Below are 57,671 nucleotides of genomic sequence, written 5' to 3'. Positions count from 1 at the left end.
AAGCGATTTGGCGCTGCATTATCCGATCGGATAAAGGCTGGTCGCCCGTTGAACCACTGACGCTGCTGCGCCTAACACCATCTGCAATCTGGGAACAGGGAGAACAACGCCCCACCAGCTTTGCCGGTGATGTGACACCGGTAAGTGAAGCCGAACCCGCCCCTGAACTTAGCACACCGACTCAACCGCTGCCGGAGATAGCAGACGACCCGAGACTTGGTGACAATAACAACTTCCTGCAGTGGCTGAAGAACCACACCAACCCTTCAGGCACGGTGAATACCCGGAACGGCAAGGTACATGTGGTGGAAAACCATCTTTTCTTGATTTCGCCGGGGATCTTTAAGACATACGCAGCAGAAACTACAGGCGATACCGGCGACGGCTGGAAACTGGCACAGCGAATGTTTCAGGAGTCAGGGCTGGCCCTGCGCTGTAATGATGACAGTTTTATCTGGACCAGCGAGGTTCGGGTTCCACAAAAGAAAAGTAGTCAGTTGAAAGGTTTTCTGATGGAAGATCCGAAGCAGGTATTGGGGGAGAAAGTGCCGGTGAATAATCCGTGGCTGAAGTTGCTGCGCGAATAGCAATTTATATCAAAATACTCTTTTCCACCGAGCTACAGCGAATGGGCTTTAATACCTAAAGAGCCGCATGATATTCAATAATTGATTTCAATTCTTCAGGCGAAAAAGGCGGATTACGCCGATGCAACATGGCATGGCAATTAGGACAGACGGGAATAAGATCTTTTTTGGGATCCAGAGAGTAATTCTCTTTGATGTCTGAAAGCGGAATCAGGTGATGTATATGGATAAAACCTTTTGCTATCTCGCCATACACCTTCATCATATCAATACCGCATACTTTGCACAGACAACCATGCCAGGCTAATGCGGCCTGCCGGGCCTTACGGTCGCGTTCATAGCGGTTAACCGTTACCTGCGTAGCGGTACCTTCAGTAAATACGCTCTGCGGCGGTAATTCATCAGGAAAAATGCTGATGGCAGGCTGCTCGTTACCCATGTTTTTCTCAACGATCTGAAACCCTTGATCGGTAAGCAACTTGACGCATTTCGACTTGATACCACCACTAAAATCTTCAGGTAAAAACTCAACGCCTGTCATATTTGAGGCGGCAATACCGACTATCGCTTTCGGTGGATAACTGCGCCCTTCAAAGACCACGTCATATAGCCGGGACTCGCTGAACTGGTGGCGTACACCTTCATCATAGGCGCGCATAGCCGCAATAATGCATTCTCTGGAAATCTGGTCTGGCAGTTTCTTCTTCATTTACAACTCATCATCCCTGAAACGACATATGCTAACTCTTTATTTTATAGCATATTAATTTATCCGGTGATAAACAGCACTCTTCAATTTCGCGTTACATGGAGACGGTAATCAGTGCAACGGCAGCGTGACGTAACGACAGAGAAACCGCGCCTCATGCTGATTATCCAGACGCACCTGAAAAACATCGTGTGCATCCTGCACGGATGCGTCTTCACGCCACGCCAGCAGACCCTGTTGGTTCATGCGGATAATAATCTGATCGGGCGTTTCGCCCTGATTCAATGCTTCGACTACCTGTTGTAGGGAGACCTCTCAATCGCTACAAAAGGCTGCCTAAGTTTACTGGCTATGGACCCCACTCAAAGGTCGATATCACTCTGGTAGTGATAGTCTGCACCAAGCTTCTGAGGATATGTCGATGAAAACCATTTTTTAAACATATAGCCAAAACATGTTTATGCCATCGACACGTTGCGGCGATATGTCGATAAAACACGTTTTTTTAAGCATATGGGTTTACAGTAGGATTTATCGCCAGTCACAATGACCTTTCTTCTTAGAACTTCAACGGAGTGCTCTCTGAAGTGCTATTCCGGCTTGCGGTAAAAGAAAGTGCTCCGAACATGATTTGCAGTTTACTACTCACATTGCACGTCTGAACGCCTCCGCCATTTGTTCCTGCTCCCGGTAAGGAAGAGTAAGGCTGTCCGCAATAGCTCTCCATTGGCTGACTATCCACCGGTAGTTGGCAATAATCTCATCAGCTTCGGTCAGTTTCAGGCGAAAGTATTCAGCAACTTCCCGGGCTAATTCCAAATCAAGCGCGTTATCCGCCTCAGTAATATTCAGTTTCAAGCCATCAGCTCTGGGAGCCGGATTTATATCGTAGGCTTCAGAAAGTCGCCATCCCTTGCCGGGAACCAGAATAAACCCGTGGTTTCGCAAATGATCATCAGAGTTAGAGACTAGAATATTAAAAACTATGCGTGACCAGAGTTCCTGTAAGTCAGCATTGGTCTGCGCGCCATTTCTGATGAGAACTTCAGCCAGCTCCAGATAGCTGACTCCTGCTGAGTAATCATCCCCATCCTGGTGTCGGGTCAACGTCATGGCGGATGCAAAATGAAGACGCTGACCAGCATCGGTACGGTCAAAACGACGGACCATAAAACAATGATAAAAGGTGCGCTTGAAGCCGCGCTGAGTTACGCATACACATCCGTTAGAGAATTGCCGCCGGGTAGCGATGCTGTGTTCGGTATTGATAGACATGGTATATCCGTTTGTCTCGATGAAATTGTGAACGTTGAATTCACGAATTTTCATGAGCTTGATGGCTGAATCTCTTAGGCTGTATATATCATCCATACTGCGTTTGTCAGTAACAGTGTTTACTGCAGGAAAATCTGGTTTGTGACAGATAATCTAAACAGTCTTACTATCCATTCTTAAGTTACTGTAATTATTAAATTAAAACTCAGGCTTTGTTGTTTAGCATCTAGAGTGTATTGTTATTATTAAATACGCAGTGTGACAAGCGAGCAAAAGATGACATCACTTATAGTTACTTCGTTACGCAAAATCGGTCCTTGTCTTAGCTCTGTACTTGTAGAGGAAATGCTGAAAACCCAAGGAGTTAACCGTGATACCGCACGCAAACAGATTTCCCGGGCGGCTTCTGCAGGGCAGATCCACTGTGTTGACAAGCTTTTCCCCAAGCGCGAACGATTTATTTATCTGAAACAGCAGTATGGTACCGGGAGCTTCTGGTCAAGTCTCAATACAGCCCTCCTTGATACCGGATCGGCCTACGGTCTCGCCCTGAGTTGCCTCCGGGCACGCGGGGGGATCCTGCCGGTCAGACATTTTCCTGCAGCCTGCGGTTCACCGGTAGCAATGAAAAACAGATTATCCTGGAAGTCAGTTCTGGACGGTCTGCTTCAGTACAAGATGGTCAGGGTTGTTACGTTACCAAGTCTGGGTGAGTGTGTGGCGCTAACAGAAAAAAATGATAACGGGTATCAGCGCGCGCTCCATCCCCTTAAAGCTAGGCTGCTCACCGAGTCAGTTCTGATGAAATCCCTGAGTCAGTGGGTCCGTCATAACGGCATCATTAGTTACGACACGCTGCGCACGCGGGAGGAAATCGATTCAGATCAGGCACCCTGTGTGGCAAATTTTGATTTTGACGTCACTGCAGCATCCTATCTTAATCCTCTTCTACAGTTCTCCCGGTCAGGGGAAATTCGACCTGGTTTCTTTGTCTGCGACATGCTTCTGGGCTGTAAGCTCAGTCTTGTGCATCTCCAACCCTTTATTACAAAATGTCGATCGATAAACAGCCTCAGGAACAGCCCAAGATGTCTGTTTATGTTTATTGCCGACGAATACAGCGAAGAAGCTTTTCTCGAAATGAAGCGTACCGGGATAATACCCGCGACACCAGAGAATCTATTCGGAAAAGAGTTTGCTGATGCGCTCTTTCAGTTACGGGATCTGGTTGGCTCAATAACGCTCAGCTTAAAAAATAATATAGCAGCAATAGATGACATCATGTCCAAACTGACGAATATAGCCGGTGTTACTAATCAGCTTCAGGGGGATTTGTTTGAATATATTGTCGCTGAGACCGTACGTATAGATAGTAAGGATGTCGAGGTTGGAAAGATATGTAAGTCACTTAAAGGGGAAACAGCGGAATGTGATGTGCTTAGTGTGAATGGGTATGCAAAAATTACTTTTATTGAATGCAAAGGTTATAAGCCCTATTCGACTGTGAGACATGAGGATGTCAAAAAATGGATTGGAAAACAGGTTCCTGTATTCTTCAGCTATGCAAAAAAGGAATACCCAAATGCTGAAATTAATGTTGAGTTATGGACTACAGGAAAGCTCTGCGATGATTCCAGAGAGTCTCTTCGTAAGTTTCAAGAAAATAACTTAACTAATCAGCGTTATAATATAACTGTCATGGAGCCGCATGATGTTCGAAAAAGAATAAAGGCAACCTGGAATGATGCTCTTATCCGGGTTTTTGAAAAGCATTTTCTCAGCTATCCGGAAAAAATCGTTCGCCGTAAACATGTTCCCGAACCGGTCAGGCTTGCTGGTCATGATGAGGCAACAGAATTCGATTTCTGACCCGGTCTACCCGTTTAATCAGAAGGAAATGTTATGGACTACACAAAAAATCAGCATGTACTTTCACAGTGGGTGCTACGCAACTTTCGCAGCGATGACACCGCTCTGTCTGCAAAAGAAAAGCAGCGAGTATGGTGTCATACCGTTTATATGACGCCCGATAAGGAAAACGTTCTCCACACGCAACCTCTGCCAATATCCAGTGTGGCAGTATCGAAAAACTGCTTTCGTCTTATTGATGCTGAGACAGGACTGCCTTTCGATATTGAAGACGAACTCGGTGTGTACGAGCGCCTGACCGCCGGGGTCGTGAACGATATAATTCACGAGCACAATTTCTCACGCCTCCGTCACACACTGCCGGAAGATTTTCCGGTAGAGAAACTTGCCAGTTTCGCGGTTATGCAGTTAATGCTCAATCTGCATAATCCGCAAAATAAAAATCCGTACAAACATGAACTGCTTGAACAGTTCCATACTGATATACAGGATCATTTATCAGAATACATCCATTCGATAAATCAGTTGCCTCACACTAATCCTGAGTTAATGGAAGATCATTTCTATCGCAAAATTTTGCGCGTCGCTAATTCTGTTTCTTCCGAAGAAGATAAAAGCAGAGCGCTGTTTGTATTGTTTGGTCTTTTATCCATACTAAACAAGCCGACTCTTTACGACAACATAAATATATTGCGAAACAAGATCTTTGCTGGTATCAGAACCATTGAAGTTATTCATACAGGTCATGAATTCGATAGCACTGAACCCAGGCCGGCATTCGCAATAGCACCCAATATATTTTGTCTTAATAAAGATGAAAATAGAATTTATCTTCCTTTATCCCATAACTTTACTCTCTGCTTTATTACTGGCGTTGCATTAGATTTTAAACCGCGAATAGACGTTTTTTCTCCTCGTCCCGAGCAGCTAAAAAGCTGCCACGACCAGAGCCTAAACTTTTTTAAGGTCTCGTTTGATTACATTGACAATGTAATGACAACAATCGATATGTATAATGTTAGCTCTTCCAGCACTTTTTACTCAGCATATGATCTGAGCAAACTTAATGAATATCTTGATAAGCAGGATTTGAATCATGAATATTATTATTCGCCGGAGCATCCTGTTTTTTGGCAGTTTATGCAGGCAGATACACTGTGAATACGGACAACAAGCGGTACATATATGATCTTATCGAAGCCAGAAAATTCAATGGTAATACGCTGGTCAGAGGAGAAGACTGGCAGAAGCCCACTGTCCCCGAAATCCTGCTGGTCCGGGACCTTATCCCCCTGACTGATATTCAGCTGGCGAACCGACTGGATGTGGACGAACGTACCATCCGTAAGTGGAAATCCGGCCAGACCAGGATGGTGTATACCACCTGGTGCTGTCTGTGCTGGCTGGCCGGACTGGGGATGCCGCTTGATCACATTATCAGTGGCTGAAGATTCGCTTCCAGATGCGTCTGAGAATGAATCGTCTCTGGTATCGCCATTGTGAACGGTAGATATGGGGCAGGCGGTCATAGTTCTTGCAGAACAAGGTCCAGCCTTTATAGGCACCAACAAGTAGGGCTATGAGAGAGCCAGTTTTTAAGAGGCCATAGACAACGGCCATGAGAAATACAGTCATACGATGTTCCTTATGTAAAACTGTATTTAGGAAATCTGATGCGGCCTTTAAGGCCGGATGGTAAAAAAACTGGAAAAAAGTTTCGCTTCCTGTTTGTTGCTTTATAAGACTTAGTTAGTCTTAAATTTTGCGATAAAGGCAATAATAAAAAATCTCAACAATCCACTGATTTTTTTGATCTTCCCGCAACAATCCGCCTTTTCCTCTGAGCAGATCCGAAAAATGGTTAATACGGAAATACTCTTCCGAATGTTCATCAGTGGGCCTGACGGATTTTTGAGGGATTACCTTTCAAACTGGACGTATGATGGGGGATGAATTGTTCACCCACATATCAGGAACGCTATGTCTGGCATACTGCTTAATCGCCTCACGACTAAAGTGAGAGCCGAACTCAAATGCAACCTCAAACGCAATAAGACATATAAGAAGCATCGCTGGAGCCTTGTTGAGAGAGCGCAGGTTTACTGCTCCGCGCATTATCTGAAGGCCATGTTTTTGCTCTGGGTTATGGCAGGCAGTGCTGTCCTAATAGCGATAGGTTTTCGACCTGAATTTAGTAGCTTTGCGGCCAATCATCTGAAAAAAGTTACTGATCTTCCTGGATGGATGTCAAACTTGCTTGGCAGCCAACTGACGATAATCGGGATTGTGTTCCCGCTAGTTGTCGGACTTATCAGCGTGCTTTTTCAGAAAAAATCGTCGAGGATACACATCCAGAGCGCCTATCAGTTGCATTCGGGTTATATGTTTGCTGGACTCAGCGGGCTATCACTTGCTGCATTTATACTGATTAGTGGATTATTTATATCTGCAGGTGACAAATATCTTGATACGGCATTTGCAGTTACGGCCTTAATCTGGATGCTTTTCAATATTGTACTTTCGATATGGTTCTTTATTACCAGCCTTAACATTCTGGATGATAAGAAACGCGATCACCTCATGCTGAAGTATTTCCAGTCACAGATTGTGGAAGACCACATTTTGCGCTCCCTGAAATACTCATGGATACAATATCCCGGCTCACAAATAGACAAGGATTATATTAATGGAATAACCATTCTTCCCTACTCAGTCTCAAGAGAAGAAAGTATGGGTTCAATTAAATTCCATATTGATGATCATATGGAAATCAGTGATGTTAATCTTAGGCCACTAAATTTTCTGTTACACTTGCTGAAATCTGTGCAGGATAAGAATGGCTCGATTATTATTCTGCCGTCCCTAGCAAGAAGGGATAACACAATAACACTACTTTCCTCAACTGACGTGATTATCCCTTGGTGGTGGCCATTCTTTTTCAGGCAATGTTTTATAAAAGGTCCGAAAAGAAAATGGAAAGAGTACAGACACATTACCCGTGATTTTTATGGTGAAGTTTATGATGCTCTGGAAGACAAAAACATAAGTACCTTTATCATCGCAACAGACCGACTGATTGATACATACACAACATTGAAAAAAAGCTTCCGGTACGCTGATGGAAACTATATTGATGAATGTCATGGTTCAGGTATGTCACTTACATTCAGCCAGTCATTCTATCATGATTTTTACACTTTCTGTCACGAGGTAGTAAAGTCAGTGGAAACAACGGGTGAATATTTCCGTAAAATTATTGATTTACCATTCTCTGTATATCGTGATTCAGACAGCCGTGAAATCGTCGATTTTCAGCAGTGTATGGAATCTCTTTTCTACGTATGGCATGCGTTGAACAGTTGGAAAAGAGGGTATGCAGAAACTCTGTCGGTCAGCCAGGGGCAGCGTCACAGGGAAATTGTCAAAGATTTTATAGGGGAATGGGAAAGCTGGTACATGTGGCGACGTATTGAGGGCCGTGGCGAGAACAGATTTGATGATGACTCTGCTGAACTGCTTTATCATCTTTATGAGACAGCCCGGATAGTCATGACAGCAGTGATGTCAGACGATCGCTATGCCTCAGATCACAGTACGGATATGCTTTTACTCTGGTTCAGCCGGAATAGGTTTGAACAGCACTTTGAACAATACCGCTGGCACAGCTTCTTCCTGACGCCATCATATCTTACGCAGGCCTTTGAAAAACCGGCCTGGCAGGTTATCCTACGAGGAAATGAATATTCAGAAAAAGCTGCACAGGCAATCATTTTCTACAATGCACTGACAGATATTCGTTTGCTCACTGCCGGATATATTCTTTCACATGTACAGCAGAAAAAAAATGTACGTCTGAAAAAGGTTATAAAACGACTTCTTACTTCCGCACCTGTCTATCCGACAGGTGCGCATGATCTTATGACGACGTCGTTAACGTCTTCAACTGATATTATTGACATTATTATCAGGCTGGAATGTCGTCCGTGCGACAGTGAGGATTCCTGGTACAAGACGCAGTCTGATCTCGTAAAGGCTTTTTCATCATTTAATGAAACTGAGATCATATCCGGGCGTATCTATATGGGAACCTATGAAGATGTCAGGAATATTTACGCCAGTTATGCTGATATAGCTTTTTATCTTTCCGTTAAGTCCCTGCCTGTCACCCAGCGCGTAAGTATGGCATTGAACGATAATCTGTTCACTTATCATCAGAAGGAACAGATCATTTATCAACTCCAGGGAATTAAACGTCGTGAAGACATGCCATCGGATGGATATTTAATGTCTAATAAAGCCTTTAAAGAGAAGATATCCTGTTTTAATGAAACTCTTGATGCCTATATTCAGGCTTTCAGCCGGAGCATGCATTCAGAACTTCTTAACGCTGAAATTGATACTGAGTTGCTGAAAAATACGGATCTTACTCTTACCCATGAACTACCCTCTATGCTTGCCCAGGATGCACTGCTTTCCCGATTTTCTTACAGTACATCAAACAGCGGGGAGATAACATGGACAGCCAGGTCAGTTAACGGAACCATGCCTAAAAATATCTTAGCCCGTGGAATCAGTACTAATTCCGGAATACTGGCATCGCTTTCTGACGTCAAACTCACTCTGCTTCGTGACGTTTACAATGGACTGAGTCAACTGCAGCCCCTCCAAACAATCAACGTTCGCGACGAATATGAACTGCTGAAGCATTTAAGGGAGATGACTGCCGACAATGAAGACTATACGCTGATTTTCTTCGGAACCCATCTGGGAAGCGAGCTGCGTGAAATGAGCTACCACGCTGAAAGGTTTGCGGAACTGGGGATCACACTGGACATGAAGAGTGGTCTCGATGGCCTTATGCCAGTCAGGATCAATAACTGTAGGATCTATCAGGTATGGGATAATGATGTGGGATTTTACTCCCTGCTAGTCCGGAACAATGTCTTTGGCTCCCTTCACATGCTGAGCGATCCCGACGGGCAGCCTTTCAGTTCCTCGTGGCATGCAACTGATGAAAACCCTCTGTCTGGCTGGGTTACAACCAGCTGGAAACAGGAGCTAGGGATTAGTGGTTCCGTCGTGGCAAGATTTAATCACCCCTGACCAGTCTGGCTGAACGGCGCGAGTATGCCGTTCAGCCATTATTGCTGCTGCAATGTTAATCATTAACCGCTAATTTACTTAAAAAGTAACTTGTTGGTTTTTGTGATTTCTAAGCAATAATTTCTCTCTTCCTCTTCTGAGCTCCGAAATCACCGCACCACTCTACAAAACACAACATACGGTGCCCTGAAACGATGATAGCACTACCAGATGTGATTTAGTTCTCTCTCTCTCAAAACCTAGTCAGCTAGAATGAAGAATCCCGCTTCCCTGTTAACGGCATAATTCACTTCCGAAAACTGCAGAATAATGAAAAATCGGATAAGTGGAAAAAACGACACAGCAATTTACTGAAGTGGCCATATGGATAGTTATTATCATGAAAGTGATGATAACCAGGTGGGTTGGCCAGGGAATTCTTATATTTAAAATCCTACAATTGCGGCCTGGAAGGATTTTGATTTTAAGCCACTTCAATTACATATCAGTATAAGCTTCACTCCCCCGACTCCACCTCATCCTGAGCCGCCAGCAGAACCAACTCTGACTTTGACACCAGCAAATCTTTCGGCTTCCCACCTCTCAACCTGCGGTTTGCCGAGCCGAACCAGATAGCCAACCCCCACGGGGTCTTACGTTCTTTAAACAGCGAGAGAATCAGCCTGACAACCTTGAGGGGCCGCATTTTCTCATCCAGAACATAATCCGGGTACAGACCCTCCCCGTCGACCTTCAGCGAGAATATCTTCCCGGCCGCTTTCCAGCCTTTCGGGCCAGCATCAGGATCGGCGGAACGGAAACCCGCTTTTGCCGATAACTCAGATGCTGTCAGCCATTCCGAGTCGGCCAGTATTCTGGCTTTCAGCCCCTCTAGCTGCCGGTCATTGCGCTCCTGGAAACTCATATGGTCGAGTGCGCCTCCCGGCGACTTTTTGAAGCCATACGGCACCACATGCCTGAAGCGGTTCGCATCCAGATAATCCGCCCACCACTGCATCATCTCCCTGCGCTCTTCCAGGTGCTGCGCCTTATGAATATACGCCGCACGCACGCGCTTGCGCTCCTGATGGCTCATCTGGCGCTCTACCGCGTCGCTTGACCACAGGCCTGACTCCACCAGCGCACTACAGGCCATGGTGCGAAAACCGTGGCCGCAGACGTCTTTCTGGGTGTCGTAGCCCATCACCCGCAGCGCTTTGTTGATGGTGTTTTCGCTCATCGGTTTGCGGTAGTTATGATCGCCGGGGAATACCAGTTCAGTTCCCGGTCGGCAATGCTGCCGCACCTCGTGCAGCAGTTCGATGGCCTGACGTGACAATGGGACCAGGTGTGGGGAGTGCATCTTCGCCCCACGCGCTGAATATTTAACGCCGGGGATCGGCTCACGCTCGGCGGGGATTGTCCACATGGCGTTACGCAGGTCAATTTCATCCCAGCGGGCAAAGCGCAGTTCGCTGGAGCGGATAAACAGCAACAACGCCAGCTTTACCGCCAGTTGTGTCAACTTACGTCCTTTGAAGTCGTCGACTCTTTCCAGGAAATCAGGGATAAGATTCAAATCCAGCGCTGGATGGTGACGTACTTTGGGCGTGGAGACCGCGCCAGTTAAATCTGATGCAGGGTTATGATCGATAATGCCGTTCTGGACGGCGTAGCGCATCACGCAGGCGGTACGTTGCTGGAGACGAGAAGCGACATCCAGTTTGCCCGCTTTCTCCACCTCTTTGATGGGTACCAGCAGGTCTTTGACCTTCATTTTGGTAATGTCGCAGCTACCGTTCGTGGGAAAGACGTAAAGCTCGAAATAACGCAACACCCGCTTCTTATGTTCTGCCGACCAGTTCACGTTGCTGGAGACCCATTCGCGCGCCACGGACTCGAACGTATAAAGTGGCTCTCCACCCCGCTTGTCCTCTCTGCGTTTTTCCGCCGGATTAATGCCTTCTAAAATAAGCCTTCTTATATCCGCTTGCTTCTCTCGCGCCAGTGCCAGAGAAATAAGCGGATAAGGGCCTAATGCCATACGGTTCTCTTTGTTTCCAAAGCGAAATTTCAGATACCATAGCTTAGATCCGCTGGGGTTAACCTGAATGTAAAGTCCGTGACAGTCAGAGAGCCTGTATGCCTTGTCAAGCGGCCTGGCATGCCGGATTGCGAGATCTGTAAGCGCCATTTGGGGGTCACTCCTCTATCGAACCGGGTTTGCCCCCTTTTTTGCCCCCAAATCGTGTGGATGTCAATGGATGAAAAACGACCAACACGGAAAGACCACAAAACAAAAATGGTTATTACCGAAAAATAAATTATCTTTTAATTACAGACGGATATGGACGAAATTGGACGAAAATGGACACAAAAAAAGCCACCCTTAGGTAGCTAATTATTGCATCACTTGGTGCCGAAGGCCGGACTCGAACCGGCACGTATTTCTACGGTTGATTTTGAATCAACTGCGTCTACCGATTTCGCCACTCCGGCACGGAAGGGATGCGGAAAACGTTGTGGATTATACCTGTCGTGCGCCGCCATGCAAGCGCCAGCGTGTGTCTGGCCTGCTAAGTGTTGAAAATTTCAGCATTACCTTTCTTAGCTGTAACCCTCATCACAGTTTGCCCTCTTCTTAATCCCCCCTTCTGCGAAGCGTCCCGTTTCCCCATGCTCTACACTTCCAGTTCAACACCACACTGAGGGAAACACGATGTCGATGATAAAAAGCTACGCCGCCAAAGAAGCAGGCAGCGAACTCGAACTCTATGAATATGATGCGGGCGAGCTCAAGCCGGAAGATGTCGAAGTCCAGGTCGATTACTGCGGTATCTGCCATTCCGATTTGTCGATGATCGACAACGAATGGGGATTCTCTCAGTATCCGCTGGTTGCCGGGCATGAAGTGATTGGTCGCGTGGCAGCGCTCGGCAGCGCGGCGCAGGATAAGGGTCTGAAGGTTGGTCAGCGCGTCGGTATTGGCTGGACGGCGCGCAGCTGCGGACATTGTGACGCCTGTATCAGCGGTAATCAGATTAACTGCCTGGAAGGGTCCGTTCCTACTATTCTCAATCGCGGCGGCTTTGCCGAGAAGCTGCGAGCCGACTGGCAGTGGGTGATCCCGCTACCGGAGAGCATTGATCTGGCGGCGGCTGGCCCCTTGCTGTGCGGCGGTATCACCGTGTTCAAACCGCTGCTGATGCACCATATCACCGCCACCAGCCGCGTCGGGGTGATCGGTATCGGCGGCCTGGGGCATATCGCCATTAAGCTGTTACACGCGATGGGCTGCGAAGTGACCGCATTCAGCTCCAATCCGGCGAAAGAGCAGGAAGTGCTGGCGATGGGGGCGGATAAGGTGGTCAACAGCCGCGATCCGGATGCGCTAAAAGCGCTGGCGGGCCAGTTCGATCTCATTATTAACACGGTTAACGTCGATCTCGACTGGCAGCCCTATTTTGAAGCGCTGGCCTACGGCGGAAACTTCCATACCGTCGGCGCGGTGCTGAAGCCGCTGCCGGTGCCGGCATTTACCTTAATTGCCGGGGATCGCAGCATCTTCGGTTCGGCGACCGGGACGCCATTCGAGCTGCGTAAGCTGATGAAGTTTGCCGGGCGCAGCAAGGTGTCGCCTACCACCGAGCTGTACCCGATGTCGCAAATTAACGAAGCAATCCAGCACGTGCGTGACGGCAAGGCCCGCTACCGCGTGGTGCTGAAAGCCGACTTCTGATGCCGGGCTCAGTCCCGCAAGGGGCTGGGCTTATTGCCCGTTACGAAACGCGAGCACCGCCTGGCGGCACTGTTCCGTCACATGCTCAATGTCATGGTTCACGTCGATGCGGGCAATATCTTTCTCATCGTCCTGCGGGCACTCCAGCGCGTCGAACTGGCTTTTGAGTAATCCCACCGGCATAAAATGCCCTGCCCGACGCTGCATGCGCGCCAGAATAGTCTCGTAGTCGCCGTCCAGCCACAGAAAATGCACATTCGGGCTGCCCTGACGCAATATATCGCGGTACTGTTTTTTTAATGACGAGCAAACAATAAACCCGGTCTCGTTCTTTTTATATAAACTGTATGAGGCGTCATTTAATCGCGCTAGCCACGGCAGTCGGTCTTCATCGGTTAATGGAATACCGTCAGACATTTTATCAATATTTTTAGCGGGATGGAGATCGTCGCCATCAATGAATTTAGCCGATAACATTGCGGCAATTTTGCTGCCAATTAAAGATTTACCGCTTCCCGAAACGCCCATCAAAATATAACTTTCCCCGGCCATTGAAAAAACTCCAGATTCATATTCCATGGCGCGATACTACGCCTTCCACATTGCAGAATTCACCTTTTTTCGCCGCGACTGAGCAGATTTACAGGGCGCATCACGTTATGCGTAACATTGTAGTGTAACAATTTCCCAGCGTGATCTGCGTCACAAATAATAACAATTAAAACCGTTTAAATGCTGCCGAGGTTACTACCTGACCAGTGAGGCATTTATGCAAGTCAAAACCCAATCCTGCGTTGTCGCGGGTAAGAAAACTGTTGCCATTACCGACCAAAATATAGAATGGAATAATAAAGGAACGCTGGTACAAATTACCCGCGGGGGAATTTGTGGTTCCGATTTACATTATTATCAGGAAGGCAAAGTTGGTAATTTTACCGTTAAAGCGCCGATGATTTTAGGCCATGAAGTTATTGGTAAAGTAGTGCACAGCGATTCAACAGAATTACATGAAGGTCAGTCGGTGGCGATTAATCCGTCGAAGCCCTGCGGTCACTGCAAATACTGTCTGCAGCATGAAGAAAACCAGTGTACGGAAATGCGTTTTTTTGGCAGCGCCATGTATTTTCCCCACGTCGACGGCGGCTTTACTCAGTTTAAAACCGTCGATACTGCGCAGTGCATCCCCTACCCTCAGGAGGCCGATGAAAAAGTCATGGCCTTTGCCGAACCGTTGGCGGTCGCAATCCACGCCGCGCATGAAGCGGGCGACCTGCAGGGCAAGCGCGTGTTTATCTCCGGCGTTGGGCCTATCGGCTGCCTCATCGTCAGCGCAGTAAAAACGCTCGGCGCGGCAGAAATCGTCTGTGCGGATATCAGTTCACGTTCGCTCTCGCTGGCGCAACAAATGGGAGCCGACACGCTGATTAACCCGCAGCAGGACTCGCTCGATGAGTGGAAAAAAGAGAAAGGCTACTTCGACGTCAGCTTCGAAGTCTCCGGCCATCCGTCCTCAATCACCACCTGTCTGGAAGTGACCCGCGCGAAAGGCGTGATGGTGCAGGTCGGCATGGGCGGCGCGGTGCCGGACTTCCCAATGATGATGCTGATCGGCAAAGAGATCGCGCTCAAAGGCTCGTTCCGCTTTACCACCGAGTTCAACACCGCGGTGTCGTGGCTGGCGAATAACGTTATCGATCCGCTGCCGTTACTCAGCGCTGAATATCCCTTTACCGAGCTTGAACAGGCGCTGATCTTCGCCGGGGATAAAACCCAGGCGGCGAAAGTCCAGCTCGTTTTCGAAGACATAAAATAAGGAATAGAATGATGAACGATCTTTTTTCACTGGACGGCAAAAATATTCTGATCACCGGTTCGGCCCAGGGTATTGGTTATTTACTGGCGACCGGGCTGGGTAAATATGGCGCGCAGATTATCGTCAATGACATTACGCCGGAGCGCGCGGAGGCCGCCGTCGCCAAACTGCAGCAGGAAGGGATCCGCGCCGTGGCCGCGCCGTTCAATGTTACGCATAAACAGGACATTGACGCCGCCATCGACCATATCGAAAAAGACATTGGCCAAATTGATGTGCTGGTGAATAACGCCGGTATCCAGCGTCGCCATCCGTTTACCGAGTTCCCGGAGCAGGACTGGAACGATGTGATTGCCGTGAACCAGACGGCGGTATTCCTGGTCTCCCAGGCGGTAACGCGTCGCATGGTGGAACGTCAGGCCGGGAAGGTCATCAACATCTGCTCCATGCAGAGCGAACTGGGCCGCGACACCATCACGCCGTATGCCGCCTCGAAAGGCGCGGTGAAAATGCTTACCCGCGGGATGTGTGTTGAGCTGGCACGCCACAATATCCAGGTCAACGGGATCGCGCCGGGCTACTTCAAAACCGAAATGACCAAAGCGCTGGTAGAGGATGAAGCCTTCACCTCCTGGCTGTGCAAACGTACGCCAGCCGCGCGCTGGGGCGATCCGCAGGAGCTGATCGGCGCGGCGGTATTCCTCTCTTCTAAAGCATCCGATTTTGTTAACGGGCACCTGTTGTTTGTCGATGGCGGCATGCTGGTCGCCGTCTGATACCACACAACGCAACATCACGCAGCGCCCAGGCGCTGCATTTTTGGCTCCCCCCTGAATAATTCGAGTTGCAGCCAACACACCTGCAGCTTGAAGGATGACGGGGATATAAGAGAAACGATTATGCCATTAATAATAATTGCGGCAGGCGTCGCGCTGCTCCTGGTCCTGATGATTGGCTTTAAAGTTAACGGCTTTATTGCTCTGGTCCTGGTGGCGGCGGTCGTTGGTTTTGCCGAAGGGATGGATGCACAGGCCGTTCTGCACTCAATACAAAACGGGATCGGTGGCACGCTTGGCGGGCTGGCGATGATCCTCGGCTTCGGCGCAATGCTCGGCAAGCTGATTTCCGATACCGGCGCGGCCCAGCGCATCGCCACCACGCTGATTGGCACATTCGGTAAAAAGCGCGTGCAGTGGGCGCTGGTGATCACCGGTCTGGTTGTCGGTCTGGCGATGTTCTTCGAAGTCGGCTTTGTGCTGCTGCTGCCGCTGGTGTTTACGGTGGTGGCCTCGTCCGGCCTGCCGCTGCTGTATGTTGGCGTACCGATGGTCGCCGCGCTGTCCGTGACCCACTGTTTTCTGCCGCCTCACCCGGGGCCGACCGCGATTGCCACCATTTTTGAGGCCAATCTCGGTACCACCCTGCTGTACGGCTTTATTATTACTATCCCGACGGTGATTGTCGCCGGGCCGCTGTTTTCTAAGCTGCTGACCCGCTTTGAGAAAGCGCCGCCGGAAGGATTATTCAACCCGCATCTGTTCACCGAAGAAGAGATGCCGTCGTTCTGGAACAGTATCTTTGCGGCGGTTATCCCGGTCATACTGATGGCGGTCGCCGCCGTGTGCGAAATTACGCTGCCAAAGACCAACAGCGTGCGGGTGTTCTTTGAGTTTATCGGTAACCCTGCGGTCGCGTTGTTTATTGCTATCGTGCTCGCCATTTTTACCCTTGGTCGACGTAACGGGCGTACGATCGAGCAAATTATGGATATCATTGGCGACTCTATCGGCGCAATCGCGATGATTGTGTTTATCATCGCCGGGGGCGGTGCGTTTAAGCAGGTTCTGGTCGACAGCGGCGTGGGGCAATATATCTCGCACCTGATGACCGGCACGTCGCTTTCTCCGTTGCTGATGTGCTGGACGGTTGCCGCCTTGCTGCGCATCGCGCTCGGTTCAGCCACCGTGGCGGCAATCACCACCGCAGGCGTGGTGCTGCCGATTATCAACGTCACGCATGCCGACCCGGCGCTGATGGTGCTGGCTACCGGCGCGGGCAGCGTGATTGCCTCCCACGTTAACGATCCGGGATTCTGGCTGTTTAAAGGCTATTTTAATCTCAGCGTGGGGGAAACGTTGCGCACATGGACGGTCATGGAGACACTGATTTCCATTATGGGGCTGCTGGGGGTTCTGGCGCTGAACGCCATCCTGCATTAAGACGGTCATCACCGGGGAGCACTGGTCTGCGCTCCCCGGCACTGGAGAGAAAATGAGGAACCACAGAATTTCTTTGCAAGACATCGCCACGCTGGCGGGCGTGACCAAAATGACGGTGAGCCGCTACATTCGCTCGCCGAAAAAGGTCGCAAAGGAAACCGGTGAACGCATCGCGCAGATTATGGAGGAGATTAATTACATCCCCAACCGCGCGCCCGCGATGCTGCTGAACGCGCAAAGCTACACGCTCGGCGTGCTGATCCCCTCGTTTCAAAACCAGTTGTTCGCAGATATTCTGGCCGGTATTGAGTCAGTCACCTCGGACCATAACTATCAGACGCTGATCGCCAACTACAATTACGACCGGGAATCAGAGGAAGAGTCGGTGATTAACCTGCTGTCGTACAATATCGACGGCATTATTTTGTCCGAGAAATATCACACTCTGCGCACAGTTAAATTTCTGCGTTCAGCCAACATTCCGGTGGTCGAGCTGATGGATATTCAGGGCGATCGTCTGGACATGGAAGTAGGTTTCGATAACCGTCAGGCGGCGTTTGATATGGTCAGCACCATGCTGGATAAACGTCAGCGGCGCAAAATCCTCTACCTAGGTTCGAAAGACGACGTCCGCGATGAACAACGCTATCGCGGCTACTGCGATGCCATGACGCGTCGAGGTCTGGTGCCGCTGCGCGTCAATCCGCGCGCTATTTCGTCCATTCATCTTGGCACCCAAATGATGCGGGACGCGCTGGCTGCGCATCCGGATGTAGACGGCGTGTTTTGCACCAACGACGATATTGCGATGGGCGCGCTGCTGCTGTGCCGCGAGCGCGAGCTGGCCGTTCCGGAACAGATCTCAATTGCCGGTTTTCACGGGCTGGAAATGGGCAGGCAGATGATCCCAAGTCTCGCCAGCGTGATCACCCCGCGTTTTGACATTGGCCGCATGGCGGCGCAGATGTTGCTGAGCAAAATCAAGAACAACGACCATAACCACAACACCGTGGATCTTGGATATCAGATTTATCACGGCAATACGCTTTAAGTCATTTTCTCTCACCATCGCATACTCTCTTTGATGGACATTGCCTATACTCCAGGCAGGATAAATGGAGGAAATCTCAATGAGCGCACCCCTGCTAATTGCCCGCACGCCGGACACTGAACTGTTGTTACTGCCAGGCATGGCCAACCGTCACGGGCTGATTACCGGCGCGACCGGGACCGGCAAAACCGTCACGTTACAAAAGCTTGCCGAATCGCTGTCCGGGATTGGCGTACCGGTATTTATGGCCGATGTGAAAGGTGACTTAACCGGCGTGGCCGAGGAAGGACAAGCCTCTGAAAAGCTGCTCGCCCGCCTGAAAAACATCGGCATTACCGACTGGCAACCGCATGCCAATCCGGTCACGGTATGGGATATCTTTGGCGAAAAGGGTCACCCGGTGCGGGCCACGGTATCTGATCTCGGGCCGCTGCTGCTGGCTCGTCTGCTGAATCTCAACGACGTGCAGTCCGGCGTGCTGGATATTATCTTCCGTATTGCCGATGACCAGGGTCTGTTGCTGCTGGATTTCAAAGATCTGCGGGCCATTACGCAGTACATCGGCGATAACGCTAAATCGTTCCAGAACCAGTACGGCAACATCAGTAGCGCCTCGGTGGGCGCTATCCAGCGCGGACTGTTGTCACTGGAACAACAGGGCGCGGCGCACTTCTTTGGCGAACCGATGCTGGATATCAAAGACTGGATGCGAACCGACGCCAGCGGCAAAGGGATGATCAACATCCTCAGCGCCGAGAAGCTCTACCAGATGCCCAAATTGTACGCCGCCAGCCTGCTGTGGATGCTCTCCGAACTGTACGAACAGCTGCCGGAAGCAGGCGATCTGGAGAAACCCAAACTGGTGTTCTTCTTTGATGAAGCGCATCTGCTGTTCAACGACGCCCCGCAGGTGCTGCTGGATAAAATCGAACAGGTGATCCGCCTGATCCGCTCGAAAGGGGTCGGCGTGTGGTTCGTCTCGCAAAACCCGTCGGATATTCCGGACAACGTGCTTGGTCAGTTGGGTAACCGCGTGCAGCACGCCCTGCGCGCGTTCACGCCGAAAGATCAGAAAGCGGTGAAAAGCGCGGCGCAAACCATGCGCGCCAACCCGGCGTTTGATACCGAGAAAGCTATTCAGGAGCTGGGCACCGGCGAGGCGCTGGTGTCGTTCCTGGACGCCAAAGGCAGCCCGTCGGTGGTGGAGCGGGCAATGGTGATTGCGCCCTGCTCCCGTATGGGGCCGGTAACCGACGATGAGCGAAACGGGCTGATCAATCACTCCTCGCTGTACGGCAAATATGAGGAAGAGGTCGACCGCGAATCCGCCTATGAGCGTTTACAGCAAGGCGTGCAAGCCAGCACCGGGCAGCAAAATACGCCTCCCGCCAACGGTAAAGCGGTCGAGGTTGACGACGGTATTCTCGGTGGGTTGAAGGATATTTTGTTTGGCAGCACAGGACCGCGCGGCGGCAAGCGCGATGGCGTGGTACAGAGCGTGGCGAAAAGCGCGGCGCGACAGGTCACTAATCAGATAATCCGCGGCATGTTGGGGAGTTTGATGGGCGGGAGAAAACGCTAGTGTCCGTGTTACTGTGCCGGATGGCGGCATAAACGCCTTATCAGGCCTACCAGGGCCTGTAGGCCTGATAAGCGCAGCGCCATCAGGCACTGCGCTTTACTGTGATTACGACCTACGCAGCATCAGCCACAGACTAATCAGCAGGAAGCTGGCACTTGGCAGCAGCGCGCCGATAATCGGCGGAATGCCGTACACCAGCGTCAGCGGGCCAAAGATTTGGTCCAGCACATAGAACACAAAACCGAAGCTAATCCCCGTCACCACACGCACACCCATCGGCACGCTACGCAGCGGGCCGAAGATAAATGACAGCGCCATCAGCATCATGACCGCCACTGACAGCGGCTGGAACACTTTGCTCCACATATTGAGCTGGTAGCGTCCGGCGTCCTGGCCGCTCGACTTCAGGTACTTCACGTAATTATGCAGACCACTAATCGACAGCGCGTCAGGATCCAACGCCACGACGCCGAGCTTGTCGGGCGTAAGGTTGGTTTTCCAGGTGCCGCTCACCGTCTGCGAACCGGTAATTTGTTTCGGGTCGGTCAGGTTGGACTCATCCACCTGCGACAAACGCCAGACCTTCTGCTCCGGGTCAAACGTCGCGCTGGCGGCATAGCGAACGGACTGCAAACGACGCTTGTCGTTAAAGGCGTAAATGCTGATTCCGCCTAATTCGGCGTCCCCTTTCACTCGCTCGATGTAAACAAAGCTGTCGCCATCTTTCGCCCACAGTCCTTGCTGGGTAGAGAGCAGCGAGCCGCCGTACATCTGCTGCGCACGGTAGTTACGCGCCATCTGTTCACCCTGCGGTGCCACCCATTCCCCGATGGCCATCGTCAGCAGCACCAGCGGAATCGCGGTTTTCATCACCGACAACGCTACCTGCATACGGGTAAAGCCGGAAGCCTGCATCACCACCAGTTCACTGCGCTGGGCCAACATGCCCAGCCCCAACAACGCACCCAGCAGCGCCGCCATCGGGAAAAAGATCTGGATATCTTTCGGTGCGCTGAGCAGGGTATACAGCCCGGCGCCCATCGCATCGTAGCTCCCCTGCCCGGCTTTTTTCAGCTGGTCGACAAACTTGATGATCCCGGAGAGCGACACCAGCATGAACAACGTCATCATGATGGTGGTAAAAATGGTTTTACCGATATAGCGGTCAAGTACACCAAAGGGCTGCATTATACCGCTCCTTTACGCATAAAACGGGCACGCAAGCGGCGCATCGGCACCGTATCCCAGAGGTTAAGCACAATCGCCAGCGCCAGATAGGCCAGATTTACCACCCACATCCAGAACACCGGATCCAGTTTACCTTTGCCACCGTTCGACTTCAGCGACGTCTGCACCAGGAAGAACAGCAAATAGAGCAGCATGGCTGGCAGCATGGACAGCACGCGACCCTGACGCGGGTTAACCACGCTCAGCGGGACAACCATCAGCGCCATCATAAATACGGTGAATACCAATGTGATACGCCAGTGCAGCTCCGCACGGGCCCGAGCGTTGTCGGTATTCCACAGTGTGCGCATATCCATCTGGTCGGTATCGTTGGGATCCAGCGCCACAGCCTGATGGCCGATAATCGCCTGGTAGTCCTGGAAATCGGTAATGCGGAAATCGCGCAGCAGCGCGGTCCCTTCAAAACGCGTACCTTTGTTCAGCACCACGACCTGAGAGCCGTCACGCAACTGAGTCAGATGTCCGGAATCAGCCACAACCACCGAAGGACGGGCGTTACCTTTCGGGCGGATTTGCGCGAGGAACACATCTTTGAAGCTGCTACCATCAACACTTTCGATAAACAACACCGAACTGCCGTTCGTTGCCTGCTGGAATTGCCCTTGAGCAAGCGCCGCCATGCCGGGGTTCGCTTTTGCTTCCGCCAGCACTTCATCCTGATGCCGGGAGGACCACGGTCCGGCCCACATTACGTTGACTGCCGCAACGATACTGGTAAACAACGCCAGCACCATCGCCGCTTTTACCAGCACAGCCTTGCTCAGCCCGCAGGCGTGCATGACCGTAATTTCACTTTCGGTATACAGTTTGCCCAGCGTCATTAGCAGCCCAAGGAACAGGCTTAAGGGCAAGATAAGTTGCGCCATTTCTGGCACGCCCAGCCCCAGCAGCGAGAGCACCAGATTCGCCGGGATATCACCGTCAACAGCCGCACCCAGGATCCTGACTAACTTTTGACAAAAGAAGATCAAAAGCAGGATGAATAGGATCGCAAGTTGGCTTTTGAGCGTTTCCCGAACCAGATATCTTATGATTATCACTTTAAATACGCCCGTAAAAACCCGTCTTTTGCCGGAATTTAGCTTGTTTCATGGCTTAAACGTCATTTATTCTCTTGAGTCGTCGAAATCGTCGCTAAGATCATTATACTCAACGGATCCACCTCTCAGAAATTGTTCTGACGTGCCAATGCCGTAATAACGTTAAGATTAACACGAAGTCACCGCAACAGCGGGTATGAGTTACGAAAGCTTGCAATTCTATCCGTAGCCACCGCTGTTGTCTTTAAGATTCAGGAGCGTAGTGCATGGAGTTCAGTGTAAAAAGCGGTAGCCCGGAGAAACAGCGGAGTGCGTGCATCGTCGTGGGTGTCTTTGAACCACGCCGCCTCTCTCCGATTGCAGAGCAGCTCGACAAGATCAGCGACGGGTACATCAGCGCACTGCTGCGTCGTGGCGAACTGGAAGGCAAACCGGGTCAAACCCTGTTGCTGCACCATGTTCCTAACGTTCTGTCTGAGCGAATCCTCCTCATTGGTTGTGGCAAAGAGCGTGAACTTGATGAGCGCCAGTACAAGCAGGTCATTCAGAAAACCATCAATACGCTGAATGATACTGGCTCAATGGAAGCCGTCTGCTTCCTGACTGAGCTGCACGTCAAAGGGCGCAATAACTACTGGAAAGTGCGTCAGGCCGTTGAGACGGCCCAGGAAACGCTGTACAGCTTTGACCAGTTGAAGACCAACAAAAGCGAGCCGCGCCGCCCGTTGCGTAAAATGGTCTTCAACGTACCGACCCGCCGTGAGCTGACCAGCGGCGAGCGTGCTATTCAGCATGGTCTGGCGATCGCCGCCGGTATTAAAGCAGCGAAAGATCTCGGCAATATGCCGCCAAATATTTGTAACGCCGCCTATCTGGCTTCTCAGGCGCGTCAACTGGCAGACAGCTACAGCAAAAATGTTGTGACCCGCGTGATCGGCGAGCAGCAGATGAAAGAGCTGGGTATGCACTCTTATCTCGCCGTCGGCCACGGCTCGCAGAACGAGTCACTGATGTCGGTCATCGAGTACAAAGGCAATCCGTCCGAAGACGCGCGTCCGATTGTGCTGGTCGGTAAAGGGTTAACCTTCGACTCCGGCGGTATCTCCATCAAACCAGCCGAAGGCATGGATGAGATGAAGTACGACATGTGCGGCGCGGCGGCAGTGTACGGCGTAATGCGCATGGTGGCCGAGCTTCAACTACCCATCAACGTCGTCGGCGTACTGGCGGGCTGCGAAAACATGCCGGGTGGCCGCGCGTATCGCCCAGGCGATGTGCTGACCACTATGTCCGGGCAGACCGTTGAAGTGCTCAATACCGACGCCGAAGGCCGTCTGGTGCTGTGCGACGTGTTAACCTACGTCGAACGCTTTGAGCCGGAGGCGGTGATTGACGTTGCGACCCTGACCGGCGCGTGCGTGATTGCGCTGGGCCATCACATCACCGGCCTGATGTCGAACCACAACCCGCTGGCGCATGAGCTGATCGGCGCGTCCGAGCAGGCTGGCGATCGCGCATGGCGTCTGCCGCTGGGTGATGAGTTCCAGGAACAGCTGGAGTCCAACTTTGCGGATATGGCGAACATTGGCGGACGTCCTGGTGGAGCCATTACCGCAGGCTGCTTCCTGTCGCGCTTTACCCGTAAGTATAACTGGGCGCACCTGGACATCGCCGGCACCGCATGGCGTTCCGGGAAAGCCAAAGGCGCAACCGGTCGTCCGGTGGCGCTGCTGTCGCAGTTCCTGCTCAATCGTGCCGGTTTTAACGGCGAAGAGTAGTTTGCATGATTGCCGGATGGCGCTGCGCTTTTCCGGCCTACAAGATCGAGCAATAAGAATTCTATACCCTATGGATTTCGAGTTGCATCGCGGCGGCAACTGAACAAATCCCCAGGAGCATAGTTTACTATGTGACTGGGGTGCGTGAAGGCAGCCAACAATGAGGCAACTTGAAAGACGACGGGTATAGATATGAGGAATGCGACCTTTTATATTCTGGACAATGACAACACCATCGACGGCCTCAGCGCCGTTGAACAACTGGTGTGTGAAATTGCCGCAGAACGTTGGCGGGCTGGCAAGCGTGTGCTGATCGCCTGTGAAAACGAAAAGCAGGCTCTTCGACTGGATGAAGCCCTGTGGGCGAGACCGGCAGAAAGTTTTGTTCCACATAATCTGGCGGGTGAAGGCCCCAGAGGCGGCGCCCCGGTAGAGATTGCCTGGCCGGAAAAACGCAACAGCAGCCCGCGCGACCTGCTCATCAGTTTACGCGTTGGCTTTGCAGATTTTGCCACCGCTTTCACAGAAGTGATAGACTTCGTTCCTTACGAAGATTCTTTGAAACAATCGGCACGCGATCGCTACAAAGCTTACCGCGTGGCTGGTTTTAACCTGAATACGGCAACCTGGAAATAATGGAAAAGACATACAACCCACAAGATATCGAACAGCCGCTTTACGAGCACTGGGAAAAGCAGGGCTATTTCAAACCTAACGGCGATGAAAGCAAAGAGTCCTTCTGCATCATGATCCCGCCGCCGAACGTCACCGGCAGTTTGCATATGGGTCATGCTTTCCAGCAAACCATCATGGATACCATGATTCGCTACCAGCGCATGCAGGGCAAAAACACCCTGTGGCAGGCCGGTACCGACCACGCAGGTATCGCAACCCAGATGGTGGTTGAACGTAAGATTGCCGCTGAAGAAGGTAAAACCCGTCACGACTACGGTCGCGAAGCGTTTATCGACAAAATTTGGCAGTGGAAAGCGGAATCCGGCGGCACCATTACCCGTCAGATGCGCCGTCTCGGCAACTCCGTTGACTGGGAGCGCGAGCGCTTCACCATGGACGAAGGCCTTTCCAATGCCGTGAAAGAAGTCTTCGTTCGCCTGTACAAAGAAGACCTGATTTACCGAGGCAAGCGCCTGGTAAACTGGGACCCGAAACTGCGCACAGCCATCTCTGACCTGGAAGTGGAAAACCGCGAGTCTAAAGGCTCGATGTGGCACATCCGCTATCCGCTGGCCGACGGCGCGAAAACCGCAGACGGTAAAGATTACCTGGTCGTGGCGACCACCCGTCCGGAAACCATTCTGGGTGATACCGGCGTGGCCGTGAACCCGGAAGACCCGCGTTATAAAGACCTGATCGGCAAATTCGTCATGCTGCCGCTGGTTGACCGCCGTATTCCTATCGTGGGCGACGAACACGCCGATATGGAAAAAGGCACCGGCTGCGTGAAGATCACCCCTGCGCACGACTTTAACGACTATGAAGTCGGCCGTCGTCACGCCCTGCCAATGATTAACATTCTGACCTTTGATGGCGACATCCGCGAAACCGCGGAAGTGTATGATACCAAAGGTGAAGAGTCTGACGTTTACTCCAACGCTATCCCGGCTGAATTCCAGAAGCTGGAACGCTTTGCCGCGCGTAAAGCGATCGTCGCTGCCATCGATGCGATGGGCCTGCTGGAAGAGATCAAACCTCACGATCTGACCGTTCCTTACGGCGACCGTGGCGGCGTGGTTATCGAACCGATGCTGACCGACCAGTGGTACGTCCGTGCCGACGTGCTGGCAAAACCGGCGGTTGAAGCGGTTGAGAACGGCGACATCCAGTTCGTACCGAAGCAGTACGAAAACATGTACTTCTCCTGGATGCGTGACATTCAGGACTGGTGTATTTCCCGTCAGTTGTGGTGGGGTCACCGTATCCCGGCATGGTATGACAACGACGGCAACGTCTACGTTGGCCGTACCGAAGATGAAGTGCGTCAGGAAAACAACCTCGGTGCCGACGTTGCGCTTCGTCAGGACGAAGACGTTCTGGATACCTGGTTCTCCTCCGCGCTGTGGACCTTCTCTACTCTCGGCTGGCCGGAAAACACCGATGCGCTGCGTCAGTTCCACCCAACCAGCGTGATGGTTTCCGGCTTCGACATCATCTTCTTCTGGATTGCCCGCATGATCATGATGACCATGCACTTCATCAAAGATGAAAACGGCAAGCCGCAGGTTCCGTTCCATACCGTCTACATGACCGGTCTGATCCGTGACGACGAAGGCCAGAAGATGTCCAAATCCAAGGGCAACGTGATTGACCCGCTGGATATGGTCGACGGTATCTCGCTGCCGGAGCTGCTGGAAAAACGTACCGGCAACATGATGCAACCGCAGCTGGCCGAGAAGATCGCCAAGCGCACCGAGAAGCAGTTCCCGAACGGCATCGAGCCGCACGGTACCGACGCCCTGCGTTTCACCCTGGCGGCGCTGGCCTCTACCGGCCGCGACATCAACTGGGATATGAAGCGTCTGGAAGGTTACCGTAACTTCTGTAACAAGCTGTGGAACGCCAGCCGCTTCGTGCTGATGAACACCGAAGATCAGGATTGCGGCTTCAACGGCGGCGAAATGACCCTGTCTCTGGCCGACCGCTGGATCCTGGCTGAATTCAACCAGACCATCAAAGCGTACCGCGAAGCGCTGGATAACTTCCGCTTCGATATCGCCGCGGGCATTCTGTACGAGTTCACCTGGAACCAGTTCTGCGACTGGTATCTGGAGCTGACCAAGCCGGTAATGACCGGAGGAACTGATGCTGAACTGCGCGGCACCCGTAATACGCTGGTGACCGTGCTGGAAGGCCTGCTGCGCCTGGCGCATCCGATCATCCCCTTCATCACCGAGACCATCTGGCAGCGCGTGAAAGTGATTTGTGGCAACACCGCAGATACCATCATGCTGCAGCCGTTCCCGGAATATAACGCGGCTCAGGTTGATGAAGCGGCACTGGCTGATACCGAATGGCTGAAGCAGGCGATCGTTGCCGTACGTAACATCCGCGCGGAAATGAACATTGCCCCAGGCAAACCGCTGGAGCTGATGCTGCGTGGTTGCAGCGCGGATGCGATGCGTCGCGTTAACGACAACAAGAGCTTCCTGCTGAACCTGGCGCGTCTGGAAAGCATCACCGTGCTGCCTGCCGATGACAAAGGTCCGGTTTCGGTGACCAAAATCATCGACGGCGCCGAGCTGCTGATCCCAATGGCAGGTCTCATCAACAAAGAAGATGAACTGGCGCGTCTGGCGAAAGAAGTCGCGAAAATCGAAGGTGAGATTGCCCGTATCGAAGGCAAACTCTCCAACGAAGGCTTCGTTGCCCGCGCACCGGAAGCGGTGATCGCCAAAGAGCGTGAGAAGCTGGACGGTTACGCAGAAGCCAAAGCGAAGCTGATTGAACAGCAGGCGGTCATCGCCGCGCTGTAAAAATCGTGCCCATACGTTTGCCGGATGGCGCTTGCGCTTATCCGGCCTACGGGCACCGTCAACGTAGGTCGGATAAGCAACCGACAGCTCGTGAACCCGATAAAGCCTCTGGCGTTCTCGCTCAGAGGCTTTTTCTTGAATTATCCTCGCTTGCGCTTCCCCTCATCGCAGTGGTATTAACTGCATATGTCCCACTTTTTTGTCATGAGTTCGCTATGAGTGCCATAACCTCCGTCGCGGCGACGCTGCGTCGAATTTCTGCCGATGATAACGCCGCGATTGCCAACGTTATCCGCCAGGTCTCCGCCGAACACGGCCTGACCGCCGATAAAGGCTACACGGTTGCCGACCCCAATCTGGATGAGCTGTTCCAGGTGTACAGCCAGCCGGGCGCGGCTTATTGGGTGGTTGAGCTAAACGGTGAAGTCGTGGGCGGCGGCGGCGTGGCACCATTAGGGTGTAGCGAACCGGACATTTGCGAACTGCAAAAGATGTACTTCCTCTCAAGCGCGCGCGGTCAGGGGCTGGCGAAAAAGCTGGCGCTGATGGCACTTGAACATGCCCGCGAGCAGGGTTTTAAGCAGTGCTATCTGGAAACCACCGCGTTTCTGACTGAAGCTATTCGTCTGTATGAACATTTAGGGTTTGAGCACATCAGTGAGGCGCTCGGCTGCACCGGCCACGTCGATTGCGAAGTAAGGATGTTAAAGCCCCTCTGACGTCAGGCAAAGGAGCATTTCTGCTTTACTGCATTTCGGCTGAAAGCATCAGTCGAATCACGCCAGCCGCGCGCGCGGTTGGCAGCTTCAGCACCTGTGACCATAAATCTTGCACCATTTCACAGACGACTTTCTCTTTGCCCACGCCTTTACTCGGATCGGCCATGATTTGGATATCCGGTCCAAAGCGCTGTACCAGCCCCGGACTGATGGATTGCAGATCCTGAAGTGCCAACTGTTTTTCTTCCGCCGTAACCGTATGTTTGTTCGGGCCATAGGCCGCGTGCATCATACTCATGTCGCTGGCCATACGACGGTTCATGAGCTCGCGCGGAATAATACGCACCGGGTTAATCCCGCCTTTCACTGCCGGGAATAAAAAGCGAAAACATTCGTCATTGCCCACTTTTGCCACCGCGGCAATCTGCTCGAGATTAATCTTCATATACTCGATCACGTTGGCATCAGGCGCCTGCTGCAAACGCGCCATCTGTAGCTGTAGGATCTGCGGCTGAATAGCGTCGATAATCTGTTGCTCACTTTTCCCCGCCTCCTTCAGCTGCGTTGCCTGGGTGAGGATGTTCTGCCACAGCGCTGGCTCCTGCTCCTTAAGCACCTGATAAACAGGCATGGACAGCATCGCGTTTTCAAATTTCTGCGCATCCGTCAGACCATAATCCGGGCTTTCGCGTGGGATCAGGTAGTGCACATCAAACAGATTCCACGCGATAATCGCCACCACAAAGACCACCACGCCGGAGAGCTTGCCCAGCCAGCCTTTTTTGCGAAACATGCCAACGACGATAGCAATCACCGCCCCGATATAACCCGCCAACAATACGTGTGCCCAGTTCATTAACCATCCTTATGATAAATCGTCTCTGTTCTGGGGATATATTTCCCCTTCGCGCGTTTTGATTATTACGGCAGCAGCAAGCGATTGCCAGCCACCAGATTTTGCTAACAAGCAACAGGAAGGGTTAAACCGCGCGGAAATGTCTGCCGCGCGTCAGAGAAGGAGGCTAAGCAGGAACGCCGCTGTGAAAGCGGAATTCATCATCTGGAGACAGGATCAGCGATGCTTCCACTTCACCAAAGAATCGCACCCGGCTACTGATATCGTCAGCAGAAACCTGCTGCGCCAGCGCCAGGTAATCCTGATAATGGCGTGCTTCTGATCGTAGTAGCGACAGATAAAACGCCTGCAAATCGTCATCCAGATACGGTGCGAGCGCGGCGAACCGTTCACAGGAACGCGCCTCAATGTAAGCCCCGCAAATCAGTTTATCGATTAACGTCAGCGGCTCGTGGGTGCGCACCTCTTTGAGCATGCCTTTGGCGTAACGGCTGGCGGTAATCTTAATATAGGGAATGTTGCGACTCATCATCGCCTCACGCACCTGCCAGAAATGATGCAGTTCTTCCTTGATCAGCAAAACCATGCTGTCGATAAGCTTGCGTCCCCACGGGTCGTCGGTTTGCGGCATCACGCTTTTGCTTATCTGTTTATTCAGCGCGATAAAATCCGGCTCATCCCCTTCTCTGAAAGCAAACGCTTCATAGGGTTTCAGCCAATCCAGCAGCGCCTGAGATCCCTGTTTATCTGCGACATACTTACGCACCAGCAGCATCGCCGTTTGCGCTGCTTTCAGCTCACAGACGAGGTGGTCGGTCAATAACAGAGGCAGATTAGCCGGGTCTCGCGCTTTATCAAGCCAGGCCTGGGGCGTTTTACAGTGCAGGAAATTGTGGATCGGGGAGAGTATTTGCAGGTAATCCATACATTGTCCTTGGCCTGCGGCAGCCTGGGCTACCGCAGGTCAGTAGATGACTTAGTGACGCACGCCGTCATCATCTTCGTCGACGAGATCTTCATCGTCGCCGTCTTCACCTTCTTCGCCGTTAGGGTCTTCGAAATAGGTACCCCACCCGTCGTATTCCACATCATATTTTTCAGCCAGGTTCATCAGCTGCTCAACCTGAGCATCGATCAACTCGGCATTCAGAGCACATTCGCTCAGGATGTCACAGCAAATAACCGTGTCGCCTTCTTCCACTTCCAGCTCTTCCGGCTCGGTCACTTCATAACCCAGCTTGAAGGCTTCTACTGCCGCTTTTTCCAGGGTTTCGAAGTCATCCGCGGAAAGGTGATGCTCAATGGTGTACAGCGCGTCTGGATCGCTGCCATCTTCGAGTAACTCTTCAATAATCAAGCGCGTTTCTTCACGCTGTTCTTCCAGTAGTTCCGGGTTTGCCATGGCTCGTTCCTCATAATGTCCTGCCGATACTCTTATTGTCACATACCGCTGTCATTGCCTCCACCTTTCCAGGAAAGATTTGTTAAACAAGGTTGCAAATGAATAAACATCCATATAAATTGAATTTTAATTCAATAAATGGCTTAAGCCATGTGAGGGAACCATGTCTGCGTTTTATCAGAAGCACTTTTTGAAACTGCTTGATTTCACCTCTGCTGAACTCACGTCACTGCTCCAGCTCGCCGCGCAGCTTAAGGCGGATAAGAACAACGGTACTGAGGTCGCTAAACTCACCGGTAAAAACATCGCGCTCATCTTCGAAAAAGATTCAACCCGCACCCGTTGCTCTTTCGAAGTTGCCGCATACGATCAGGGCGCGCGCGTGACGTATCTCGGGCCAAGCGGCAGCCAGATTGGCCATAAAGAGTCGATCAAAGACACCGCCCGCGTGCTCGGCCGCATGTACGACGGTATTCAGTATCGGGGCCACGGCCAGGAGATTGTCGAGACGCTGGCGGAATATGCCGGAGTTCCGGTGTGGAACGGATTAACCAACGAGTTTCATCCTACCCAGCTGCTGGCGGATCTGTTAACTATGCAGGAACACCTGCCGGGTAAAGCGTTTAATGAGATGACGCTGGTCTACACCGGTGATGCCCGCAACAATATGGGCAATTCCATGCTGGAAGCCGCTGCGTTAACCGGGCTGGATCTGCGCCTGGTTGCGCCGCAGGCATGCTGGCCTGAAGAGAGCCTGGTGGCGGAGTGCAAAGCGCTGGCGCTGAAAAACGGCGGCAATATTACGCTGACCGAAGATGTCGCCGCGGGCGTGAAAGGTGCGGACTTTATCTATACCGACGTCTGGGTATCAATGGGCGAAGCAAAAGAGAAGTGGGCCGAGCGTATTGCGCTGCTGCGTAAGTACCAGGTTAATAGCACGATGATGGCGTTGACCGGCAATCCACAGGTGAAATTCCTGCACTGCCTGCCGGCGTTTCATGACGATCAAACCACGCTTGGCAAACAAATGGCACAGGAATATGGTCTGCACGGCGGTATGGAAGTGACCGATGAGGTCTTTGAATCACCCGCCAGCATCGTATTTGATCAGGCGGAAAACCGGATGCACACCATCAAAGCGGTGATGGTGGCGACGCTGGCGAAGTGAGGGCATGGATGAAAAGAATGCCGGATAAGATGCTAAGCATCTTATCCGGCCTACAACCGTGCTCCCGTAAGCCGGGTAAGGCGCAGCCGCCCCCGGCAAATACGCTTATGCCACTTGCATTTTCACCACAGCTTTGCGTACCAGCGCTGGAGCACCGACCGCGCACAGCGGTTTATGCACTTCACCCGGATAGAACACCACGAAATCACCTTCGTTCAGCACCACCGTTTTCTCCTGTCCCCCTTCCGGCAGGAAGGCGATATCTTTATCCGCCAGCCAGTCAGTTTCCGGCGCGCCCGCAGGCTGCGTGCTGAAGGTCATTCCTTCCTGGCCTTTGAGCAGAATCTGAATATCCAGATAGCGGGCGTGATACTCGGCGCGGCGCTGTGCAAACGGCTCCGTCATATCTTCGGCAATCAGATAAAACAGGCGATCGCCGTCAATGTCGTGCTTACCTTTTTCCGTCGCATCCGTCACATGCGCTTTAATGTGTTCAATTGCCTGACGCAGCTCTTCCGGCAGCCAGGCATCCAGGTTGTGAATATTGCCGACAATCATCTCAAACCCCTCAATTAAAACAACGTTTCATTTTTGTTGTTATACGAAAAAACCGCCTGCCATACCACTGCTATTTGCTGATATTTTGCGTCAACGCATGTTTATCGCTGATGATGTTAAATAATTGCTAACTCTCAGCAACAGGTTATGCATAAACTCTGCATAAATTTCGGCCACCCTTTTTCAATCCAATCAGTAACCCACTGTTCTTAAAAACTTTGTTAGAAAAACCAGCCATCGATCACAGTTCACATCTCCTTCACTATCCTTCTTCATCATCATATTTATTTTGAAATAAGCATTACAGTGCAAATAATAAAATCATAAATTCGCATAATAATTCATTACACATAAAAAAGCACAAACAAATCAATACATTACTTATATTGCAGCACTTTTAAACATGTACATAAAATTAACACCGATAAATAACAAGACATATTCCCGCGTAGTAATTCAATTATTCGAATTTTTATTTTGTTAATTCTCAGAGCCATCTCATAAATTAAACAACAAAAGCCAACCATCGACCTGACTGTGAAATAAATCACATTTCCTCATCAAATAAGATCTAAATATAGATTCTGAAATCAGCTGAAAAATCATGGCTGCAATAAATATTATTTGCAGGCACCTCCTCTTTATTTTTTAAAATCGTATTAAAGGAATAATGATGGAAAAGCATTATGTCGGGTCTGAAATCGGTCAATTACGTAGCGTAATGCTACATCGCCCTAACCTCAGCTTAAAAAGGCTGACGCCATCAAATTGTCAGGAACTGCTTTTTGATGATGTTCTTTCGGTAGAACGTGCAGGAGAAGAACATGACATTTTCGCCAACACGTTACGTCAGCAAGGGATTGAGGTTCTGTTACTCACTGATTTATTGACACAAACCTTAGATGTCCCGGATGCCAAAGGCTGGCTGCTGGAGACACAAATCTCTGATTATCGCCTTGGCCCCGCTTTCGCTACCGATATTCGCGCATGGCTTGCAGATATGCAGCACCGGGAACTCGCCCGGCATTTAAGCGGCGGGCTAACCTACGGGGAAATTCCTGCCTCCATCAAAAATATGGTGGTCGATACTCACGATATTAATGACTTTATTATGAAGCCATTACCCAACCACCTATTTACTCGCGATACCTCCTGTTGGATATATAACGGTGTATCCATTAACCCGATGGCAAAAACCGCACGCCAGCGGGAAACCAATAACCTGCGAGCAATTTACCGTTGGCATCCACAATTTGCCGATGGTGAATTTATTAAATATTTCGGCGATGAAAATATTAATTACGACCACGCCACATTAGAAGGTGGCGATGTGCTGGTGATTGGTCGCGGCGCGGTACTCATCGGTATGTCGGAACGCACCACGCCGCAGGGCATTGAGTTCCTTGCCCAGTCGCTGTTTAAGCATCGCCAGGCTGAACGCGTCATCGCGGTTGAACTGCCGAAACATCGCTCCTGTATGCACCTCGATACCGTCATGACCCACATCGATATCGATACCTTCTCCGTCTACCCGGAAGTGGTACGCCCGGATGTCCAGTGCTGGACCCTGACGCCAGACGGGCGCGGCGGCCTGAAACGCACCCAGGAAAGCACGCTGGTACACGCCCTCGAAAAAGCGCTGGGCCTCGACCAAATCACGCTGATCACCACCGGTGGCGACGCCTTCGAAGCTGAACGCGAACAGTGGAACGACGCCAACAACGTTCTGACGCTGCGCCCCGGCGTGGTGGTGGGTTACGAGCGCAACATCTGGACCAACGAAAAATACGACAAAGCCGGTATCACCGTTTTACCCATTCCTGGCGACGAACTGGGACGCGGACGCGGCGGCGCGCGCTGCATGAGCTGCCCACTGGAACGCGACGGTATTTAAGGAGACGTTATGGAAAACAAACCTACTCTGGTTGTGGCGTTGGGCGGCAATGCGCTGCTCAAACGCGGTGAACCGCTGGAAGCTGACATCCAACGCAAGAATATTGAGCTGGCGGCAAAAACTATCGCTCAGCTTACGCAGCAATGGCGCGTGATTCTGGTGCATGGCAATGGCCCACAGGTTGGACTTTTGGCGTTACAGAACAGCGCTTATGACCGCGTCACCCCTTATCCGCTCGACATTCTCGGTGCGGAAAGTCAGGGAATGATTGGCTATATGCTGCAACAAGCCCTGAAAAACCAGCTGCCGCAACGTGAAATTAGCGTCCTGCTGACTCAGGTTGAAGTCGATGCCCACGATCCAGCCTTCAGTAATCCGACCAAATATATCGGACCGATTTACGACAACGATCAGGCTAAAACGCTACACGCGGAAAAGGGCTGGATTTTCAAAGCCGATGGTAAAGCGTTCCGTCGCGTTGTGCCCTCTCCACAACCCAAACGTATCGTTGAAAGTGATGCTATTCGCACATTGATCGCCCGCGATCATCTGGTGATTTGCAACGGCGGTGGCGGCGTACCGGTGGTGGAAAAAGCCGATGGCTTCCACGGCATTGAAGCAGTGATCGACAAGGATCTCTCCGCCGCCCTGCTCGCCCGCCAACTCCATGCCAATGCGTTGTTGATCCTCACCGATGCTGACGCCGTGTACCTCGACTGGGGCAAACCTACCCAGCGCCCGCTGGCCCAGGTCACCCCGGAACTGCTCGGTGAAATGCAATTCGACGCCGGTTCAATGGGCCCCAAAGTCACCGCCTGCGCGGAATTCGTCTCTCACTGTCGGGGAATTGCTGGCATCGGTTCACTGGCCGACGGTCCGGCCATTCTCGCCGGCGACAAAGGCACGCTCATTCGTCTCGAAACCACCGACGCTCACGCTTAGGGCTTTTTTTGCCGGATGGCGGCTGCGCCTTATCCGGCCTACATAAGGACATTTTCATGACTGTTAACCTGAAAAATCGCAATTTTCTCAAACTGCTGGACTACACCCCTGCAGAAATCCAGTACCTGATCGATCTGGCTATCGAGTTAAAAACGGCAAAAAAAGCCGGGCGCGAAAGGCAAACGCTGGTCGGTAAAAATATCGCGCTGATCTTCGAAAAAACCTCCACTCGCACCCGCTGCGCCTTTGAAGTCGGCGCTTTCGATCAGGGCGCACAGGTCACCTACCTCGGCCCAAGCGGCTCGCAGATCGGCCATAAAGAGTCGATGAAAGATACCGCCCGCGTGTTGGGTCGCATGTATGACGGCATCGAATACCGCGGCTACGGCCAGGAGATCGTGGAAGAACTGGGACAATTCGCCGGTGTGCCGGTCTGGAACGGGCTAACGAATGAATTCCACCCTACGCAGATCCTCGCGGATCTGATGACCATGCTGGAACACGCGCCGGGTAAAACCTTGCCGGAGCTGAGCTTCGCTTACCTCGGTGACGCCCGCAACAACATGGGTAATTCGCTGATGGTCGGCGCGGCGAAAATGGGGATGGATATTCGTCTGGTCGCGCCAAAGTCCTTCTGGCCGGACGAGGCGCTGGTTGCCGAATGCCGCGAAATCGCCAGCGTAACGGGCGCACGCATTACGCTCACGGACGATGTTGCGGAAGGGGTATACGACGTAGATTTCCTCTATACCGATGTCTGGGTTTCGATGGGCGAACCTAAAGAAGCGTGGGCAGAACGCGTCAGCCTGATGACGCCCTACCAGATTAATCAGCAGGTCATCAATGCGACCGGCAATCCCAATGTGAAATTCATGCACTGCCTGCCCGCCTTTCATAATGAGCACACCAAAGTGGGCCGTGAAATCGAAGCGGCTTACGGTCTGAAAGGACTTGAAGTCACGGAAGAGGTATTCGAGTCAGCGCATTCCATCGTCTTCGACGAAGCGGAAAACCGGATGCATACCATCAAAGCGGTCATGGTAGCGACACTCGGCGACTAACCCCTGCGGGCATGTGTCGCCTGGCGGCATATGCCCAAGCTATCCGGAGAACATCATGGGCAAATTCAAATTTCCCAGCGCGTATACCATCCTGTTTATTCTTATTGCACTCGTCGCCGTTATGACCTGGATTGTCCCGGCAGGGAAATACCAGATGGCGATGAATGCTACCCTCGGCAAAGAAGTGCCGGTTGCCGGTACTTATGCCCCGACCGAGGCGCATCCACAAGGCATAACCGCTGTCCTGCTGGCACCGATTGACGGGCTTTATAACCACGAAACCTACACCGCAGGCGCAATTGATGTCGCGCTGTTTGTCCTGATCATCGGTGGGTTTCTCGGCGTGGTAAACAAAACGGGCGCCATCGACGCAGGCATCGAACGCGTGACGGTCAGGCTGAACGGCAAAGAAGAGTGGATGATCCCCATTCTGATGGGGCTTTTCGCCGCCGGAGGCACGATTTACGGCATGGCGGAAGAATCACTCCCTTTCTACACCTTATTAGTTCCGGTCATGATGGCCGCGCGCTTTGATCCACTGGTTGCGGCGGCGACCGTGCTACTCGGCGCAGGCATCGGCACGCTCGGTTCGACAATCAACCCTTTCGCGACGGTTATCGCGGCTAACGCCGCCGGGATCCCCTTCACCCAGGGAATGCTGATGCGCATTCTGCTGCTGGTCGTCGGCTATGTTATCTGCGTAGTGTGGGTCATGCGTTATGCGCGCAAAGTCCGCAATCACCCGGAGTTGTCGATTGTGGCGGATAAAATGGAGGAAAACCGCGCGCATTTCCTCGGCAATCGCGGCAACGCTAACCTTGAATTCACAGCTACGCGTAAGTGGATCCTGCTGATATTCGCCGCCGCCTTTGCGGTAATGATTTATGGCGTCGCGGTACTCGGATGGTGGATGGCAGAAATATCCGCAGTCTTTCTGGCTTCTGCGATTATCGTCGGCGTGATTGCCCGCATGAGCGAAGAAGCCTTCACCAGTACCTTCATTGACGGTGCGCGGGATCTGCTCGGCGTGGCGCTGATTATCGGCATTGCGCGCGGTATCGTCGTGGTGATGGATAACGGTATGATTACCCACACCATTCTGCACAGCGCCGAAAATTTAGTCTCCGGTCTTTCCACCACCATTTTCATCAATGTGACCTACTGGCTGGAAGTATTGCTCTCCTTCCTGGTCCCTTCCTCGTCTGGTCTGGCGGTGCTCACGATGCCCATTATGGCCCCGCTGGCCGACTTCGCCCATGTGCAAAGGGATCTGGTCGTTACTGCGTACCAATCCGCTTCTGGCATTGTGAATCTGATCACCCCCACTTCAGCCGTCGTGATGGGCGGGTTGGCTATCGCTCGCGTTCCTTATGTGCGCTACCTGAAATGGGTCGCCCCGCTGCTGCTGATTCTGACGGTGCTGAACATGGTCGTCCTGAGTATCGGCGCAATGCTGTAGCCGTTTTGGCCGTCGGCTCCCGACGGCTTTTTTGAGCGTGCTCTCGTTTTTCTGCACAACCGCCCGTTTGAGCCGTTATTGATATAGCAAATGTGGTGAATTTCGCCATCGCATTGATACAAATAATAAATTTAGGGTGTTTTTATGAAGGAATTCGATGATTACTCGACCAAAGAACAGAAACAGCTGGCGATTTGTCAGCGCCTGATTACTGAAAAAAGCTACCTGTCCCAGGAAGCGCTGCGTCGGGATCTACAGCAGCATGGCTTTACCGGGATTAGCCAGTCAACGGTATCTCGTCTGTTGAAACTGCTCGGTGCTATAAAGATAAGAAATACAAAAGGGCAAAAAATTTATTCTGTAAATCCGCAATCGCGACCCGCTCCTGATGCTGCCCGATCGATTGCTGAAATGGTGGTCAGCGTGGAACACAATAGCGAGTTTATCCTCATTCATACTGCAGCAGGTTATGGCCGTGCCGTTGCCAGAATCCTCGATTACCACGCGTTACCAGAGATTCTGGGTGTCATCGCTGGCAGCAGTATTGTCTGGGTTGCGCCGCGAGTCGTGCAGCGAACGGGGCTGGTGCACAAGCAGATTAACTATCTATTTAAAATGAATTAAAATTCATAAGAACCGTTTGCGATGAATAAATCGTGCATTTTTCGCTTGATCCCATAACGGAGCTGAGTATAATCGCGGACAATTTGCCGGGAGGATGTATGGTTCAGTGTGTACGACATTTTGTCTTACCGCGTCTGAAAAAGGACGCTGGCCTGCCGTTTTTCTTTCCGTTGATCATCCATTCCGAGCCCCTCAATTGAGGGGCTTTTTTTTTGCCCAGGCGTCAGGAGATAAACATGGCTAACCCGCTCTATCAAAAACACATCATTTCCATAAACGACCTCAGCCGCGACGACCTCAATCTGGTCCTCGCGACGGCGGCGAAATTAAAAGCCAACCCGCAGCCGGAGCTGTTAAAGCATAAGGTCATCGCCAGCTGCTTCTTTGAGGCGTCAACCCGCACCCGTTTATCCTTTGAAACCTCGATGCACCGCCTGGGCGCCAGCGTGGTAGGTTTCTCTGACAGCAGCAACACGTCGCTTGGCAAAAAAGGCGAAACGCTGGCCGACACCATTTCCGTCATCAGCACTTATGTCGACGCCATCGTGATGCGTCACCCGCAGGAAGGTGCTGCGCGTCTGGCAACGGAGTTCTCCGGTAACGTTCCGGTACTGAACGCCGGCGACGGCTCCAACCAACACCCGACCCAAACGCTGCTGGATCTGTTTACCATTCAGGAAACGCAGGGTCGGCTGGACAATCTGCACATCGCCATGGTGGGCGACCTGAAATATGGCCGCACCGTCCACTCCCTGACCCAGGCGCTGGCGAAGTTTGAAGGTAACCGCTTCTACTTTATCGCCCCGGACGCGCTGGCCATGCCGCAATACATTCTGGATATGCTGAATGAAAAAGGTATTGCCTGGAGCCTGCATGGCACTATCGAAGAGGTGATGGCGGAGGTCGATATCCTCTACATGACCCGCGTACAAAAAGAGCGTCTGGACCCGTCCGAATACGCCAACGTGAAAGCACAGTTTGTTCTGCGCGCCAGCGATCTGGCGGGAGCCAAAGAGAACATGAAGGTGCTGCATCCGCTGCCGCGCATCGATGAGATCACCACCGATGTCGATAAGACGCCGCACGCCTGGTATTTCCAGCAGGCTGGCAACGGCATCTTCGCCCGCCAGGCGTTACTGGCACTGGTACTGAATAGCGAACTGGCACTGTAAGGGAGAAAAAGAGATGACACACGATAACAAACTGCAGGTTGAAGCCATCAAACGTGGCACCGTGATTGACCATATCCCCGCACAGGTTGGTTTTAAGCTGCTGACGCTGTTCAAACTGACCGAAACCGACCAGCGCATCACTATCGGACTGAACCTGCCGTCTGGCGAGATGGGCCGTAAAGACCTGATTAAAATCGAAAATACCTTCCTGACCGACGAGCAGGTCAACCAGCTCTCCCTGTACGCTCCGCAGGCAACGGTAAACCGCATTGACGATTATGATGTGGTGGGTAAATCACGCCCCAGCCTGCCGGAGCGCATCGACAACGTACTGGTGTGCCCGAACAGCAACTGTATCAGCCATGCTGAGCCGGTTTCCTCCAGTTTTGCAGTGAAAAAGCGCGCCGATGACATCGCACTCAAATGCAAATACTGTGAAAAAGAGTTTTCGCATTATGTGGTGCTGGCCAACTAATTAGGGTTGGTTATGAGATCCCGGCTCCCTATAATGAGCGGGAACATTCTATTACCGCTGTAATTCAGGAGAAATCATGAGCAAGACTATCGCGACGGAAAATGCACCAGCAGCAATCGGCCCATACGTTCAGGGTGTTGACCTGGGTAGCATGGTAATCACTTCCGGTCAGATCCCGGTCGATCCGAAAACCGGTGCCGTAGCGGAAGACGTGTCCGCTCAGGCACGTCAGTCGCTGGAAAACGTAAAAGCTATCGTTGAAGCAGCAGGCCTGAAAGTGGGCGATATCGTAAAAACGACCGTTTTCGTTAAAGACCTGAACGATTTTGCCACCGTCAACGCGACCTACGAAGCGTTCTTCACCGAGCACAACGCGACCTTCCCGGCACGCTCTTGCGTGGAAGTGGCCCGTCTGCCGAAAGACGTGAAAATCGAGATTGAAGCGATCGCCGTTCGTCGCTAAGTCTTATTAGAGAGCCCTGCTCTGGCAGGGTTCCTTAAGTATTGCAGCCTATAACTGAAAAAATCAATTCTCTTCCATTATTCTTTAAGGTGATGGTTTCATTTTCGATTATCCCCACACCCCAATTATATAATTCCATTTCCCCTTTTTGCTGTGATTCTATATTCTCTGAGAAACAGGTTTGTCCTAAAACCCAGTTCAACCTTGAACTATAAATATTAATTTTAAGATCATCATCACTATCATTCTTCATCTTTTCCAATGTATAAACTACCTTATTGTGAATTTTAAAACCAACAATGTTGTTATATCTTTCAACTGAACTAATAGAAAAAATACAGATAAACATTATAATTAGTAAAAAAAATATTTTTATAGTAGCTCGTCTTATAAAAGTCTTCATTGGCCATGTCTCCATAAAAAAGAATAACCAGATGAACCAATGAGCGCTTTATTTTTTCCCTGACACTTAATTACCCCCCATTTCTCTGCGACCAAGGATATATCATTTTCATGTGCAATTTTACGGTAAACGTACCGATAAGGCTGAAATGGATCGTGTAGAGGAGTGTTCATTTCCCTTACAATAATATTCCCAGACGATTTCTCCAAATAAACATATAAACCATGCCAGGATAAATTCTTTGCATAGTGGGTATTTGAATCATCGTTACGGCACCATTGTACAACCAGAAGATAGTGACTTTCACGTACTGGTAACCAGCAAACCGAAATAATATACAGCATATAACAAAAAGCACAAACTAAAGCGAAAGTAAGTATTTTTTCTATGTAAAATAAAGTGCCATGCTCAGTCATGCCATTTTACCTCTGACTCAATGGCACCAAAAATATTGTACTCTCTGGCCAGACACTCCTGATGAAACCTCCCCATAAAAGTATCATTCACAGGAACGATACTACCTAAACGAACTCCAGAATTTACGACACTAACATTCCAGTTATACCTGTCAAAAAACTTAAACTGAAATGTCAAATTATAACTACATAGTCTACTACCATTGCTCATTGTATTTTTATACTTATCTTCGGTAATTTGCACTCGACCTTTGCCCCAGTATTGATAACCTCCTATAGCATAAAACAAGTCTGGATCGCTAGAAATAAAATCATCAGTATTAACATGCGCAGAAGTAAACTCATGCTGACCTGGCGGTAATGTTTTACAAAAACTCTTTGCTGCATCCAATAATTGCACATAATTATCCCTTAACTGGGCTGATTTTCCCATCATATCAGTTAAGTTAATATGTATGTCTTCACCCGTATTTTGCAAATAATGCAGTAAATTTTCTCGTGCAAAAGGATAGCGATACTTTAAATATAAGCTCCCATCAATCAATTGCTCCAGGTAATATTTATAATAATAAAATTGATCTGAAAAATGCCCCGCACTGCACCATTCACCACTTCCAACATCAATACTATATTCAGGTTCCTCTCTCCCCAATATATAAGCGTTCATAATGCCTCCTGAGAATAATTAACATGACAAGATGTTAACATTTATAATCTAGCGTATTCTGTTGGAAGACACTGGCAATGCCATAATTCAGAAAATATTTAGCTGCATTGTGTGAAACACAAAAAAAAAGGGGCATGGAAGCCCGGAATGAATTTAGGTAGGCCCGGTAAGCGCGAGCGCCACCGGGCATTTATCACATCACGCCAAACAGTTTCGGCAAGAACAGCGAAATCGCCGGAATGTACGTCACCAGCATCAGCACCAGGAACAGCACGAGGTAGAACGGCAGCATCGCCTTTACCACCTGCTCTATTTTCTGCTTACTCACCGCACTGGCCACAAACAGCACTGACCCTACCGGCGGCGTAATCAGACCGATCCCTAAGTTCACCAGCATGATCATGCCAAAATGGACCGGATCAATGCCGAGCGCGTTGGTCACCGGCAGCAGAACCGGCGTCAAAATCAGGATCAGCGGCGCCATATCCATCAGCGTACCGATCAGCAACAGCATGATGTTAATGCACATCAGAATGACGTATTTGTTGTCCGAAATACTGGTGAAGGCTTCAGTGATACGCATCGGCAACTGCATATAAGTCATGACGGCGCCGAACGCAGCGGCAAAGCCTATCAGGATCATGACGATCGTGACCGTTTTCACCGTGCGGAACATCAGCTTTGGCAGCTCAGACCATTTATAGTCACGATAGATAAACATGGTGACAAAGAAGGCCCACAGACAGGCAATTGCCGCTGATTCCGTCGCGGTAAAGATACCTGACAGGATACCGCCCATGATGATCACAACCGTCATCAGGCCCCACAGCGTATCGACGAAAATCTTCAGCGCCTGGCGAAACGGCACGCGTTCCCCTTTTGGGTAACCGCGTTTGTGCGCAAACGCCACACACATTACCATCAGACTGAAACTTAACAGCAGGCCCGGCAGGATCCCGGCGATGAATAGCGCGGCAATCGACACCGTGCCGCCGGTTGCCAGCGAGTAAATAACCGAGTTATGGCTGGGCGGTGTGAGGATCGCCTGCACCGAGCCGCTGGCAGTAACCGCCGCGGCAAAATCGCGCGGGTAGCCTTTTTTATCCATCTCCGGGATCATCACCGAACCAATGGATGCGGTATCAGCTACAGACGATCCAGAAATTGCGCCAAAAAAGGTTGATGCCACAATGTTTACCAGCGACAGTCCGCCGCGAATAAAGCCAACAAAAATATAGGCAAAGTTCACCAGTCGCCGCGCAATTCCCCCTTCGGCCATGATCGCTCCGGCCAAAATAAAGAACGGGATCGCCAGCAGGGAGAACTTATTCACCCCGCTGGTCAGTTGGATCATCACCGCTTCCAGCGGAATATCTATGTACCAGGCGCCAATGATGGCGCTAATGCCAACCGCATACGCTACCGGTACCCCAATTGCCAGCATAATGCCGAGCGTAAAGACGAGAATAAATGCATCCATCTGCTTTCCTTTCTGAAATGGGGGCGGTAACTAGCTGGTCGATCCCAGCATGACAACGGGACGTTGGTACTGCGGACCACGGAAAATCTTTTCTGCGATAAACAGCAGCGTTATGGCAGAGCCAATCGGCAATGGAAGGTAGTTTTGCCCGGCACTTAAAAGCGGGAATTCAGCCACGGGCTGTCCCCACAGCTCAAGACAGAGATTGGTTCCGTACCAGAGGATAAACAGGCTTATCGCCACCAGCATAACGTCTGCGATTATCGAGCAATAACGACGGGAAGCATCACCCAGACGATCAGTCACCATGCTCACTGCGATATGCGAACCTGCGCGATAGCTCACCGCCGCACCAATAAAGGTGAATGTCACCATACAGAGAATGGCGACGGGCTCAGGCCATGACAGAGCGTTATTCAGAACATAACGCGCGAATATGCCAATAGGGATAATGGCAACCATGACTAATAATGCGATACCGGCAATCCACATTGATACCCGATAAAGAAAATCCATTACCGATGAATAGCATTCACCCATAATCATCACCTCGAATTAATCAAAAGATTCAGGCGGAGGGTTGATATCCTCCACCTGATGAATTACTTCACATCCTGAATCCGTTTGATCAAATCCTGGTGGTCTTTACCGTAATTATCCCGCACTGACTGCGTGGCTTTATAGAAATAGTCCGTATCAATATCGTGGAACTGAACGCCATTGGCTTTCATGGTCTCCAGCGATTTCGCATTATAATCCTGCCAAAGTTTGCGTTGCTCTACCTGGGCTTCTTTAGCGAGCTTAATAATGAGATCCTGGTCTTCTTTTTTCAACTTATCCCATTTAGCTTTCGAGAACAGAAAAAGCTCAGGAATAATAAAATGTTTGCTCCAGGTATAGTTTTTCACGACCGGCAAATAGTTATGCGCAACAAACGTTGGCGGATTATTCTCCGTACCATCAATAACGCCGGTCTGCATGCCGCTAAAGACTTCACTGACGCCCATCACAACGGAGTTAGCGCCCATCGCTTTCAGGGTATCCAGCGCTATCGGACTCCCTTGAACACGGATTTTCATGCCGTGTAAATCTTCCGGTTTCACCACCGGATTTTTGGTGATCAGGTTGCGCGTTCCGGCATCCATCCAGCCGAGGAACACCAGCCGCGATTTGGTGTTTGCCGTCAGGCGGTCGCCAATCTCCTGACCAATCATGCCGTCGAGAACCTTATGCAGATGGTCTTCATCACGAAAGATATACGGCAGGGTAAAGACGTTAATTTCAGGGAGAATGGCGGCAACCGGCGTCATTGAAACGCGAATAATATCGATAGCGCCTAATTGCGCCTGTTCAATCATCTGTTTTTCGTCACCTAACACGCCACCGGGAAAGGTTTTAATCTCCAGACGACCGTCGGTGGCGGCACTCAGTTTTTCCCCCATATGTTTCACGGCAACAACGTTCGGGTAATCAGCCGGATGCACATCTGCGGCGCGAAAGGTTTGTGCCAGCGTTGCATGACTCGCCAGTAATACCGACGCGCCAATACACAGACTTAACAGGTTTTTTGTCAGTTTCATTTGTCCTTCTCCAGAAGTTCATAATATCCATTAACAGGAATAGCTTGCAGAGCAAATGACTGCCGGAATTAAAAATGGGCAGCGTGAAACTTTCTTAACGATGTTACCTGTGCAGACTAACTGGTGTAACAACTTATTTCGATGACTGTGTTCACAAAAAATCACAGACGCTCATTATTTTTAGCACACTGTTTCATTTTTGCAATGCAGATCGTTTTATTGATAAAAAAGCAACGCAAAGAAGGCAATTTGATACTAATTACCGCGTGAGCATTTCAATAAAAATAAAACACCAATATTTCGAGGGAATATCTTTCGAATGAAAAAGTGAAATGCAGGATGGTATTAACACCATCCTGCAGAAGAGAAGTTGAGGATTACTGCCAGCCGTAGCGGCGGCTATAAAAACCTTTCACAAGCTGAGTTAATGTCATGTAACCCGCCAGAATCGCAACCAGCCACGGGAAGTAGCTCAGCGGCAGCGCCTGCAATTGCAGATAGCTGGCCAGCGGTGAGAACGGCAACGCAATGCCCACCACCATCACGACCAGCGTCATCAGCATCAGCGGCCATGCGGCGCGGCTTTGGATGAACGGCACGCGACGGGTACGGATCATATGCACAATCAGCGTTTGCGACAGCAGACCCACCACGAACCAGCCCGACTGGAACAATGTCTGATGTTCAGGCGTATTGGCATGGAAGACGAACCACATCAGGCAAAAAGTCAGAATATCGAAGATCGAGCTGATCGGTCCAAAGAAGATCATAAAGCGGCCCAACTCGGCGGGATTCCAGCGCTGCGGCTTTTTGATCTGCTCTTCGTCGACGTTATCAAACGGAATCGCCACCTGGGATACATCGTACAGCAGGTTCTGAATCAGTAAGTGCAGCGGCAGCATCGGCAGGAACGGTAAAAAGGCGCTCGCCACCAGCACGCTAAATACGTTACCGAAGTTAGAACTGGCCGTCATTTTAATGTACTTCAGCATGTTAGAAAAAGTACGGCGTCCTTCGATCACCCCTTCTTCCAGCACCATCAGGCTCTTTTCCAGCAGAATGATATCTGCCGCTTCACGGGCAATATCAACCGCACCATCAACGGAGATACCAATGTCCGCCGCGCGCAGCGCCGGGGCGTCGTTAATGCCATCGCCCATAAAGCCGACCACATGACCTTCACGCTTGAGCAGTGTGACAATGCGCTCTTTGTGCATTGGCGTCAGGCGGGCAAACAACGTGGTGCGCTGGGCAAGTCGGGCCAGCTCGTCGTCGCTTAACCCTTCAATGCTGCTGCCGATAACCACATCACCTGCATCCAGACCCACTTCATGACACACTTTCGCCGCAACCAGTTCGCTGTCACCGGTGAGAATTTTCACCGTAATACCGCTGGCTTTCAGCGCTTTCAGCGCCGGGGCGGTGGTCTCTTTCGGCGGATCGAGGAACGCGATATACCCTTCGAGGATCAGATCGGATTCATCAATACGCTGATAGTCCCCTTCACGCGCAGGCAGGTATTTGGTTGCCACCGCCACCACACGCAACCCCTGACGATTCAGCGTATCGGTAACGCGTTTCACCCGACGCAGCATGTTGTCATCTAACGGGACAATCTCACCGTTATGGCGCACCTGGGTGCAAACGCTGAGGATCTCCTGCAGCGCGCCTTTACATACCAGTTGGTGCACATCGGTTTCTTCAGCGACCACCACCGACATGCGGCGGCGTTCGAAATCAAACGGGATCTCATCGATTTTTTGCCAACGGGTAGAGAGCCGGCGGGCGGATTCTTCGTCCACGCCTTCCAGCACTGCCGTATCCAGCAGATTCTTCAGCCCGGTCTGATAGTGGCTGTTCAGCCACGCGGAATGCAGGACATGTTCGCTGGGCTTGCCGGAGATATCGGTATGATTCTCCAGCACTATTTTATCTTGTGTCAGCGTGCCGGTTTTATCGGTGCACAGAATATCCATCGCGCCAAAGTTCTGGATGGCGTCGAGGTGTTTGACGATGACCTTCTGTTTTGACAGCTTCACCGCCCCACGCGCCAGCGTTGAGGTGACGATCATTGGTAGCATTTCCGGCGTCAGCCCCACCGCGACAGACAGGGCAAACAGCGCCGCTTCCCACCAGTCACCTTTGGTATAACCGTTGATGATGAGAACAATTGGCGCCATCACCAGCATAAAGCGGATCAGCAGCATGCTGACGCGGCTGATCCCTTTCTGGAAGGCATTCTGCTCGCTTTCCTGCTCGCTAACACGGCCCGCCAGTTGCCCGAACCAGGTATTGGCTCCGGTCGCAATGACGATAGCCTGTGCCGTTCCGCTCACCACGTTAGTGCCCATAAAGCACAGGGTATCGCATTCCAGCGGGTTGCTTTGCTGCGGGTCGCGGCTGGTGGCGACTTTCTCCACCGGCAACGATTCACCGGTCAGTGAAGCCTGGGCCACGAACAGATCGCGCGCCTGCACCACGCGCAGATCGGCTGGGATCATATCCCCTGCTGCCAGCTTAATAATATCGCCAGGCACCAACTGGTCGATCGGCAGTTCAACCCAGCCGTTCTCCCCTTTCTCGTTGATGACGCGCAGCACCGTAGCAGTGTTGCTGACCATCGCTTTCAACGCATCCGCCGCTTTGGTGGAACGCGCTTCCTGGACAAAATTCAGCAGCGTGGAGATGACAACCATCAAGGCGATGACGCCGGCAGCGAACAGATCCTCGGTGGCATAAGAAATGCCGCCTAAAATAGTCAGCAGAATATTAAACGGGTTGCGGTAGCAGACCCACAGGTGTACCCACCATGGCGACGGCTTCTGCGCCGGTAGCTGGTTCTCGCCATGTAACTCGCGAGCGTTTTCCACTTCTGCGGCGTTCAATCCTTCCGGGTGCGCGCCAAACGTTTTCCACAGCGCTTCTTCGTCCATCAGCGCCATTTTCAGGCAATGTTCGCTCAGCGAAGGCGGGATCGGCGTGCTGGCGACGGTCTGCGCATTGGGTAGCGGATCGCGATGCACCAGACGATGCGGTAAATGGCGGTTTAGCCGGGCAAACAGCTGGCGAGTAATATTTTTGAACATAGGCAGTCCCTCTGCACCAGTATAAGCGGGCGCAGTAAATCCTTCAGGCGTGGCAAAGCCTTGCCTGGTGGCAATTTTAAAATCACAACAGGGACGTCAGAACGTCACTGTCTTACAGCTCCGGTAAGACAGTGAAAACAGGCTTACCGGAGAGGGGGGGTTCTCCATTTAGGGAGAGGGGTGGGATCGGGATCCATATAGCCTCCGGTAAGTGAATGATAAGCGCTGCGGATTATACGCAGAAAACCATAAGGTTTGTGACAATTATGGCGGTATGATACAGCATGGAAACTAAACCAAACGTATACACATCGCCTGAAGGGTGAACGGTTTAAAGCAGACTTTCCCCATTGCACTCCACATGGGTAAAGTTACTCTCTTTGATATAACTGAAAAAGTGCGCAACGGGAAAACAGGATGCAAAATCGGCTGACTATTAAAGACATCGCCCGCTTAAGCGGTGTAGGGAAATCAACGGTTTCCCGTGTGCTCAACAACGAAAGCGGCGTTAGCGAACGCACCCGTGAACGTGTTGAAGCAGTGATGAATCAGCACGGTTTCTCCCCTTCCCGCTCCGCACGTGCCATGCGTGGGCAAAGCGACAAAGTCGTGGCGATTATCGTCACGCGTCTGGACTCACTTTCGGAAAATCTCGCCGTGCAGACCATGCTACCCGCCTTTTATGAGCAGGGTTATGATCCGATTATGATGGAAAGCCAGTTCTCACCTGAACTGGTAGAAGAACATCTGGGAATGCTCAAACGTCGCAACATTGATGGCGTCGTGTTGTTTGGTTTTACCGGCGTAACGGAAACCATGCTCACCTCCTGGCAGGACTCTCTGGTTCTGCTGGCCAGGGATGCCAAAGGCTTTGCCTCCGTCTGTTATGACGACGAAGGCGCCATTCATACCCTGATGCAGCGTCTGTACGATCGCGAACATCGTCATATCAGTTTCCTTGGCGTCCCCCATAGCGACGTGACCACCGGTAAGCGCCGTCATGAGGCCTACCTGACCTTCTGCAAGAAACATAAGCTGCATCCTGTCGCTGCTCTGCCTGGTCTGGCCATGAAACAGGGCTATGAGCATGCCGCCGATGTCATTACGCCGGAAACAACTGCGTTAGTCTGTGCGACGGACACGCTTGCCCTTGGCGTCAGCAAATATCTGCAGGAACAGCGAATCGACAACCTGCAACTGGCAAGCGTCGGTAATACGCCGCTGATGAAATTCCTCCATCCGGAGATCATCACCGTCGATCCCGGCTACGCTGAAGCCGGACGGCAAGCGGCCTCGCAGCTGATCGAGCAGATCAACGGCCGCAGCGAACTGCGGCAAATCGTTATTCCCTCCAGCCTCTCCTGATTGCTTTCTGAGCACTAATTTGTGATCTTCACTGCGTTTCGGGAACGTTCCCATTTTTAAATATTCACCGACGATATACTCTGGCACCAACAACGAGACAGCTGCCGGATGACGTCGCGAAAGCGTCTAATCCGACCTACGGGGAACACACGTCATCATGAGCAAAGTAAAACAAGCGGATATCGACCGGCTGATTGAGCTGGTAGGCGGGCGCGACAATATCGCCACGGTGAGTCACTGCATTACGCGCCTGCGTTTTGTGTTGAATCAACCCGCGAATGCCAGACCCAAAGAGATCGAACAGCTACCGATGGTCAAAGGCTGCTTCACCAACGCCGGGCAGTTTCAGGTAGTGATTGGCACCGAGGTGGGCGATTACTACAAAGCGCTGCTGGCGACAACCGGACAGGCCAGCGCCGACAAAGAGCAGGCGAAAAAAGCGGCGCGGCAGAATATGAAATGGCACGAACAGCTGATTTCTCATTTTGCGGAGATCTTCTTCCCGTTGCTGCCCGCGCTAATTAGCGGCGGTTTGATCTTAGGTTTCCGTAACGTAATCGGCGATCTACCGATGAGCAACGGCCAGACGCTGGCGCAGATGCATCCTTCGCTGAAAACCCTTTACGACTTCCTGTGGCTGATTGGCGAGGCGATCTTCTTCTATCTGCCGGTCGGGATCTGCTGGTCGGCAGTGAAAAAAATGGGCGGTACGCCGATCCTCGGTATTGTGCTGGGCGTAACCCTGGTTTCACCGCAACTGATGAACGCCTATTTGCTCGGTCAGCAGGTGCCGGAGGTGTGGAACTTCGGTCTGTTCAGCATTGAGAAAGTGGGCTACCAGGCACAGGTTATTCCGGCGTTACTGGCCGGGCTGGCGCTCGGGTTTATTGAAACGCGCATGAAACGCATCGTGCCGGATTATCTGTATCTGGTGATCGTCCCGGTGTGCTCTCTGATCCTTGCAGTGTTTCTCGCGCACGCCTTTATCGGTCCGTTTGGCCGCATGATCGGCGACGGTGTCGCGTTTGCGGTCCGCCATCTGCTGACCGGCAGCTTTGCCCCGATCGGCGCGGCGTTGTTCGGCTTCCTGTACGCCCCGCTGGTGATCACCGGCGTGCATCAGACCACGCTTGCCATCGACATGCAGATGATTCAGAGCATGGGCGGCACGCCGGTATGGCCGCTGATCGCGCTGTCGAATATCGCTCAAGCCTCTGCGGTGGTGGGCATCATTATCTCCAGTCGCAAACACAACGAACGTGAAATCTCAGTCCCTGCAGCCATCTCCGCGTATCTCGGGGTCACTGAACCGGCAATGTACGGCATCAACCTGAAATACCGCTTCCCGATGCTGTGCGCGATGATCGGCTCCGGTCTCGCCGGACTGCTGTGCGGCCTGAACGGAGTGCTGGCAAACGGGATTGGCGTCGGCGGTTTGCCGGGCATCCTCTCTATCCAGCCGACCTACTGGCAGGTATTTGGCATGGCGATGGTCATTGCGATTGTTATCCCAATGATACTGACCTCATTTGTTTACCAGCGTAAATACCGTCTGGGCACATTACAAATTATCTAACTTTTCTTCGGGGCGCAGTTGCGCCCCAGCGTATTTCCAGGAAACAACCATGACTATTCCACACTGGTGGCAAAACGGCGTTATCTATCAGGTTTACCCCAAGAGTTTTCAGGACACCACCGGCAGCGGCACCGGCGATTTACGCGGCGTGACCCAGCGTCTCGACTATCTGCAAAAGCTGGGCGTCGATGCCATCTGGCTGACGCCGTTCTATATTTCGCCGCAGGTTGATAACGGCTACGACGTCGCGGATTACCTGTCTGTCGATCCGGCCTACGGTACGCTGGAAGATTTTGACGAACTGGTGGCGCAGGCGAAAGCGCGCGGTATCCGTATTATTCTCGATATGGTGTTTAACCACACCTCAACCCAGCATGCGTGGTTTCGTGAGGCGCTGGATAAAGACAGCCCGTATCGCCAGTTTTATCTCTGGCGTGACGGTACGCCAGATAGTACACCGAACAACTGGCGTTCCAAATTTGGCGGCAGCGCCTGGGGCTGGCACGCCGCAAGCGAGCAGTATTATCTGCACCTCTTTGCTCCTGAACAGGCAGACCTGAACTGGGAGAACCCGGCGGTACGCGCCGAGCTGAAAAAAGTGTGCGAATTCTGGGCCGATCGCGGCGTGGACGGATTGCGCCTCGACGTGGTGAATCTTATCTCTAAAGATCAGAGCTTCCCGAACGATCCCGACGGCGATGGACGGCGTTTTTATACCGATGGCCCGCGCGCACATGAATTTTTACGCGAGATGAACCGCGATGTCTTCACGCCACGCAACCTGATGACGGTGGGAGAAATGTCATCCACTACGCTGGAACATTGCCAGCAATACGCCGCACAAGATGGTAGTGAGTTGTCGATGACCTTTAACTTTCACCACCTGAAAGTGGATTACCCCAACGGTGAGAAGTGGACGTTAGCCAAACCCGATTATGTCGCGCTGAAAACCCTGTTCCGCCACTGGCAGCAGGGCATGCACAATCAGGCCTGGAACGCGCTGTTCTGGTGTAACCACGACCAGCCGCGCATCGTGTCGCGTTTTGGCGACGAAGGTAATTACCGCGTGCCGGCCGCTAAAATGCTGGCGATGGTGCTGCATGGCATGCAGGGCACGCCCTATATCTACCAGGGGGAAGAGATCGGCATGACCAATCCGCACTTCAGCCAAATTACCGATTATCGCGATGTGGAAAGCCATAACATGTTTGCCGAACTGAACGGTCAGGGGCGAGATGCCAACGAATTGCTGGCGATCCTCGCCAGTAAATCCCGCGATAACAGCCGCACGCCGATGCAGTGGGATGCCAGCCAACACGCGGGCTTCACCAAGGGCGAGCCGTGGATCAATCTGTGTGACAACGCGGCGGAGATCAACGTGGCGGCAGCGCTGAACGATACCGACTCGGTGTTCTATGCCTATCAGAGGCTGATCGCACTGCGCAAAACGGAGCCGGTTATCACCTGGGGCGACTATCAGGATCTGTTACCGGACAGCCCGCACATATGGTGCTATCAGCGCGAGTGGCAAGGGCAGCGACTGCTGGTCATTGCCAATCTGAGCGATGCCTTCCAACGCTGGCAGCCGCCCCATACCGGGGGAAACTGGCAGGTGCTGATGCACAACTATGCCGAGGTCGCCAGCCAACCCGCAGACATGACGCTACGTCCTTTCGAAGCCGTCTGGTGGGTGCAAAAATAGCTTGCAATTGGTTTTGAGCCCGGTACGTATAGCGCTATCGGGCTTCAATGCTGACACTGCATTTACCTTCCTGTTTTTGTTGAATAATTAATCAGATTTTTCTTGCCACAATTTACAATCGCTGTACTGCCCGTCATCTGTACGCTCCGATTTTTACTTTGCGCTACATCAAATAAATCGTAAACATCCTTGATGCAAATCACTACATATAGAACTTAAAATGCACGCCGACCCAATATGTTGTATTAATCGACTACAATTGCTACAACTACAGTGCACCGCTTTACGGTGAAATTGTGGATAAAGTGGGTCAGGATTGCGGGAAGTCATTGGCAATAGAGATGAATAAAGCCATGGCCGCTTCCCCAACCTCTGTGGATAACCTGTTCTTATAAATATGGAGTGATCATGACACCGCATGTGATGAAACGAGATGGCTGTAAAGTGCCGTTTAAATCAGAGCGCATCAAAGAAGCCATTCTGCGTGCAGCTAAAGCAGCGGGAGTCGATGACGCAGATTACTGTGCCACCGTCGCAGAAGTCGTTAGTAGCCAGATGAATGAGCGCAGCCAGGTCGATATCAACGAGATCCAGACAGCGGTAGAAAACCAGCTGATGTCTGGTCCGTACAAACAACTCGCCCGTGCGTACATCGAATATCGCCACGACCGTGATATACAGCGTGAAAAGCGTGGCCGTCTGAACCAGGAAATTCGTGGTCTGGTTGAGCAAACCAACTCTGCTCTGCTGAACGAAAACGCCAACAAAGACAGCAAAGTGATCCCGACCCAGCGTGACCTGCTGGCCGGTATCGTCGCCAAACACTATGCGCGTCAGCACCTGCTGCCGCGTGATGTCGTCCAGGCGCACGAGCGTGGTGATATTCACTATCACGATCTCGACTACTCTCCGTTCTTCCCAATGTTTAACTGCATGCTGATCGACCTGAAAGGCATGCTGACGCAGGGCTTTAAGATGGGTAACGCGGAGATTGAGCCGCCAAAATCCATCTCGACCGCGACCGCCGTCACTGCACAAATCATCGCGCAGGTTGCCAGCCACATTTATGGCGGCACCACCATTAACCGTATTGACGAAGTTCTCGCGCCGTTCGTCACCGAGAGCTTTAATAAGCACCGTAAAACCGCTGAAGAGTGGCAGATCCCGGATGCCGACGGCTATGCGCATTCTCGTACCGAGAAAGAGTGCTATGACGCATTCCAGTCCCTTGAGTATGAAGTGAATACCCTGCATACCGCCAACGGTCAGACGCCATTCGTCACCTTTGGTTTTGGCCTGGGGACCAGCTGGGAATCACGTTTGATCCAGCAATCCATTCTGCGTAACCGCATCGCGGGACTGGGTAAAAATCGTAAAACCGCCGTCTTCCCGAAACTGGTGTTCGCCATTCGCGACGGTCTGAACCACAAGTTCGGCGATCCAAACTACGACATCAAACAGCTGGCGCTGGAGTGCGCAAGCAAGCGTATGTATCCGGACATCCTGAACTACGATCAGGTAGTGAAAGTCACCGGTTCGTTCAAAACGCCGATGGGCTGCCGTAGTTTCCTCGGTGTCTGGGAAAACGAGAACGGCGAACAGGTTCACGACGGGCGTAACAACCTCGGCGTAATCAGCCTCAACCTGCCGCGTATCGCGCTGGAAGCGCACGGTGATGAAGCCACCTTCTGGAAACTACTCGACGATCGCCTGGTGCTGGCGCGTAAAGCGCTGATGACCCGCATTGCGCGTCTGGAAGGTGTGAAAGCCCGCGTTGCGCCAATCCTGTATATGGAAGGCGCCTGCGGCGTGCGTCTGAAAGCGGACGATGATGTGTCTGAAATCTTTAAAAATGGTCGCGCATCCATCTCTCTGGGTTACATCGGCATTCATGAAACCATTAACGCGCTGTTTGGTGACAAACATCTGTACGACAGCGAGGAGCTGCGCGCCAAGGGTATCGCCATTGTGGAACGTCTGCGTCAGGCGGTCGACCAGTGGAAAGACGAGACCGGCTACGGCTTCAGCCTGTACAGCACGCCGAGCGAAAACCTGTGCGACCGTTTCTGCCGTCTTGATACCGCCGAGTTTGGTGTGGTGCCAGGCGTTACCGACAAAGGTTACTACACCAACAGCTTCCACCTTGACGTGGAGAAAAAGGTTAACCCGTACGACAAAATCGATTTCGAAGCGCCGTACCCGCCGCTGGCAAGCGGAGGCTTCATTTGCTACGGCGAATACCCGAATATTCAGCACAACCTGAAAGCACTGGAAGACGTCTGGGATTACAGCTACCAGCACGTGCCGTATTACGGGACCAACACGCCAATTGATGAATGCTACGAGTGCGGCTTTACCGGTGAGTTCGAGTGCACCAGCAAAGGCTTTACCTGCCCGAAATGTGGTAACCACGACGCCGCGCGCGTGTCGGTCACCCGCCGCGTCTGCGGTTATTTAGGCAGCCCGGACGCCCGTCCGTTTAACGCCGGTAAGCAGGAAGAAGTGAAACGCCGCGTTAAGCATTTGGGTAACGGGCAGATAGGTTAATCCGCTGTTACGTTAATGCCCGGTGGCGCTGCGCTTACCGGGCCTACGGACCGCACTCTTATTGTAGGCCGGGTAAGCGCAGCGCCACCCGGCATGGTTACAAGCTATGAACTTTCACCAATACTATCCCGTCGACATCGTTAACGGCCCCGGCACCCGCTGCACGCTGTTTGTGTCCGGGTGCGTGCATGAATGTCCCGGTTGCTATAACAAAAGCACCTGGCGGCTCAATTCCGGCAAGCCATTTACCAAAGAGATGGAAGACAAGATCATTGCCGATCTGAACGATACGCGAATCAAACGTCAGGGGATCTCGCTCTCCGGCGGCGATCCGCTGCATCCGCAAAACGTGCCGGATATCCTGAAACTGGTACAGCGCGTTCGCGCTGAGTGCCCCGGCAAAGATATCTGGGTGTGGACCGGCTACAAGCTCGATGAACTCAACGCCGCGCAAATGCAGGTGGTCGATCTCATCAACGTACTGGTCGATGGCAAATACGTGCAGGATCTTAAAGACCCGGCGCTGATCTGGCGCGGCAGCAGCAACCAGGTCGTACATCATTTGCGTTGATCGCTAAAGCCGTTTGTTTGCATCGAGATAAACGGCCGAATGTTCTCGCTTGCCGACCGCGACAACAAACACGGTCACAACCTCATCCCGAACCTGGTACACCAGACGATAGCCGGACGATTTAAGCTTAATTTTATAGCAATCTGGAAGACCGTTTAAACGGGCAGAGTCAATTCTGGGGTTCAACAACACGTCGGCCAACTTCTTCTTAAACTGAGCCTTCACCGTATCACCCAGTTTATGCTACTCTTTTAAGGCTCTCGGGTCGAATTCCAGTTCATAAGTCATCCAGACTAACCTTGATTCCTTTTTGCGGGCTGGCCAGCCTCTCCCGGACTGTCTGAATCAGTGTATCTTCGCTGTCGCTAACGGTGACGGTTTTCACTGGCATGCGCCCCGTTTCCGCGACGTACTGAAACAGTAATCGCACAGCTTCCGTTGGAGTAATGTTCAGTTTTTCCAGCACGGCATAAGCCTCATTTTTGAGTTTGTCATCCAGACGGACGTTCAGCGTGGCCATTATGCCTCCAGTAGAATCGAATGTGTAATGCAGTTTAGCATTACATACGCATTACATCGAATTCTGGATAACGCCTCTCAAAAACGACTGACACACTCCATGGCGACGGTTTTGAACTCGGTGAAATTCCGGCATGCGCAGAGCCGCGTCATGGCGCGTTCACGCAGGAAGGTGACGAAAATATCGTAGATCGCCATCGCTTCTTCGTACTCGCTTTTACTAATGGCGAGCAGGAAGATCACGTGCGCCGTTTCATCGCCCCATGCAATACCCTGCGGGGCGAGGATGGTGTAGACCACCGTTTTCTTTGCCAGCAGACCGAGGGCGTGCGGCAGCGCGATGCCATCACCCAGCATAGTGCTGACGATGGCCTCACGTTCAACCACCGAATCAAGAAACTCCGCGTCGACAAAGCCTTCATCCTGCAACTGATGGCATAACGTTTTGAACAGCGTCTGCTGATCCATGGTGCCGTCGATCACGCGAAAGTGGGCAGCATCGAAAAACTTGTTCAGCATCCACGGGCGGGTTCTGTCCACCAGCACCAGTTTGCCAATTTGCTCGAGTTGATAATCGGTCGGAAACGGCGCAATCATCGCTACAGGCTTATCTTTTTCACCGATCCGCGCGGTAGAGATAACAAAATCTTCGCTAATGCTTTCCCGCTGTTCGTAGTCGCGCAACGTGACGGTATCGACGATTTCAATCTGCGGATACTTACGCGCCAGCACCGCTTCAATCATCCGCGCCATCGCATTTCCAGCATCGCATACCAGCAGAACTTTCGGCTGTCTCTGGTAACCGATGTTGTAACTACGTTCCAGCCCCACGCCAATATGCAGGACCAGAAAGCCAATCTCATTTTCACTGATGGTATACGGCGTATATTTCCCCCATCCCGAGACGGCGGCCAGCGTCATATCCCATGCCATCGGGTAGTGCTGTTTAATATTTTCCAGCAACGGATTAGGGATCATTATCTGGTAACGCACGCGGGTGATCATCGTCTTAATATGCGTCAGCAGATCGGCATGCAACTGTTTGTCATTCAACAGGTTGTAGTTGTATTGAGTATTGATAAAACGCAGGATGTAATTAACCAGCGCTTCGTCATCATCCGCATTGATGGCGCTGGGGGCGATCTCTTGAACCTGACGGGCGGCGATGTGCACCTGTAGCCAATTCTCTTCGAAAACAGAAAGCGGTTTGTCTGCCAGCCGGTGCAGAACCGCCGCAATCTCACGCGCGGCCAGGCACACCGCCTGTTCAGTTTCTTCAGCGGCAAACTCCGGCAATGGATACCCTTCACTAATCCGCCGTACCGCCACCGCGCAGTACAAGCGTAAAAACAGCTCGCCCTCGTCGGTCAAACGAATATGAAAACGAGCAAAAATGTCCTGTAAAACAGGCTCTAGCTGCTCAGGGATCCCGGCATTCAGCGCCTCCTGCATCACTAACGGGTGCTGCGGATCCTGCTGTGCC

General features: G+C 51.7%; 56 protein-coding genes, 1 tRNA gene and 1 pseudogene (2 of these 58 running past the window's edge). 32 read left to right on the top strand and 26 right to left on the bottom strand.

The genetic code is table 11. The features are described from left to right. On the top strand, positions 1-587 hold the 3' portion of the coding sequence (gene mobH, locus FDX24_RS20520; protein WP_137364836.1) for a MobH family relaxase. It extends 1,003 nt beyond the left edge of the window; the window shows 587 of its 1,590 coding nt (coding positions 1,004-1,590); its start codon lies beyond the left edge, outside the window; its stop codon occupies positions 585-587. Positions 588-642: 55 nt separating this feature from the next. Here mobH and FDX24_RS20515 read toward each other — a convergent pair whose 3' ends face one another. The 3 genes from FDX24_RS20515 to FDX24_RS20510 all read right to left on the bottom strand — a co-directional run bounded on the left by FDX24_RS20515 (position 643) and on the right by FDX24_RS20510 (position 2,625). Next, positions 643-1,296, bottom strand: coding sequence for an HNH endonuclease (locus FDX24_RS20515; RefSeq protein ID WP_137364835.1), 654 nt, complete (start codon positions 1,294-1,296; stop codon positions 643-645). A 111-nt stretch (positions 1,297-1,407) separates the two neighbouring features. Then, a complete protein-coding gene (locus FDX24_RS23495) occupies positions 1,408-1,581 on the bottom strand; it encodes a hypothetical protein (protein ID WP_170973082.1) in 174 nt (57 codons plus the stop codon). Between the two features lie 360 nt (positions 1,582-1,941). Beyond that, the gene (locus FDX24_RS20510) at positions 1,942-2,625 is read right to left on the bottom strand and encodes a type II toxin-antitoxin system HipA family toxin (RefSeq protein WP_252362829.1); all 684 of its coding nucleotides are present in this window, start codon (positions 2,623-2,625) and stop codon (positions 1,942-1,944) included. Positions 2,626-2,847: 222 nt separating this feature from the next. Between FDX24_RS20510 and FDX24_RS20505 the strand changes: the two genes are divergently transcribed. The 3 genes from FDX24_RS20505 to FDX24_RS20495 are packed head-to-tail and all read left to right on the top strand — an operon-like array spanning position 2,848 to position 5,888. After that, positions 2,848-4,440 (top strand): hypothetical protein, encoded by a 1,593-nt coding sequence (locus tag FDX24_RS20505; RefSeq protein WP_137364834.1) that lies wholly within the window; start codon positions 2,848-2,850, stop codon positions 4,438-4,440. 33 nt (positions 4,441-4,473) lie between these two features. Beyond that, complete coding sequence (locus FDX24_RS20500) at positions 4,474-5,601, top strand: DUF4238 domain-containing protein (protein ID WP_137364833.1); 1,128 nt, start codon at positions 4,474-4,476, stop codon at positions 5,599-5,601. After that, a complete protein-coding gene (locus FDX24_RS20495; RefSeq protein WP_137364832.1) occupies positions 5,598-5,888 on the top strand; it encodes a korC in 291 nt (96 codons plus the stop codon). Before FDX24_RS20500 ends, FDX24_RS20495 begins: the two co-directional genes overlap by 4 nt. Here the strand turns inward: FDX24_RS20495 and FDX24_RS23900 are convergent. After that, positions 5,878-6,075 (bottom strand): hypothetical protein, encoded by a 198-nt coding sequence (locus FDX24_RS23900; RefSeq protein ID WP_047366511.1) that lies wholly within the window; start codon positions 6,073-6,075, stop codon positions 5,878-5,880. The two genes, FDX24_RS20495 and FDX24_RS23900, sit on opposite strands and share 11 nt — an antisense overlap. A 345-nt stretch (positions 6,076-6,420) precedes the next feature. On the opposite strand from FDX24_RS23900, the gene FDX24_RS20485 reads away from it, so the two are divergent. Continuing rightward, positions 6,421-9,543, top strand: a complete 3,123-nt coding sequence (locus FDX24_RS20485) for a hypothetical protein (RefSeq protein ID WP_137364831.1) — start codon at positions 6,421-6,423, stop codon at positions 9,541-9,543. Positions 9,544-10,039: 496 nt separating this feature from the next. Here FDX24_RS20485 and FDX24_RS20480 read toward each other — a convergent pair whose 3' ends face one another. Together FDX24_RS20480 and FDX24_RS20475 are read right to left on the bottom strand one after the other, a co-directional pair. Then, positions 10,040-11,716, bottom strand: coding sequence for an integrase arm-type DNA-binding domain-containing protein (locus FDX24_RS20480; protein WP_137364830.1), 1,677 nt, complete (start codon positions 11,714-11,716; stop codon positions 10,040-10,042). Between the two features lie 220 nt (positions 11,717-11,936). Then, positions 11,937-12,021 (bottom strand) — tRNA-Leu (locus tag FDX24_RS20475). 220 nt (positions 12,022-12,241) lie between these two features. Here FDX24_RS20475 and FDX24_RS20470 point away from each other — a divergent pair. Then, complete coding sequence (locus tag FDX24_RS20470) at positions 12,242-13,261, top strand: NAD(P)-dependent alcohol dehydrogenase (RefSeq protein ID WP_137364829.1); 1,020 nt, start codon at positions 12,242-12,244, stop codon at positions 13,259-13,261. A 30-nt stretch (positions 13,262-13,291) separates the two neighbouring features. Here the strand turns inward: FDX24_RS20470 and idnK are convergent, their stop codons facing one another. Then, positions 13,292-13,813 carry a gluconokinase gene (gene idnK, locus FDX24_RS20465; RefSeq protein ID WP_048212820.1) on the bottom strand — a complete coding sequence of 174 codons (522 nt, stop codon included), beginning with the start codon at positions 13,811-13,813 and terminating at the stop codon, positions 13,292-13,294. A 217-nt stretch (positions 13,814-14,030) separates the two neighbouring features. Between idnK and idnD the strand changes: the two genes are divergently transcribed. From idnD to FDX24_RS20440, 5 genes are all read left to right on the top strand, one after another. Next, positions 14,031-15,074, top strand: coding sequence for an L-idonate 5-dehydrogenase (idnD, locus tag FDX24_RS20460; protein ID WP_137364828.1), 1,044 nt, complete (start codon positions 14,031-14,033; stop codon positions 15,072-15,074). Positions 15,075-15,085: 11 nt separating this feature from the next. After that, positions 15,086-15,850 (top strand): gluconate 5-dehydrogenase, encoded by a 765-nt coding sequence (gene idnO, locus FDX24_RS20455; RefSeq protein WP_048212822.1) that lies wholly within the window; start codon positions 15,086-15,088, stop codon positions 15,848-15,850. A 123-nt stretch (positions 15,851-15,973) separates the two neighbouring features. After that, positions 15,974-17,293, top strand: coding sequence for a gnt-II system L-idonate transporter (gene idnT / locus FDX24_RS20450; RefSeq protein WP_016155581.1), 1,320 nt, complete (start codon positions 15,974-15,976; stop codon positions 17,291-17,293). Between the two features lie 52 nt (positions 17,294-17,345). Continuing rightward, positions 17,346-18,344 (top strand): LacI family DNA-binding transcriptional regulator, encoded by a 999-nt coding sequence (locus FDX24_RS20445; RefSeq protein ID WP_048212823.1) that lies wholly within the window; start codon positions 17,346-17,348, stop codon positions 18,342-18,344. A gap of 79 nt (positions 18,345-18,423) precedes the next feature. Further along, complete coding sequence (locus FDX24_RS20440) at positions 18,424-19,926, top strand: helicase HerA-like C-terminal domain-containing protein (protein ID WP_137364827.1); 1,503 nt, start codon at positions 18,424-18,426, stop codon at positions 19,924-19,926. An 11-nt stretch (positions 19,927-19,937) separates the two neighbouring features. On the opposite strand, the pseudogene FDX24_RS23895 reads toward FDX24_RS20440, so the two are convergent. The 4 genes and pseudogenes from FDX24_RS23895 to FDX24_RS23555 all read right to left on the bottom strand — a co-directional run. Beyond that, positions 19,938-20,016 (bottom strand): annotated as a pseudogene (locus FDX24_RS23895) (hypothetical protein); the annotation flags it as partial. A gap of 15 nt (positions 20,017-20,031) precedes the next feature. Then, positions 20,032-21,114, bottom strand: coding sequence for an LPS export ABC transporter permease LptG (gene lptG, locus FDX24_RS20435; protein WP_048212824.1), 1,083 nt, complete (start codon positions 21,112-21,114; stop codon positions 20,032-20,034). Continuing rightward, positions 21,114-22,214, bottom strand: coding sequence for an LPS export ABC transporter permease LptF (gene lptF / locus FDX24_RS20430; protein WP_048212825.1), 1,101 nt, complete (start codon positions 22,212-22,214; stop codon positions 21,114-21,116). The genes lptG and lptF overlap by 1 nt, the downstream gene beginning before the upstream one ends. Positions 22,215-22,276: 62 nt before the next feature. Further along, the gene (locus FDX24_RS23555) at positions 22,277-22,327 is read right to left on the bottom strand and encodes a hypothetical protein (protein ID WP_212723231.1); all 51 of its coding nucleotides are present in this window, start codon (positions 22,325-22,327) and stop codon (positions 22,277-22,279) included. 153 nt (positions 22,328-22,480) lie between these two features. On the opposite strand from FDX24_RS23555, the gene pepA reads away from it, so the two are divergent. The 4 genes from pepA (at position 22,481) to FDX24_RS20410 (ending at position 28,202) form a co-directional block, all read left to right on the top strand. Further along, entirely contained in the window at positions 22,481-23,992 is a 1,512-nt protein-coding gene (gene pepA, locus FDX24_RS20425) for a leucyl aminopeptidase (protein ID WP_005134172.1), read from the top strand. A 192-nt stretch (positions 23,993-24,184) separates the two neighbouring features. After that, positions 24,185-24,628, top strand: coding sequence for a DNA polymerase III subunit chi (gene holC / locus FDX24_RS20420; RefSeq protein ID WP_048212826.1), 444 nt, complete (start codon positions 24,185-24,187; stop codon positions 24,626-24,628). Next, positions 24,628-27,483 carry a valine--tRNA ligase gene (locus FDX24_RS20415; RefSeq protein ID WP_137364826.1) on the top strand — a complete coding sequence of 952 codons (2,856 nt, stop codon included), beginning with the start codon at positions 24,628-24,630 and terminating at the stop codon, positions 27,481-27,483. The genes holC and FDX24_RS20415 overlap by 1 nt, the downstream gene beginning before the upstream one ends. A gap of 215 nt (positions 27,484-27,698) precedes the next feature. Beyond that, complete coding sequence (locus tag FDX24_RS20410) at positions 27,699-28,202, top strand: GNAT family N-acetyltransferase (protein WP_061067135.1); 504 nt, start codon at positions 27,699-27,701, stop codon at positions 28,200-28,202. A gap of 25 nt (positions 28,203-28,227) precedes the next feature. On the opposite strand, the gene FDX24_RS20405 is transcribed toward FDX24_RS20410, so the two are convergent. The 3 genes from FDX24_RS20405 to rraB all read right to left on the bottom strand — a co-directional run bounded on the left by FDX24_RS20405 (position 28,228) and on the right by rraB (position 30,460). Continuing rightward, the gene (locus FDX24_RS20405) at positions 28,228-29,058 is read right to left on the bottom strand and encodes a topoisomerase II (RefSeq protein WP_137364825.1); all 831 of its coding nucleotides are present in this window, start codon (positions 29,056-29,058) and stop codon (positions 28,228-28,230) included. A 166-nt stretch (positions 29,059-29,224) separates the two neighbouring features. Next, positions 29,225-29,983 carry a tRNA isopentenyl-2-thiomethyl-A-37 hydroxylase MiaE gene (miaE, locus tag FDX24_RS20400; protein WP_115643977.1) on the bottom strand — a complete coding sequence of 253 codons (759 nt, stop codon included), beginning with the start codon at positions 29,981-29,983 and terminating at the stop codon, positions 29,225-29,227. Positions 29,984-30,034: 51 nt separating this feature from the next. Beyond that, positions 30,035-30,460 carry a ribonuclease E inhibitor RraB gene (gene rraB / locus FDX24_RS20395; protein ID WP_003025845.1) on the bottom strand — a complete coding sequence of 142 codons (426 nt, stop codon included), beginning with the start codon at positions 30,458-30,460 and terminating at the stop codon, positions 30,035-30,037. 98 nt (positions 30,461-30,558) lie between these two features. Between rraB and FDX24_RS23890 the strand changes: the two genes are divergently transcribed. Beyond that, a complete protein-coding gene (locus FDX24_RS23890) occupies positions 30,559-30,654 on the top strand; it encodes a hypothetical protein (protein ID WP_371414776.1) in 96 nt (31 codons plus the stop codon). Continuing rightward, positions 30,624-31,628 carry an ornithine carbamoyltransferase gene (argF, locus tag FDX24_RS20390; protein WP_048212831.1) on the top strand — a complete coding sequence of 335 codons (1,005 nt, stop codon included), beginning with the start codon at positions 30,624-30,626 and terminating at the stop codon, positions 31,626-31,628. Before FDX24_RS23890 ends, argF (FDX24_RS20390) begins: the two co-directional genes overlap by 31 nt. A 105-nt stretch (positions 31,629-31,733) precedes the next feature. Here argF (FDX24_RS20390) and FDX24_RS20385 read toward each other — a convergent pair whose 3' ends face one another. Then, positions 31,734-32,186: a YhcH/YjgK/YiaL family protein gene (locus FDX24_RS20385; protein ID WP_032937721.1), complete on the bottom strand. Its 453-nt coding sequence runs from the start codon at positions 32,184-32,186 to the stop codon at positions 31,734-31,736. A gap of 673 nt (positions 32,187-32,859) precedes the next feature. On the opposite strand from FDX24_RS20385, the gene arcA reads away from it, so the two are divergent. The 5 genes from arcA (at position 32,860) to FDX24_RS20360 (ending at position 38,166) form a co-directional block, all read left to right on the top strand. Continuing rightward, positions 32,860-34,080: an arginine deiminase gene (arcA, locus tag FDX24_RS20380; RefSeq protein ID WP_048212832.1), complete on the top strand. Its 1,221-nt coding sequence runs from the start codon at positions 32,860-32,862 to the stop codon at positions 34,078-34,080. Positions 34,081-34,089: 9 nt separating this feature from the next. Further along, on the top strand, positions 34,090-35,022 hold the full coding sequence (gene arcC / locus FDX24_RS20375; protein WP_061067132.1) for a carbamate kinase: 933 nt from the start codon (positions 34,090-34,092) through the stop codon (positions 35,020-35,022). A gap of 56 nt (positions 35,023-35,078) precedes the next feature. Then, positions 35,079-36,083: an ornithine carbamoyltransferase gene (argF, locus tag FDX24_RS20370; RefSeq protein WP_048212834.1), complete on the top strand. Its 1,005-nt coding sequence runs from the start codon at positions 35,079-35,081 to the stop codon at positions 36,081-36,083. Between the two features lie 55 nt (positions 36,084-36,138). Then, positions 36,139-37,542, top strand: coding sequence for a YfcC family protein (locus FDX24_RS20365; protein WP_048212835.1), 1,404 nt, complete (start codon positions 36,139-36,141; stop codon positions 37,540-37,542). A 144-nt stretch (positions 37,543-37,686) separates the two neighbouring features. Then, positions 37,687-38,166: an arginine repressor gene (locus tag FDX24_RS20360; RefSeq protein ID WP_043018242.1), complete on the top strand. Its 480-nt coding sequence runs from the start codon at positions 37,687-37,689 to the stop codon at positions 38,164-38,166. Here the strand turns inward: FDX24_RS20360 and FDX24_RS20355 are convergent. Further along, on the bottom strand, positions 38,163-38,285 hold the full coding sequence (locus FDX24_RS20355) for a hypothetical protein (RefSeq protein ID WP_086523826.1): 123 nt from the start codon (positions 38,283-38,285) through the stop codon (positions 38,163-38,165). The two genes, FDX24_RS20360 and FDX24_RS20355, sit on opposite strands and share 4 nt — an antisense overlap. On the opposite strand from FDX24_RS20355, the gene pyrL reads away from it, so the two are divergent. The 5 genes from pyrL to ridA all read left to right on the top strand — a co-directional run bounded on the left by pyrL (position 38,265) and on the right by ridA (position 40,276). Then, positions 38,265-38,366: a pyr operon leader peptide gene (pyrL, locus tag FDX24_RS20350; protein WP_016155570.1), complete on the top strand. Its 102-nt coding sequence runs from the start codon at positions 38,265-38,267 to the stop codon at positions 38,364-38,366. The genes FDX24_RS20355 and pyrL overlap by 21 nt on opposite strands. Continuing rightward, entirely contained in the window at positions 38,347-38,400 is a 54-nt protein-coding gene (locus FDX24_RS23885; RefSeq protein WP_106875647.1) for a pyrBI operon leader peptide, read from the top strand. Before pyrL ends, FDX24_RS23885 begins: the two co-directional genes overlap by 20 nt. 2 nt (positions 38,401-38,402) lie before the next feature. Then, entirely contained in the window at positions 38,403-39,338 is a 936-nt protein-coding gene (gene pyrB, locus FDX24_RS20340; RefSeq protein WP_061067131.1) for an aspartate carbamoyltransferase, read from the top strand. Positions 39,339-39,351: 13 nt separating this feature from the next. After that, positions 39,352-39,813 carry an aspartate carbamoyltransferase regulatory subunit gene (gene pyrI, locus FDX24_RS20335; RefSeq protein WP_003025816.1) on the top strand — a complete coding sequence of 154 codons (462 nt, stop codon included), beginning with the start codon at positions 39,352-39,354 and terminating at the stop codon, positions 39,811-39,813. 76 nt (positions 39,814-39,889) lie between these two features. Continuing rightward, positions 39,890-40,276 carry a 2-iminobutanoate/2-iminopropanoate deaminase gene (gene ridA / locus FDX24_RS20330; protein WP_000047544.1) on the top strand — a complete coding sequence of 129 codons (387 nt, stop codon included), beginning with the start codon at positions 39,890-39,892 and terminating at the stop codon, positions 40,274-40,276. Positions 40,277-40,310: 34 nt separating this feature from the next. Here ridA and FDX24_RS20325 read toward each other — a convergent pair whose 3' ends face one another. The 7 genes from FDX24_RS20325 to mgtA all read right to left on the bottom strand — a co-directional run bounded on the left by FDX24_RS20325 (position 40,311) and on the right by mgtA (position 47,908). Then, positions 40,311-40,679: a hypothetical protein gene (locus tag FDX24_RS20325; protein ID WP_137364824.1), complete on the bottom strand. Its 369-nt coding sequence runs from the start codon at positions 40,677-40,679 to the stop codon at positions 40,311-40,313. Next, positions 40,676-41,095, bottom strand: a complete 420-nt coding sequence (locus FDX24_RS20320) for a hypothetical protein (RefSeq protein WP_071887313.1) — start codon at positions 41,093-41,095, stop codon at positions 40,676-40,678. The genes FDX24_RS20325 and FDX24_RS20320 overlap by 4 nt, the downstream gene beginning before the upstream one ends. After that, positions 41,088-41,762, bottom strand: coding sequence for a hypothetical protein (locus FDX24_RS20315; protein WP_231591581.1), 675 nt, complete (start codon positions 41,760-41,762; stop codon positions 41,088-41,090). The genes FDX24_RS20320 and FDX24_RS20315 overlap by 8 nt, the downstream gene beginning before the upstream one ends. A gap of 193 nt (positions 41,763-41,955) precedes the next feature. Further along, a complete protein-coding gene (locus FDX24_RS20310) occupies positions 41,956-43,242 on the bottom strand; it encodes a TRAP transporter large permease (RefSeq protein ID WP_003839607.1) in 1,287 nt (428 codons plus the stop codon). Between the two features lie 30 nt (positions 43,243-43,272). Next, positions 43,273-43,782 carry a TRAP transporter small permease gene (locus FDX24_RS20305; protein WP_137364823.1) on the bottom strand — a complete coding sequence of 170 codons (510 nt, stop codon included), beginning with the start codon at positions 43,780-43,782 and terminating at the stop codon, positions 43,273-43,275. A gap of 62 nt (positions 43,783-43,844) precedes the next feature. Beyond that, entirely contained in the window at positions 43,845-44,822 is a 978-nt protein-coding gene (locus tag FDX24_RS20300; RefSeq protein WP_048212839.1) for a TRAP transporter substrate-binding protein, read from the bottom strand. Positions 44,823-45,199: 377 nt separating this feature from the next. Beyond that, positions 45,200-47,908, bottom strand: coding sequence for a magnesium-translocating P-type ATPase (gene mgtA, locus FDX24_RS20295; protein ID WP_048212840.1), 2,709 nt, complete (start codon positions 47,906-47,908; stop codon positions 45,200-45,202). Positions 47,909-48,325: 417 nt separating this feature from the next. Between mgtA and treR the strand changes: the two genes are divergently transcribed. The 5 genes from treR (at position 48,326) to nrdG (ending at position 55,669) form a co-directional block, all read left to right on the top strand. Then, a complete protein-coding gene (gene treR / locus FDX24_RS20290; protein WP_048212841.1) occupies positions 48,326-49,273 on the top strand; it encodes a trehalose operon repressor TreR in 948 nt (315 codons plus the stop codon). Positions 49,274-49,430: 157 nt separating this feature from the next. Next, complete coding sequence (gene treB, locus FDX24_RS20285) at positions 49,431-50,849, top strand: PTS trehalose transporter subunit IIBC (RefSeq protein WP_048212842.1); 1,419 nt, start codon at positions 49,431-49,433, stop codon at positions 50,847-50,849. Positions 50,850-50,898: 49 nt separating this feature from the next. Further along, positions 50,899-52,551: an alpha,alpha-phosphotrehalase gene (treC, locus tag FDX24_RS20280; RefSeq protein ID WP_137364822.1), complete on the top strand. Its 1,653-nt coding sequence runs from the start codon at positions 50,899-50,901 to the stop codon at positions 52,549-52,551. 408 nt (positions 52,552-52,959) lie between these two features. Further along, entirely contained in the window at positions 52,960-55,098 is a 2,139-nt protein-coding gene (gene nrdD, locus FDX24_RS20275; protein ID WP_048212844.1) for an anaerobic ribonucleoside-triphosphate reductase, read from the top strand. Positions 55,099-55,204: 106 nt separating this feature from the next. Beyond that, positions 55,205-55,669, top strand: a complete 465-nt coding sequence (gene nrdG, locus FDX24_RS20270) for an anaerobic ribonucleoside-triphosphate reductase-activating protein (RefSeq protein WP_137345722.1) — start codon at positions 55,205-55,207, stop codon at positions 55,667-55,669. Between the two features lie 3 nt (positions 55,670-55,672). On the opposite strand, the gene FDX24_RS20265 is transcribed toward nrdG, so the two are convergent. From FDX24_RS20265 to FDX24_RS20255, 3 genes are all read right to left on the bottom strand, one after another. Continuing rightward, positions 55,673-55,906: a type II toxin-antitoxin system RelE/ParE family toxin gene (locus tag FDX24_RS20265; protein WP_252362830.1), complete on the bottom strand. Its 234-nt coding sequence runs from the start codon at positions 55,904-55,906 to the stop codon at positions 55,673-55,675. A gap of 40 nt (positions 55,907-55,946) precedes the next feature. Beyond that, entirely contained in the window at positions 55,947-56,189 is a 243-nt protein-coding gene (locus tag FDX24_RS20260) for a type II toxin-antitoxin system RelB/DinJ family antitoxin (protein WP_003839576.1), read from the bottom strand. A 77-nt stretch (positions 56,190-56,266) separates the two neighbouring features. Continuing rightward, positions 56,267-57,671: the 3' portion of a BglG family transcription antiterminator gene (locus tag FDX24_RS20255; protein WP_137364821.1), read on the bottom strand. Its footprint extends 509 nt past the window's final position; 1,405 of the gene's 1,914 nt are visible here — the last part of the coding sequence; its start codon lies off the right edge, out of view — the gene reads right to left on this strand; its stop codon occupies positions 56,267-56,269.

Source organism: Citrobacter sp. wls716, from assembly GCF_005280975.1.
In the GTDB taxonomy this organism is placed as follows: Bacteria; Pseudomonadota; Gammaproteobacteria; order Enterobacterales; family Enterobacteriaceae; genus Citrobacter; species Citrobacter youngae.
The sequence above is the reverse complement of the archived record's forward strand: the minus strand, read 5'-3'. Positions and strand labels throughout refer to the sequence as shown.

Coding starts and splice junctions, on each gene's coding strand:
- FDX24_RS20515 (WP_137364835.1), bottom strand. CDS start 1,296: ATGAAGAAGAAACTGCCAGACCAGATTTCCAGAGAATGCATTATTGCG.
- FDX24_RS20510 (WP_252362829.1), bottom strand. CDS start 2,625: ATGAAAATTCGTGAATTCAACGTTCACAATTTCATCGAGACAAACGGA.
- FDX24_RS20505 (WP_137364834.1), top strand. CDS start 2,848: ATGACATCACTTATAGTTACTTCGTTACGCAAAATCGGTCCTTGTCTT.
- FDX24_RS20500 (WP_137364833.1), top strand. CDS start 4,474: ATGGACTACACAAAAAATCAGCATGTACTTTCACAGTGGGTGCTACGC.
- FDX24_RS23900 (WP_047366511.1), bottom strand. CDS start 6,075: ATGACTGTATTTCTCATGGCCGTTGTCTATGGCCTCTTAAAAACTGGC.
- FDX24_RS20485 (WP_137364831.1), top strand. CDS start 6,421: ATGTCTGGCATACTGCTTAATCGCCTCACGACTAAAGTGAGAGCCGAA.
- FDX24_RS20480 (WP_137364830.1), bottom strand. CDS start 11,716: ATGGCGCTTACAGATCTCGCAATCCGGCATGCCAGGCCGCTTGACAAG.
- FDX24_RS20470 (WP_137364829.1), top strand. CDS start 12,242: ATGTCGATGATAAAAAGCTACGCCGCCAAAGAAGCAGGCAGCGAACTC.
- idnK (WP_048212820.1), bottom strand. CDS start 13,813: ATGGCCGGGGAAAGTTATATTTTGATGGGCGTTTCGGGAAGCGGTAAA.
- idnD (WP_137364828.1), top strand. CDS start 14,031: ATGCAAGTCAAAACCCAATCCTGCGTTGTCGCGGGTAAGAAAACTGTT.
- idnO (WP_048212822.1), top strand. CDS start 15,086: ATGAACGATCTTTTTTCACTGGACGGCAAAAATATTCTGATCACCGGT.
- idnT (WP_016155581.1), top strand. CDS start 15,974: ATGCCATTAATAATAATTGCGGCAGGCGTCGCGCTGCTCCTGGTCCTG.
- FDX24_RS20445 (WP_048212823.1), top strand. CDS start 17,346: ATGAGGAACCACAGAATTTCTTTGCAAGACATCGCCACGCTGGCGGGC.
- FDX24_RS20440 (WP_137364827.1), top strand. CDS start 18,424: ATGAGCGCACCCCTGCTAATTGCCCGCACGCCGGACACTGAACTGTTG.
- lptG (WP_048212824.1), bottom strand. CDS start 21,114: ATGCAGCCCTTTGGTGTACTTGACCGCTATATCGGTAAAACCATTTTT.
- pepA (WP_005134172.1), top strand. CDS start 22,481: ATGGAGTTCAGTGTAAAAAGCGGTAGCCCGGAGAAACAGCGGAGTGCG.
- holC (WP_048212826.1), top strand. CDS start 24,185: ATGAGGAATGCGACCTTTTATATTCTGGACAATGACAACACCATCGAC.
- FDX24_RS20415 (WP_137364826.1), top strand. CDS start 24,628: ATGGAAAAGACATACAACCCACAAGATATCGAACAGCCGCTTTACGAG.
- FDX24_RS20410 (WP_061067135.1), top strand. CDS start 27,699: ATGAGTGCCATAACCTCCGTCGCGGCGACGCTGCGTCGAATTTCTGCC.
- FDX24_RS20405 (WP_137364825.1), bottom strand. CDS start 29,058: ATGAACTGGGCACACGTATTGTTGGCGGGTTATATCGGGGCGGTGATT.
- miaE (WP_115643977.1), bottom strand. CDS start 29,983: ATGGATTACCTGCAAATACTCTCCCCGATCCACAATTTCCTGCACTGT.
- rraB (WP_003025845.1), bottom strand. CDS start 30,460: ATGGCAAACCCGGAACTACTGGAAGAACAGCGTGAAGAAACGCGCTTG.
- FDX24_RS23890 (WP_371414776.1), top strand. CDS start 30,559: ATGAATAAACATCCATATAAATTGAATTTTAATTCAATAAATGGCTTA.
- argF (WP_048212831.1), top strand. CDS start 30,624: ATGTCTGCGTTTTATCAGAAGCACTTTTTGAAACTGCTTGATTTCACC.
- FDX24_RS20385 (WP_032937721.1), bottom strand. CDS start 32,186: ATGATTGTCGGCAATATTCACAACCTGGATGCCTGGCTGCCGGAAGAG.
- arcA (WP_048212832.1), top strand. CDS start 32,860: ATGGAAAAGCATTATGTCGGGTCTGAAATCGGTCAATTACGTAGCGTA.
- arcC (WP_061067132.1), top strand. CDS start 34,090: ATGGAAAACAAACCTACTCTGGTTGTGGCGTTGGGCGGCAATGCGCTG.
- argF (WP_048212834.1), top strand. CDS start 35,079: ATGACTGTTAACCTGAAAAATCGCAATTTTCTCAAACTGCTGGACTAC.
- FDX24_RS20365 (WP_048212835.1), top strand. CDS start 36,139: ATGGGCAAATTCAAATTTCCCAGCGCGTATACCATCCTGTTTATTCTT.
- FDX24_RS20360 (WP_043018242.1), top strand. CDS start 37,687: ATGAAGGAATTCGATGATTACTCGACCAAAGAACAGAAACAGCTGGCG.
- pyrL (WP_016155570.1), top strand. CDS start 38,265: ATGGTTCAGTGTGTACGACATTTTGTCTTACCGCGTCTGAAAAAGGAC.
- FDX24_RS20355 (WP_086523826.1), bottom strand. CDS start 38,285: ATGTCGTACACACTGAACCATACATCCTCCCGGCAAATTGTCCGCGAT.
- pyrB (WP_061067131.1), top strand. CDS start 38,403: ATGGCTAACCCGCTCTATCAAAAACACATCATTTCCATAAACGACCTC.
- pyrI (WP_003025816.1), top strand. CDS start 39,352: ATGACACACGATAACAAACTGCAGGTTGAAGCCATCAAACGTGGCACC.
- ridA (WP_000047544.1), top strand. CDS start 39,890: ATGAGCAAGACTATCGCGACGGAAAATGCACCAGCAGCAATCGGCCCA.
- FDX24_RS20325 (WP_137364824.1), bottom strand. CDS start 40,679: ATGAAGACTTTTATAAGACGAGCTACTATAAAAATATTTTTTTTACTA.
- FDX24_RS20320 (WP_071887313.1), bottom strand. CDS start 41,095: ATGACTGAGCATGGCACTTTATTTTACATAGAAAAAATACTTACTTTC.
- FDX24_RS20315 (WP_231591581.1), bottom strand. CDS start 41,762: ATGAACGCTTATATATTGGGGAGAGAGGAACCTGAATATAGTATTGAT.
- FDX24_RS20310 (WP_003839607.1), bottom strand. CDS start 43,242: ATGGATGCATTTATTCTCGTCTTTACGCTCGGCATTATGCTGGCAATT.
- FDX24_RS20305 (WP_137364823.1), bottom strand. CDS start 43,782: ATGGGTGAATGCTATTCATCGGTAATGGATTTTCTTTATCGGGTATCA.
- FDX24_RS20300 (WP_048212839.1), bottom strand. CDS start 44,822: ATGAAACTGACAAAAAACCTGTTAAGTCTGTGTATTGGCGCGTCGGTA.
- mgtA (WP_048212840.1), bottom strand. CDS start 47,908: ATGTTCAAAAATATTACTCGCCAGCTGTTTGCCCGGCTAAACCGCCAT.
- treR (WP_048212841.1), top strand. CDS start 48,326: ATGCAAAATCGGCTGACTATTAAAGACATCGCCCGCTTAAGCGGTGTA.
- treB (WP_048212842.1), top strand. CDS start 49,431: ATGAGCAAAGTAAAACAAGCGGATATCGACCGGCTGATTGAGCTGGTA.
- treC (WP_137364822.1), top strand. CDS start 50,899: ATGACTATTCCACACTGGTGGCAAAACGGCGTTATCTATCAGGTTTAC.
- nrdD (WP_048212844.1), top strand. CDS start 52,960: ATGACACCGCATGTGATGAAACGAGATGGCTGTAAAGTGCCGTTTAAA.
- nrdG (WP_137345722.1), top strand. CDS start 55,205: ATGAACTTTCACCAATACTATCCCGTCGACATCGTTAACGGCCCCGGC.
- FDX24_RS20260 (WP_003839576.1), bottom strand. CDS start 56,189: ATGGCCACGCTGAACGTCCGTCTGGATGACAAACTCAAAAATGAGGCT.